We start from the raw sequence: 57,671 nt of genomic DNA on the forward strand, positions 1-57,671 counted from the left end.
CCAGCATACATGTAACGGTTTTCGTCATCAGAATTGTCGTCTTTGAACTCACGCTCGTAGAAACCAATACCTTGAACGCCATCTGCGATTTGTGTTTTCGCATCAATGTTTACACGTACACGTGAAATATCAGTTACTTCATTTTGTGTTTTTTGTAGTGTTGGTGCTACTGCATTATTTTCAGCTTGCTCAGAAAGAAGAGCACGAGCTTCTACACGACCGCCGATAGCAAGAGAAGATGTATCATCTGAATAAACTTGTGCTGCTGATGCTGCGCCAGATAGAGTTGCTGCTGTTACTGCTAAAGCAATAAGGTGCTTGTTCATTACCGAATCCTTTTTTAAATTTTTATGTGTTGCATTTCTATGCCAAATGCATGCTGTTCTTTTTACTTGTGTCTACTGATTTATGTTAGTAAAAAAAACTGAAAAATACCTCATTAGTATGTCTTTTTTGTTTTTTTTAGTTTTTATTGTTAATTTAATCAGTGTGTTATGTCTATCGATAAAAGTTCTAAATTAATTTTATTTTTTAGTTGTATTTAGGTAATCAATGGAAAATGCCTGAGTGAATATTTGTATAAATATTGTTGAAGTGTGAGATTATAACTTTTCTCAATGAAAAAAAGGTGGTAGCGAGAGGCTTATTTCTTTGGTGAATGTTTTAACTATTGATTTGTTACTATGAATTATTGATATAGTATTTTTAGCATATTCATTGTTTTTGACTGTTATTAAAACGAAAAACAGATTAATGACGTAACGAGGATGATCTCTTGTCCATCTTTGTTTAATATGATAAACATCGTGACATATACACTGTTAGCTCAATCACGATTGGGCTAGCTTTTTTATTTCCTGAAATTGGCGTGCGCTATCAGGTTATTGAGGTAATTTATTTATGGAAAAAGTGCCAATGACTGTACGTGGCGAACAAAAGCTACGTAGTGAACTTGAAGTATTGTTGAAGCGTCGCCCTCTTATTTCTCAGGCGATCGCAGAAGCACGTGAGCTTGGCGACTTAAAAGAAAATGCGGAATACCATGCGGCTCGTGAAGAGCAAGGTATTTGTGAAGCGCAAATTCGTGATATTGAATACAAACTATCTGTTGCTCAAATTATTGATGTAACTACTATGCCAAATACAGGCAAAGTGATTTTTGGTACTACAATCACTTTGCTAGATTTAGATACCGAGAGTGAAGTGACATACTGTATCGTGGGTGATGATGAAGCGAATATTAAGGAAAACTTAATTTCAGTGAATTCACCAATTGCACGTGGTTTGATCGGTAAGATGGAAGGTGATGAGGTTGCGATTACCACGCCTGGCGGTCAAAAAGAGTTTGAAATTGTAGAAGTGAAATACATCTAATAATTTTACTGATGATTATATTCATCAGAAAATATAATCACTAAAATAGGTGATATCGATTAGTAATTAATGCATTTTTTTGTATTAATAATAGATACAAAAAAGGCCGCTAGGCGGCCTTTTTTATTTACGAGGAAGCTCGATTTTACGATCTTCACTCTGGCGGTAAAGAACTAACGTTTTACCGATAACCTGCACTTTTTCAGCTTTAGTTTCGCGAACGATAGCGTCGACGATTAAAACTTTAGTTTCACGATCTTCAGTAGCAACCTTAACTTTGATCAATTCATGATGGTTAAGTGCAATTTCAATTTCAGCCAATACAGCTTCTGTTAGGCCGTTTGCACCCATAAGTACAACTGGTTTTAGATTGTGAGCAAGACCTTTTAGGAATTGCTTTTGTTTGGTGCTTAGATTCATGATGACTCTATTTTTTTGGTTATTAGGGTTGAAAACGTGACATTCTACCGCCATCTAGACTAGAAGACTAATTTGTTTGCATTATGACAGCATGAAAATTTGTAGTGTTTGAGTTGTACTGCACATTTTGATTGTACATTTTAATGAATTAGATGCGATAAAGCCTTTGGCAGACGTATACTTAACAAGTATCTCAACTCATTAGGTTAGGCATGAGTAGAAAAAAACAATCCGGCAGTTCTGGCCGCTGGCTAAAAGAGCATTTCGACGATAAATATGTTCAGGAAGCACAAAAACGTGGTTATCGTTCACGTGCTTTCTTTAAAATTGAAGAAATTCAGAACAAAGATAAGTTATTAAAACCGGGCATGACAGTGGTTGACCTTGGTGCTGCACCAGGTGGTTGGTCACAATATGCGGCAGAAATTGTAGGTAGTGAAGGACAAGTCATTGCTTGTGATATTTTGCCAATGGATTCCCTTCCAGGTGTTAGTTTCCTGCAAGGTGATTTCCGAGAAGAGGCTGTGTTAGATGCACTATTGGACCGCATTCAACCAGATATGGTTGACGTGGTGATGTCTGATATGGCACCTAATATGAGTGGTAATCTTGCATCCGACCAACCGAGAGCGATGTATCTTGTTGAGCTTGCATTAGATATGTGTCGACAAGTACTTGCGCCGAATGGCAGTTTTACGGTAAAAGTTTTCCAAGGCGAAGGCTTTGACCAATATCTAGCTGAAATTCGTAGTATGTTCAAAGTGGTTAAAATTCGTAAACCAGATTCCTCGCGAGATCGCTCGCGTGAAGTCTATATTGTGGCTACAGGTTACAAACTGTAGTAATCTACATTCATCTTTTAGTTATCGCGAGGTTAACACCTTGAGTGACATGGCAAAAAACTTGATTTTATGGTTAGTCATTGCCGTTGTTCTTATGTCTGTATTCCAAAGCTTTGGAACCAACAGTAGTAAAGCAAGTGGTCAAGTAGACTATACGACATTTGTCCGTCAAATCGGTCAGGATCAGATAAAGGAAGTGCGATTCAATGATCGTGAAATCACTGTAACCAAACGTGATAATGCGAGCTATGTAACATACTTACCTGTCGCTAATGATCCTAAGCTGTTAGACGATCTAATTAACGCTAACGTAGCTGTTTCTGGTACACCACCTGAAGAGCCTAGCCTATTGGCTTCAATCTTCATTTCGTGGTTCCCAATGCTTCTATTAATTGGTGTTTGGATATTCTTTATGCGTCAGATGCAGGGCGGTGGTGGCAAAGGTGCCATGTCGTTCGGTAAATCTAAAGCGCGTATGATGAGCGAAGACCAAATCAAAACAACGTTCGCCGATGTGGCTGGTTGTGATGAAGCGAAAGAAGACGTTAAAGAACTGGTTGATTACTTACGTGATCCAAGCCGTTTCCAAAAGCTAGGTGGTAAAATCCCAACAGGTGTGTTGATGGTTGGTCCTCCTGGTACAGGTAAAACGTTACTTGCAAAAGCGATTGCAGGTGAGGCGAAAGTACCGTTCTTTACTATTTCTGGTTCTGACTTTGTTGAAATGTTTGTTGGTGTTGGTGCATCTCGTGTGCGTGACATGTTCGAACAAGCAAAAAAGGCTGCGCCTTGTATCATCTTTATCGATGAAATCGATGCGGTAGGTCGTCAACGTGGTGCTGGTGTAGGTGGTGGTCACGATGAGCGTGAACAAACACTGAACCAGATGCTAGTTGAGATGGATGGCTTCGAAGGCAATGAGGGTATTATCGTTATTGCTGCAACGAACCGTCCTGACGTACTAGACCCTGCATTACTGCGTCCTGGTCGTTTTGACCGTCAAGTAGTGGTAGGTCTTCCTGATGTACGCGGTCGTGAGCAGATCCTTAAAGTTCACATGCGTAAAGTGCCACTAGATGGTGATGTAAATCCATCATTGATTGCTCGTGGTACACCAGGTTTCTCTGGTGCTGATTTAGCAAACCTTGTTAACGAAGCGGCATTATTTGCTGCCCGTGGTAACAAGCGTACTGTTTCGATGGTTGAGTTCGAATTAGCGAAAGATAAGATCATGATGGGCGCAGAGCGTAAATCAATGGTTATGTCTGAAGATCAAAAAGAATCAACTGCGTATCACGAAGCAGGTCACGCAATTATTGGTCGTTTAGTACCGGATCATGATCCTGTATATAAAGTATCGATTATTCCACGTGGTCGTGCGCTAGGTGTAACGATGTACTTACCCGAGCAAGATCGTGTAAGTCACTCTCGTGAGTTCTTGGAGTCAATGATTTCAAGTCTTTACGGTGGTCGTTTAGCTGAAGAATTGATTTACGGCGTAGATAAAGTATCAACAGGTGCATCAAATGACATTGAACGCGCAACTGATATTGCACGTAAGATGGTGACTCAGTGGGGCTTCTCTGAGAAGTTAGGTCCATTACTTTATGCTGAAGATGAAGGGGAAGTCTTCCTTGGTCGTTCAGTTACACAAAGTAAGCATATGTCTGATGACACTGCAAAACTGATTGATACTGAAGTTCGCACCTTAATTGATCGTAACTATCAACGTGCTCGTCAAATTCTAGTTGATAATATGGATATCATGCATGCAATGAAAGATGCATTGATGAAATATGAAACTATTGACGCAGGTCAGATTGATGACTTGATGGAACGTAAAGCAGAAATCCGTGCACCGAAAGGTTGGTCGGATAATGACGATACAATGAAACCATCAGGTAAAGAAGCACCTGAAACTGAATTAGCACCTGATGAGCCAATTGGCGATGGTATTGATGCGTTGACGAAAGAAGACGATACCGATACAAAACCTCAGGCTTAATTTAGCGTTGAATAAAAACCCTGGCCTTGGTCAGGGTTTTTTTTATCTTAATAAAATGGAATAGCAGATGCAGTTAACCAGTCGTAATAAAAATTTAGAACTATCTACCCCACAGGTCATGGGAATTTTAAATGTTACGCCAGATTCATTTTCTGATGGTGGAAAGTTTAATCGTATTGATTATGCGCTCAATCATGTGGAAAGCATGCTGCAAGCTGGCACATCCATTATTGATATCGGTGGTGAATCAACGCGACCTGGTGCTAAAGAGGTGGCACTTAGTGAAGAGTTAGATCGCGTGGTACCGATCATTGAAGCTATTCGTCAACGTTTTGATTGTTGGATTTCAATTGATACCAGTAAAGCTCAGGTCATGAAAGAGGCGGTAAATGCAGGGGCAGATCTGATTAATGATGTACGTGCGTTGCAAGAGCCTAATGCATTAGAGGTTGCCGCAAAAGCCAATGTGCCGATTTGCTTGATGCATATGCAAGGCCAGCCTCGTACAATGCAGCACCAACCGAATTATAATCATCTTATTCAGGATGTTTCTGATTTTCTGAGTGAGCGAATTTCAGCGTGTGAAAATGTTGGAATTTCACGTCAGCAGTTGATCCTAGATCCTGGTTTTGGGTTTGGTAAAACGCTTGAACATAATTATCAAATGTTAGCGAAATTTGAACAATTTCACCAATTCGGATTACCTGTATTAGCGGGGATGTCTCGTAAATCAATGATATTCAATTTATTAGGTAAGCCACCTGCTGAATGTCTCGCGGGAAGTTTAGCTTGTGCTACCATTGCAGCAATGAAAGGTGCGCATATTATTCGAGTTCATGATGCTAGAGAAACAGCTGAAGTCATGAAAATTTATAATATGGTACTGCAACAATCGAAATAAAAGTGAATTGTGATGTGTCATTAATTTGTTCGTCACTGAAGTATTCAATATAGCTAGGAGCAAAACATGTCTGAACGTAAGTTCTTTGGTACTGATGGTATTCGTGGTTTAGTCGGTGAAGCACCCATTACACCAGACTTTGTAATGAAGTTAGGGTGGGCTGCTGGCCGCGTATTATCACAAACGGGGACAAAAAAAGTCTTAATTGGTAAAGATACCCGTATCTCTGGCTATATGTTGGAGTCAGCTTTAGAAGCAGGCTTAGCTGCAGCTGGTTTAAAGGCCGCATTCACTGGACCAATGCCAACACCAGCAGTTGCTTATCTCACTCGTACGTTCCGAGCAGAAGCTGGTATTGTTATTTCCGCTTCTCACAATCCTTATTATGATAATGGTATTAAATTCTTTTCAGCTCAAGGTACTAAATTACCGGATGATATTGAACTTGCAATTGAAGCTGAAATGGAAAAACCATTAACCTGTGTTGAATCAGCATTGCTTGGTAAAGCTTATCGTATCGATGATGCAGCTGGACGCTACATTGAATTTTGTAAAGGGACTTTTCCAACACATTTAAGCCTTGAAGGTTTTAAGGTTGTTGTTGATTGTGCTCATGGTGCAACTTATCACATTGCACCCAAAGTATTTTCAGAGTTAGGGGCCGAAGTGATTGCTATCGGTTGTGAGCCTAATGGTGTGAACATTAACGATAAAGTAGGAGCAACGGATGTTGCTGCGCTTCAGGCTAAGGTACTTGAAGAAAAAGCGGACTTTGGTATCGCATTGGATGGTGATGGCGATCGTGTGATCATGGTTGATGAGTTAGGTAATAAAGTTGATGGTGACCAAATAGCCTACATTATTGCTCGTGATGCATTACGTCGTGGCGAACTAAAAGGGGGCGTTGTTGGTACATTAATGACAAATATGGGCATGGAAGTTGCTCTTAAGAATTTAGGCATTCCATTTGTTCGCGCCAAAGTAGGCGATCGTTATGTAATGGAAGAGCTGCAGAAGCAAGATTGGTTGATTGGTGCAGAGAACTCTGGTCATGTCATTTTGCTTGATAAAGTGACAACCGGCGATGGTATTGTTGCAGGTCTTCAAGTAATGGCATCAATCGTTGCAAGTAAGATGAGCTTAAAAGAACTTTGTGATGGTATGGTTATGTTCCCTCAAGTACTTGAGAATGTACGTTTCAAAGGGACTTCTGATCCATTAAAGTCTGATGAAGTTATTACTGCAACTAAATTAGTTGAAGAAAAGTTAGGTGATAATGGTCGCGTATTGTTACGTAAGTCAGGCACTGAGCCATTAATTCGTGTTATGGTTGAAGGGCAAGATGCGGCTGATGTTCAGCAATATGCTCTTGATATTGCAAAAGCAGTAAAAGAAAACTGTTAATTTGCATTTTGCGATAAATTTCAATTACGAATTTTATCGCACAAACAAGAAGGCAGGGTAGCGTGATACTCTGCCTATATTTTTATGTCGACTTCGTTTTGGCTAAATGTTGTGCAAGTGGTGTGGTGTAAAGCATTTTTCATCAAATATTACTTGTCACTACGATAGGGTTTCGCTAGTATTCAGTCGCTCCTTGGAAGATGGAGTGCGCTGGCCCTGCCTAGAGCAAAGCTGGCATAGCAATTTAACCATAGGTGGAAGCCATGTACGAAATTCTACTTGTGATTTATCTTGTCGCCGCGCTTGGTGTAATTGGCCTAGTTTTGGTTCAGCAAGGTAAAGGCGCAGATATGGGAGCCTCATTTGGGGCTGGAGCATCAGGCACATTGTTTGGCTCTAGCGGTTCCGGTAACTTTTTAACCCGAATGACAACAGTTTTGGCTGCAATTTTCTTTGTTATCAGCCTTGTTCTTGGCAACATGAGTGCAAAACAAGCAACAGAGGAAAGTAGTTGGGATAACCTAACTGCACCAGCGACAACACAACCTGTTGTTGAAAAAACAAAAACTGAGAAGGCGCCATCAACTGATGAGATCCCTCAGTAATTAAAGATTTAGCCGAGATGGTGAAATTGGTAGACACGCTAGCATGAGGTGCTAGTGCCGCAAGGTGTAGGGGTTCAAGTCCCCTTCTCGGCACCATTATACTGGTTACTTGAAAAAGTAACGCCCGAACGATATAATCGTTAGAATTCGGACGCGGGGTGGAGCAGCTTGGTAGCTCGTCGGGCTCATAACCCGAAGGTCGTTGGTTCAAATCCAGCCCCCGCAACCACTTTCCTGAAAATAAACTATTCTTAAATACGAATGTTTGTTTTCTTACTGAGGCAGATTTATAGAGTCTCGGTAATCAGGGTCCAGTAATAAAAAACCCCGTAATTCGGGGTTTTTTATTATCTGAAACATGACCATTCAGGTATCTACTGGGCTTTATGCCCTTTTTTTGTTTCCAGGGGGGTTGTTTTGACAGCTTTAGAGACACAATTAACCGAAATGCTTGAACCATCAGTATTAGCTTTAGGCTATGAACTGGTAGGTTTAGAGTTCATTCGTGCTGGTGAGCACTCCACACTTCGCGTATTTATTGACCATGAAAATGGTATCAATGTTGATGATTGCGCAGAAGTTAGTCGCCAAATAAGTGCCGTAATTGATGTTGAAGATCCAATTACTGTTGCTTATAACTTGGAAGTATCTTCCCCTGGATTGGAAAGACCACTATTCAAAGCAGCACATTATCAACAGTTTGTTGGCCACGAAGCTAACATAGTGTTAAAAATGGCGATGGGTAACCGTCGTAAGTGGAAAGGTGACATTGTCGCAGTTGAAGGCGAATTGATCACACTTAAAGTAGATGGCAATGAAGAGTCCTTTGCACTGAGCAATATCTCTAAGGCCAACCTGGTTCCAAAATTCTAACCGCTAAATTGGGGCATTAGAAATGAACAAAGAAATCTTGGCTGTCGTAGAAGCGGTATCCAACGAAAAAGCTGTTCCTCGTGAGCGTATTTTTGAAGCATTAGAAATCGCACTTGCAACGGCAACGAAAAAGAAACATGAAGCAGAAATTGATGTACGTGTTGCAATTGATCGTAAAACTGGTGAGTTTGAAACTTTCCGTCGCTGGAAAGCGGTAGAAGAAGTGACTCAGCCAACGCTTGAGATTACTCTTGAAGCGGCACAGTTTGAAGATCCAACAATTGTTGCTGGCGATTACGTTGAAGATGATATTGAATCGGTAACGTTTGACCGTATTACGACACAAACTGCAAAACAAGTTATCGTACAAAAAGTACGTGAAGCTGAGCGCGCTCAAATTGTTGAGCAATTTATCGATAATGAAGGTGAGTTAATCACTGGTATCGTTAAAAAAGTAAACCGTGATGCGGTTATTATCGATCTTGGTAATAATGCTGAAGCTGTTATCCAGCGTGATGATCAGCTTCCACGTGAAAACTTCCGTCCGGGTGACCGTGTACGTGGTCTGCTATACAAAGTTGCGCCAGAAGCGCGTGGCTTCCAGTTATTCATGACACGTTCTAAGCCAGAAATGCTTTCTGAGCTATTCCGTATTGAAGTGCCAGAAATGGGCGAAGAGCTTATTGAACTAATGGGTGCTGCTCGCGATCCTGGTTCACGTGCAAAAATTGCAGTAAAAACTAACGATAAACGTATTGACCCAGTGGGTGCGTGTGTTGGTATGCGTGGTGCACGTGTTCAAGCGGTTTCTGGTGAGCTTGGCGGCGAGCGTATTGATATCGTGCTTTGGGATGAGAATCCAGCGCAATACGTGATCAATGCGATGGCTCCGGCTGAAGTTGATTCAATCATTGTTGATGAAGATAACCATACGATGGATATCGCAGTGCAGAAAGATAATTTAGCACAAGCGATTGGTCGTAGTGGTCAGAACGTGCGTCTGGCTTCTCAACTTACTGGTTGGGAACTAAACGTAATGACGGTTGAAGATCTTCAGAAGAAGCACCAAGAAGAAGCGAAAGAGTCAATTGAAGTGTTTACTAAGCACCTAGATATTGATGAAGAATTCGCAACGGTATTGGTTGAAGAAGGTTTCACTACATTAGAAGAAATTGCTTACGTTCCAGTAAGTGAGCTAATGGATGTTGATGGTCTTGATGAAGAGACTATCGATCAACTACGTAGTCGTGCAAAAGCTGCATTAACGACACTTGCGCTTGCTAAAGAAGAATCGCTTGACGGTGCTGAGCCAGCTGAAGACCTATTAGGTCTTGAAGGCCTTGAGCGCGAGTTAGCATTTAAACTAGCAGCAAAAGGTATTTGTACGCTTGAGGATCTTGCTGATCAGGGAACTGATGACTTGACCGATATCGAAGGCGTGGACGATGCAAAAGCGGGTGAGCTAATTATGGCTGCACGTAATATTTGCTGGTTCAGCGACGAAGCGTAATCAATATAAAGCAAGGGAGGAGCATTATGTCAGAGGTTACCGTTAAAACATTGGCGGAAGAAATTGGTACGCCAATTGACCGTTTACTTCAACAGCTCTCAGAGGCAGGTATTGCTAAGAAAGCTGATGAAAATGTAAGCCAAACCGAAAAGCAGGCGTTACTTAACCATCTCCAAAAAGAGCATGGAGGTAACAGCAATACTGACGGCGCTCCAAATCGTCTTACTTTGCAACGTAAGACACGCAGTACGCTGAGCGTGTCTGGTAGCGGCGGCAAGAACAAAAATGTTCAAGTTGAAGTGCGTAAAAAGCGCACTTACGTAAAACGTTCAGCTTTGGAAGAGGAACAACGCGCAGCGGAAGAAGCTGTGAAGCGTGAAGCCGAAGAAGCCGCAAAACGTGAAGCGGAAGCTATTGCCAAAAAAGCAGCGGAAGAAGCTGCAAAACGTGAAGCTGAAGTAGCAGCTAAGCGTGCCAAAGAAGAGCAGAGTAAAGCAGAAGAATCTGCAAAACGAGAAGCGGAAGAAAAAGCAAAGCGAGACGCAGAGGAAAAGGCGAATCGTACCAAACAGGAAAAGCGTAAAGCTGAAGAGAAAGCTTTACGCGCTGTTGCTGACAAACAGGCTAAACTAGATGCTGAGGCACTACAGCGTCGTCTGGAAGAGGAAGCCAAGCGAAAAGCCGAAGAAGAAAGTCAGCGCCAGCTAGAAGAGGCTCGCAAGATGGCAGAACAGAATGAAAAGAACGGGGTAAAACCTGATCAAAACGTAAGTATGGAAAAATCTGATTACCATACAACGACATCAACTTACGCACGTGCTGCGGAAGATGAACAAGACCGCAAAGAAGAAACTTCTCGCCGTCGTAAGAAGAAAAAGCCAGCTGCTAAGCAAGATGAGCGCGGTGGCCGTGGTGGCCGTAACCAACGTGGTCGCGGTAAACCTCAAATGAACAAGCCAAGCTCAATGCAACATGGCTTCGACAAAACAGCGCAAGTTGCTAAGCAAGACGTTGTTATTGGCGAAACAATAGTTGTTTCTGAACTTGCTAACAAGATGTCTGTAAAAGGCGTTGAAGTTATCAAGGTGATGATGAAGATGGGCGCTATGGCGACTATCAACCAAGTTATCGACCAAGAAACAGCAGCACTTGTTGCTGAAGAAATGGGTCACAAAGTTATTCTACGTAAAGAAAACGAGCTTGAAGAGTCAGTGCTTTCTGATCGTAACGCAGATGACCTAGCAAAAGTTTCTCGCGCGCCTGTTGTAACTATCATGGGGCACGTTGACCACGGTAAAACATCAACACTTGATTACATCCGTAAAGCGCACGTTGCTTCTGGCGAAGCCGGTGGTATTACTCAGCACATCGGTGCATACCACGTTGAAACTGACAACGGTATGATCACTTTCCTTGATACTCCTGGACACGCAGCGTTTACAGCTATGCGTGCTCGTGGTGCTCAAGCGACAGATATCGTTGTATTAGTGGTTGCAGCTGACGATGGTGTGATGCCTCAAACAATCGAAGCAATCCAGCACGCGAAAGCGGCAGGTGTTCCTTTGATCGTTGCGGTAAACAAGATCGATAAAGAAGATGCTAACCCAGATAACGTTAAAAACGAGCTTGCTCAATACGACGTTATTCCTGAGGAGTGGGGCGGTGAGAACATGTTTGTTCACATCTCTGCGAAACAGGGTACAAACATCGAAGGCTTACTAGAAGCTATTCTACTTCAGTCTGAAGTACTTGAACTAACAGCAGCCTCTGAAGGCATGGCTAAAGGTGTGGTTGTAGAATCACGTCTTGATAAAGGCCGTGGTCCTGTAGCGACTGTTCTTGTTCAAGAAGGTACGCTTCATAAGGGCGATATCGTTCTTTGTGGCTTAGAGTACGGTCGTGTTCGTGCGATGCGTAACGAACTAGGTCAAGAAATCGAAGAAGCGGGTCCATCTATCCCTGTAGAGATCTTAGGTCTTTCAGGCGTACCAGCATCTGGTGACGAAGCGACTGTTGTACGTGACGAGCGTAAAGCACGTGAAGTTGCACTTTACCGTCAAGGTAAATTCCGTGATGTTAAACTAGCTCGCCAGCAGAAAGCGAAACTAGAGAACATGTTCTCTAACATGACAGCTGGTGAAGTTGCAGAGCTTAACGTTGTGCTTAAGGCTGACGTTCAAGGTTCTGTAGAAGCTATCGCAGATTCTCTACGTAAACTTTCTACTGATGAAGTTAAAGTGAATATCGTAGGTTCTGGTGTTGGTGGTATTACTGAAACTGACGCAGTACTTGCAGCAGCTTCTAACGCTATCGTGCTTGGTTTCAACGTTCGTGCTGATGCGTCTGCGCGTCGTACTATCGAAAATGAAAACCTAGACTTACGTTACTACTCAATCATTTACCAGCTAATTGACGAAGTTAAAGCGGCAATGGGCGGTATGCTTGCTCCTGAATTCAAGCAAGAGATCATTGGTCTTGCTGAAGTTCGTGACGTATTTAAGTCACCTAAGATTGGCGCAATCGCTGGTTGTTTGGTAACTGAAGGTACTATCAAGCGTAACAACCCTATCCGTGTTCTACGTGATAACGTAGTAATCTACGAAGGTGAGCTTGAGTCACTACGTCGCTTTAAAGATGACGTTAACGAAGTTAAGAACGGCTACGAATGTGGTATCGGCGTTAAGAACTACAATGATGTTCGCGTTGGTGATCAGATCGAAGTTTACGAAATTGTTGAAATTCAGCGTACTCTTGATTAATTATCAACGTCGCTAACTGATTCAACAACATGATTATGGGGAGCTTCGGCTCCCCATTCTTTCAAGAGCCCTATTCTTAGAGAGAGCAACAAAATGGCAAAAGAATTTAGCCGTACCCAACGTGTAGCACAGCAGCTACAAAAAGAATTAGCTGTAATTCTACAGCGTGAAATCAAAGATCCAGCGATCGCAATGACAACGATTTCAAGCGTTGATGTATCACGTGATATGAATTACGCCAAAATCTATGTGACGTTTTTCCCAATCGGTGAGCAAACCGCTGAAGGTAGCCTAGAAGCATTACGTGAAATGGCGCCTTACATTCGTTCACTCTTAGGTAAAGAGATCCGTTTACGTGTAACACCTGAGCTGAACTTTATTTTTGATCAGTCTCTAACAGAAGGTATGCGTATTTCAAACCTAGTATCGAAAGCGGTACGTGACGATGAAGATCGTCGTGGTGATGAAGACGAAGAGAAAGGCGAGGAATAAGCATGGCACGTCGTCGTAAAGGTCGCCCAATTAATGGTGTCATTTTAGTTGATAAGCCTACGGGAATTAGTTCAAACGATACCTTACAGAAAGTAAAACGTATCTTTTTTGCTCAAAAGGCGGGCCATACTGGTGCGCTTGATCCTTTGGCGACGGGTATGCTGCCCATCTGTTTTGGTGAAGCAACAAAGTTCTCTCAGTTCTTGTTAGATTCAGATAAACGCTATCGTGTGATCGCAAAACTGGGCGAACGTACTGATACTTCTGATTCTGATGGCGAAGTAGTTGAAACACGTGATGTGAACGTTAATCGTGAGCAACTCGAAGCGTGTATTGATAAGTTCCGTGGTACAACAGATCAGATCCCATCAATGTATTCTGCGCTGAAGTACAAAGGGCGTAAATTATACGAATATGCACGTGAAGGCGTCGAGGTTCCTCGTGAATCACGAAAAATTACTGTTTATTCTGTTGATTTACTGCGTTTTGATAATAATGAAGTTGAAATGGAACTTCATGTATCAAAAGGTACTTATATTCGTACTATCGTTGATGATCTGGGCGAAATGTTAGGTTGTGGTGCTCACGTTATCATGTTGCGTCGTACAGGGGTTTCTAACTTCCCGTATGAGCGAATGGTTACTATTGAGCAGTTACAAGCGATGCTTGATGATGCAAAAGCCAATGAGATAGAACCTGGCTCTGTGCTGGATGCGTTATTGCTACCAACCGACACCGCAGTACAAGATTTGCCTGAAGTGAATATCAGTGCTGAGGTTGCGGTGCATGTGCTTAATGGTAATCCGGTAGAAGCTGACAATGTTCCTGCAAAAGGGACCTTAGTACGTATTTCTGTCGGCTCTGAGCGTGAGTTTATTGGTGTGGGGACTATCGATCTTAAAGGTATGCTAGCGCCAAAACGTGTCATGGCGAATGAACATCAGCAAGATTAATTGACAACGGTAGAACCACTCACTGCTTTGCTTTTAAAGAATGCAATGAAGACTTCTATTTATTGTTTATTATTGTCGTGGTTACTAATTATTCGCTTGTAGTTATCTATATCGATCAGTATAATCCGCGGCTTGGGTGCCGGCTGAATCAGAGATTGGCGGCACAAATTAAAACATCTTTGTATTAGGAATGAGTTATGTCTCTGAATGCAGAAACTAAAGCAGCAATCGTTGCAGAATACGCACAATGTGAAAATGATACTGGTTCTCCTGAAGTTCAGGTTGCACTTTTAACAGCGCAAATCAACCACCTTCAAGGTCACTTTGCTAACCACAAACACGACCACCACAGCCGTCGCGGTCTGCTACGTATGGTTTCTCGTCGTCGTAAGCTTCTAGATTACCTAAAAGGTAAGAACCTAGATCGTTACCAAGACCTAATCAAGCGTCTAGGCCTACGTCGCTAAGATTGCTTTTAGAAAGGAGCCTTATGGCTCCTTTCTTTTTGTTTTAAAAGATAATACATACCGCAGTTTATATTTTTCCTTCTGTTATTTTCCTCAATTTCGTCTACTATCTGTACCGAAGTTAATCTTATGTTTGTTGTATGCATGCTAAGGCAGGAATATGATAGATAAAAAGAGAAGCTGTAGTTAATCCCATTTTTATGTATCACGAGTCGTTTTCGTCGACCTTTAGGTCGCGGCTAATAAAATACCTCATCATGATGAGATATTTCCTTAGTCGCGATACGTGAAATTACATGAAAGTGAATATCATCACATGACGCTGTTGTTTGTCTTAGTTATAATTAGCAAGCAAATAGAAAGCGGAATATATTTAAGGAAATTCACGTGAATCCTATCGTAAAGACTTTCCAGTACGGTAACCACACGGTTACTCTAGAGACTGGTGTTATGGCACGTCAAGCGACGGCTGCAGTAATGGTTAGCATGGACGACACTTCTGTGTTCGTTTCTGTTGTTGGTAAGAAAACAGCAGTAGAAGGCCAAGACTTCTTCCCACTAACAGTGAACTACCAAGAGCGTACTTACGCTGCAGGTAAAATCCCTGGTGGTTTCTTCAAGCGCGAAGGTCGCCCTTCTGAAGGCGAAACTCTGACTGCACGTCTAATTGACCGTCCAATCCGCCCACTATTCCCTGACGATTTCAAAAACGAAGTTCAAGTTATCGCTACTGTGGTTTCTGTTAACCCTGCAGTAAGCCCTGACATCGTAACTATGATCGGTACATCTGCAGCACTTGCTATTTCTGGTATTCCATTTAATGGTCCTATCGGTGCGGCACGTGTTGGTTACATCAACGATCAATTCGTACTTAACCCAAGCAATGTTGAGCTAGAAGAAAGCCGTCTAGATCTTGTTGTAGCTGGTACAAAAGATGCTGTACTAATGGTTGAGTCAGAAGCTGACCGTCTATCTGAAGAGCAAATGCTACAAGCGGTTGTATTTGGTCACGACCAACAACAAGTTGCTATCAATGCAATCAACGAGTTTGCTGCTGAAGTGGCTACACCAGCTTGGGATTGGGTTGCTCCTCAAGAGAACACAGCACTTAAAAATAAGATCGCAGAGCTTGCTGAAGCTAAGCTTGTTGATGCTTACCAAATCACTGAGAAAATGGCGCGTTACGACCGCATTCATGAGATTGCTGGTGAAGTTAACGATGCAATTCTTGCTGAAGATGCAGAAGCAAATACAAAAGAAATCCACACTATCTTCCACGATCTAGAGAAGACAGTTGTACGTGGTCGCATCATTGCGGGCAACCCACGTATTGATGGTCGTGAAAAAGACATGGTTCGTGCGTTAGACGTACGTACTGGTGTCCTTCCACGTACTCACGGTTCTTCACTATTTACTCGTGGTGAAACTCAGGCACTTGTTACTGCAACATTGGGTACACAACGTGACGCACAGATCATTGATGGTCTAACTGGTGAGACGAAAGATCACTTCCTACTACACTACAACTTCCCTCCATACTGTGTAGGTGAGACGGGTTTTGTAGGTTCGCCTAAGCGTCGTGAAATTGGTCACGGTAAACTGGCTAAGCGTGGTATTGCTGCTGTAATGCCATCTGTAGACGAATTCCCATACACAGTACGTGTAGTATCAGAAATCACTGAATCTAACGGTTCATCTTCAATGGCTTCTGTATGTGGTACGTCTCTTGCTCTTATGGACGCTGGTGTGCCAATTAAAGCGTCTGTTGCGGGTATCGCAATGGGTCTTGTTAAAGAAGGCGACGATTTCGTTGTTCTTTCTGACATCCTTGGTGACGAAGATCACCTAGGTGATATGGACTTTAAAGTAGCAGGTACTGATGACGGTATTACTGCACTTCAAATGGATATCAAGATCGAAGGTATCACTAAAGAGATCATGCAGATTGCTCTTAACCAAGCTAAAGGCGCGCGTAAGCACATCCTTAGCGTAATGGATAACGCAATCAATACTCCACGTGAAGATATCTCTCAGTTCGCTCCTCGTATCCATACGATGAAGATCAACCCTGAGAAGATCAAAGATGTTATCGGTAAAGGTGGTGCTGTTATTCGTGCACTTACTGAAGAAACGGGTACTACAATCGAGATCGAAGATGATGGCACAGTGAAGATCGCTGCGACTGAAGGTACTGCTGCGAAAGAAGCAATCCGTCGTATCGAAGAAATCACAGCTGACGTTGAAGTAGGTCGTATCTACACAGGTAAAGTAATGCGTATCGTTGATTTCGGTGCGTTTGTATCTGTGATTGGTACTAAAGAAGGTCTAGTACACATTTCTCAAATCTCACAAGATCGTGTAGAGAAAGTGTCTGACTACCTACAAATGGGTCAAGAAGTTCAAGTTAAAGTGCTAGAAATCGACCGTCAAGGCCGTATCCGTCTAAGCATGAAAGAAGCAGTTGAAACACCTGCTGCTGAAGCGCCAGCTCAAAACGAACAGCCTCAAGGCTAAGTTTTTTGCTAAAAGCATGATATAAAGGGGCTATCTAGCCCCTTTTTGTTATCTAAAAAACATCATGCCGTGTTCTATGGTGTAGAGTAATACAATAGGATCGTGATTATTAAGCCTTAGGGAGAAGCGCTTTGATAGCAACTCGCTTTACATTTGCCGTTATGACTGTAGCGATGATGCTAACAGGCTGTTCGGCGATGCCAACCAAGTGGACTCATCCACCGATGGCTATTCCATTTCAGCCAACTTTACAGCAGCAAATTCAATTAGCTCGCATTGATCAAATTTTGCAGCGAGACGATATTCCACAGGCAACATTAGCGAAAATATATTACGAGCGTGGGCTAGTTAATGACAGCTTAGGGTTACGTGATTTAGCGCGATTAGATTTTAATAAATCCCTCAATTTAGAGCCGAATCAACCCGATTTATATAATGTGTTAGGGGTCTATTTTACCCAAATGGCACATTTTGATGCGGCTTATGAAGCGTTTGATTCTACCTTAGAGTTAGCGCCTAACCATCTTTATGCTCAACGTAATCGCGGTATTGCCCTGTACTACGGTGAGCGCTATGAATTAGCGAATCAAGATCTTTTGCCTCATTACGAACAGGATCATAATGATCCGTATCGCGTGATCTGGCTATACCTTAATGATGTTGAATTAAGCCCTGAGAAGGCGCAAGCTCAATTAAAACAACGCTATGATGCCAGTGATAAAAAAGCGTGGGGATGGCAGTTGGTACGTCTGTTTTTAGGGCAAATTACAGAGCGAGAATTACTCAGTGATATTGCACAGCAGAGCGAAAATAACGATCAACTTGCTGAACATTTAACAGAAGCGTATTTTTATCTCGGTAAGTTACATCAGAACAATCAGGATTATTCTACTGCGGTAATGCTCTATAAATTGGCGTTAGCGGGGAATGTGTATGAGTTTATTGAACACCGGTTGTCGCTCCTGGAGCTCAGTCGGTTATACTCTGCGTATCAAGATCAATCCCCTGATACACGAAATGAAGAAACCGTCCCTGTCGTCCCTGGGGGATAAAAAGAAAAGCCGCATTAGCGGCTTTTTTTATTTAAGTAATTACTCGCTGATGTTCAATCCAGCTAAGCTATGCCAATAACCATTACATTGATGGCTATCCTCTAGTTGATGACGAGTTGCACTTTGTTCATTAGCTCGGAAATCATCAACCAAAGATAATGTATCAAGACCCAGTGGGCTTAAACGCACGACATCAACGATATCAGCCATACCTTTAAGATCGTTTATTAGGTTATAGCAGTAGCCTGATTGAGTCTGAATACCATTTAGGGTAAAGACTTTTTGGTTTTCTTGGCTATTGACCGTGATCCCTTGTGGATACTTGATACAGCAGGTTTCACAGTCATCTTTGGCGCGATTTTCTGCGCGAGCGGTAAAGCAACGGGCAGAATACGCTAACGGTAGATAGCCATAGCTAAACACTTCCGTTTCAAATTGATTGCGAATGCCCAGTTTTTCACATTCAATTAAGGTGTTATTTAACCATTCACGTGATAACTCAACCGGCATACACCAACGGGTCATGCCTTGTTTTAAAAACAGGTTTAATGTTTGGGCGTTATAACAGTTAACCGCAGGACCAACGACAAAAGGAATTTTTGCTTCAGAGGCTAATTGAATCGCAGAGACGTCGTTAGCTTCAATGATAAAATCACCATTATCGATGTACTTTTTCATGATATTCACTTCGCTTGGCGCTTCGAGTAGCGCCATTGTCGATAGCACGACTTGTTTTCCACTATCGGCAATATCTTTCGCGATCTCTAACCATTGTGCAGGCTTTAGCTCGCGGCGTTTTGAACATACACTTTCGCCTAAATAAATGATATCAACATTGCTGTTTTTTGCTTGTTGGTAAAACGCTTCAACATCATTTTTAGGCCAGAAGTAAAGTAATGGGCCAAGAGAATATTTCATGGTTTGGCTCCTATTGCCATTTACGGTGATAAGCACCGAGTGTGGTTTGTTTACCTTCTGATACATTACCAAGACATGCATTCCAAGCAGGATTTACTTGGTAGCCTTCTGGATTAGCTAAATAGTGATCAATCGCTGCACGCCATGTGCGGGTGACCTGTTCAACATAAGCAGGGCTACGCTGACGACCTTCAATTTTTACTGAGGCGATATTGGCCTTAAATAGCTCAGGAAGAATCTCCAGGGTATTGAGGCTCGTTGGCTCTTCAAGGGCGTGATAGCGTTTGTTCTCACCGTCAATGTTGATATCAAAGCGACCTTTACACAGTGTAGGGTAGCCAGCGTTTTCACCATGGCCATAGCGGTCAATCAGTACTTCGTTTAAGCGAGACTCTAAGCCTTGTGGCGTTTCTTGCCAACGGACAAATTTGGCTGGTGAACAAGCGCCTACAGTATTAGGGGATTCACCGGTCATGTAAGACGATAAGTAGCAACGCCCTTCAGACATAATACATAGGCTACCAAAAGCAAAGACTTCTAGCTCCATATCTGTATTACGTGCCAGTTGTTTTACTTGATGAATCGATAAAACCCGAGGCAGTACAACACGCTTTATATTGAAATTTTGTTTATAAAAATCAATCGCGGCAGTGTTAGTTGCTGAAGCTTGTACTGATAGGTGAAGTTCTAAATCTGGATACGTCGTAGCGGCATATTCAAGCACTGCAATATCCGCGACAATCAGCGCATCAACCCCCATAGCGGCTGCATTATCTACCGCTTTTGTCCAGCGGTTGAAACCATCGGGATGGGCAAAGGTGTTGAGTGCAATATGTAATTTACGGTCGTGATCTTTTACGTACTGTACGGCTTTTTCGAGTTTACGGCCTGTAAAGTTTAAACCTGCAAAATGGCGGGCGTTAGTATCATCCTTGAAACCGATATAAACGGCATCTGCACCATTATCAATTGCGGTTTTTAAGGCTGGAAGGTTACCAGCGGGGCAGAGAAGCTCCATTATTTTTTATCATCCAGTCTTTGAATAAAATTATGACCTTTGATACTAAAATTCTTTATCTTATGGCGCTTTGATTTTAGGCAGGTTTTCGTTGTTTTTATTAATAAAAAGGAGCGTTATTGCTCCTTTTTTTTGTGGTGTTTTTGACTCATTTGTTTTGCAGTAAAATGGCTTCTAATTCATGCTTTGGCATGGGACGATAGAAGTGGAAACCTTGGATATAATCACAATTTAAATTAGATAGCAGTGTGGCTTGTTGACGGGTTTCAATCCCTTCGGCGACCACACTCATTTTTAGTGATTTACCTAAGTTGATGATGTTTTCAATTAAGGTTACCTGTTTAGGAATGGTGTCGATATCTTGAATAAACGCGCGATCCACTTTAAGTTCATCTAACGGAAAACGCGCAAGATATGAGAGTGACGAATACCCAGTACCAAAGTCATCAATCGACAGTGCAAAGCCAAGTTGCTTAATGGCATTGAGCATTTGGATGGTATGTTCACCATCACTCATTACCGCACTTTCTGTCAGCTCAAAGGTAATATCGGCAGGGTTGACATCTGTTGATAAACGTAATTTATCAACAAAGTTTATTAAGCCTGAATTACCAAACTGTTGCGGCGATAAGTTAATCGCGACTCGTCCTGTTAGCAATTTACGTTTTTTCCACAGGCTGACGGTGGTGAAGACCTCACGCATGACTGCGCAGCCGAGTTGTTCAATTAAGCCAGAGCTTTCTGCGACCGGAATAAATTGGGCAGGGCTAATATAGCCTTCGACAGGGTGTTTCCAACGTACTAACGCTTCTGCGCCGTCAATCGCAAAGTCACGGGCATTAACTTTTGGTTGATACCAAACTTCGAGGCCATTATTTTGCAGCGCTTTTTGTAGCTCTATTTCCAGCCATAAACGCATTCGTGCTTCTTTGCTCATCGCATCATTGAATTCAACTAAGCGATTTCGACCTCGATGTTTTGCTTCATACATGGCGGTATCGGCATTTTGTAGCATCATGCGTGCATCATTACCATGCCCCGGGGAGGTGACCATTCCAATTGAGCAGGCTAAGTGCTTTCTAAAGTGACGCAGCTCAAACGGTTGATTAACCAGCGCTATGATTTGCTCTGAGATAATCTCGCCAGTGCGTTCATGCTCAGGGTTTGGTAATAGGATCGCAAACTCATCACCGCTTAAATAGCCCAAAATTGCGGTTTCAGGTAGTAATCGACGTAAGCGTTGTGCAATTTCTTGCAGCACTTTATCGCCAATGTGGTGACCGAGTGAATCATTGATATTTTTAAAGTTATCAATATCAATATAGAGCATCACGACAGGCGTTTCTGCTTTCATCAGTTGGTCTAATTGACGAGTAAAGCCGTGACGATTGAGCAAACCAGTTAATGGATCCATTTGTACTAGTTGTTCAATTTGTCCTTGTTGGCGCTTATTGTCTTTTTCTTGAATGGTTTCGAGTTTCACCAGTAACGCTTCAGTCCCCATTTGTTTCACAGGAGAGATGGTCAGCTTTAAAGGCTTAGTCTGTTCGTTATGAATAATCGGGAAGTAGGTGATAGTTTCTTTATTGTCATTATTTTTTAAGCGATGACTGGTGCAAGGTTGTTTCTGATTATCGTGTAGTAGTTGATCCAGTGGGCGACCAAGTAGTTCTTTTTTTGAATGACAACCAAGTTGGATCGCGGCTTGTTCATTCGCATTAATAATAATGTTATTTTCAACTAAACAAATGCCTTCAGTGATCAAGTTATTCAATTGTGTTAACTGGTGTTCTGTCTCTTCTAATGAATGGATCAGGATCTGGCGTTCAGAGGTATCAATGGAATGTAGAATAATATGTTGTACGGTGCCGTTGCTATCTAATAATGGAGCAAGACTAAAGTGTAAACTTGATTCATGTCGGCTATCGTTAAGCACGACTTCTGCCTCAATACTTTCGCCATTAAATGCACGTTCATAGTAAGGTTTAAGGGAGTGATAATAATGTTGACCGAAGACATTGGTGTCGTTATTGCCGAGTAATTCTTCTCGCTCAAGACCACTAACTTCACTAAAGCGATTATTTACCGAGTGATAGTTATGTTGGCGATCAAGGATGGCAAAAAAGAAGGGGCTATTATCCGTCAGCAAAGGAAACCAATAATCTAGTTGCTCTGTTGGCATGTCGTCACCATTCTCCATGATTTGTGCGGATATGTGCATTGCTGAATAGTAGGCAATCGTATTTTCATTTATCTATGTACTCTAACTCGAATATGTACAACATAGCGAAAATTATTATCAACTTTGCTGAAACAGAAGCATTTTTTTTGACTCAAGGCATAAAACGAAATAGCGTTCTTGCCATACAATCGAAGACTAAGTGCGATTTTAAACAGGAATAAATCATAGTGATTGCTCAACTTCGAAAACAACTCGTTCAACATGGTCCTTCATTACTGCGTGTACCGGCCAAACTGACACCTTTTTCGCTTCAGAAAAAAGTGATGTTGGATGGCTTAGCTATGGTTTTCAAAGAGGCACTAGAGGATGGTGATTTTGAGTTTTTAGAAGATCGTTGGCTTAAAGTTGAAGTGCGTGATTTAGGCTTACAGTGGTTTATAAGTTACGAAAATGAAAAGTTAGTTGTAGCGGAATCTTGTGAACAAGAAGATGTGAGTTTCAGTGGTGAGTGTAATGATTTAGTACTTATTGCTGCACGGAAAGAAGATCCTGATACACTGTTCTTCCAACGTCGTCTTCGAATTGAAGGGGATACTGAGTTAGGGCTAGAAGTTAAAAACTTGATGGATAGTATCGATCTTGATTCTTTACCTGCTCCTGTGAAATTTATTTTGCAGCAATCTGCCGATTTCATTCATCAAGGTATGCATGATCGCAGTGCTGCCCAAGAGGCCTTAAATGCTCATTAGATCCGAAGCTCCCGCTGATATCTTAACGATTGATACGCTATTAAAAGCCGTATTTCCCACTGATGCTGAAGCTAAACTTGTTATGGCGTTACGCGAAAATGGAAATCGAACCCTATCGCTGGTGGCGTGTAATGATGAAGGTGAAGTGGTGGGTTATGCCTTTTTTAGCCCTGTAACGGTTGATGGTGTTGACACCAATTGGCAAGGCCTCGCGCCTTTAGCGGTTCGTGATGATTACCAAAATCAGGGAATTGGTTTGACGTTGCTTGAAGAAGCAAAAAGTGTACTCGCTGATTTTGATTATCCCGTTATAGTGGCGGTGGGAAATTCTGAATATTATGAAAAAGCGGGTTTTACAAAAGCCGTTGATCATCAACTTACTGCTACTTTGCCTGATACAGAAAATACGTTTATGGTTTATGAAGTTTTTCCTGAATCCGTCGCACAATATCAAGGTAAAGTTGAATACTGTAACGAATTCAACGCACAATAAATACATCGTACGTATTTATTGATTAATGCTTTAACGCCTGACAATGAAAGCACAGCGATACTACGCTGTGCTTTTTATATTGAAAAATCATTAGTATTGAGAAGTAAGATATCTAATTTCTACATATAGCTAATTACTACATCGTGATAGTTTGTTATTTATATAAATATAATTAGGACTGTCACCGATGATCCCTCGCAGCATCACATCGCCAAAAAAATTCATTATTGGTCAAGATTTACTTTCTCAACTTGATGTTTTTATAAAAGACTTTGGCAATAATGCCTTATTGATTTGTGATGATTTCATTTTAGATCGTGTTCAACAAGAAGCGTTGCCTTGTTTAGAACTCGCGGGGATCAAGGCATATTGCGAGAAATTTCAGTATGAATGTACTGATAATGAAATTGAACGTTTACGTAAGATAGCCACAACACAAAATGCCAATGTTGTTGTTGGTATTGGTGGTGGTAAAACCATGGATGTGGCGAAAGCCGTTGCGCATTATAGCAATGCATCAGTGGTGATCTTCCCAACAATAGCCTCAAGTGATGCACCTTGTACCGCGGTGTCTGTTATTTATAAAGATAGTGGTGAATTTGATCGTTATTTGTTATTGCCGCAAAACCCTGATGTGGTATTAGCAGATACTCGTATTATTGCTCAAGCGCCGGAAAAATATTTTGCCGCGGGTATTGGTGATGCGATAGCAACCTTTTTTGAAACGCGTGCTTGTTGTTACGCTGCTGGACTTAATCTAGTACAAAAACGTGTGTCACGTACCGGACTCGGTATGGCTCTTATGTGTTATGAGTTGATTGTCGATAACGTTGAAATGGCGATGGAAGCTGTTCGCCGTCAGGAAGTTACACCGGCCTTAGAAGAAATGGTAGAAGCCATTGTGTATTTAAGCGGTGTGGCGGCAGAATCAGGCGGCATTGCGTGTGCACATGCGATTTGTAATGGCATGTCATCACTTGAGAAGTTTAATTATATTCAACATGGTGAAAAAGTAGCATTTGGTCTATTAGTACAATTAGTACTAGAGGAAGCCGATATTGAAGAAATAGAGAATGTAATTTACGTGATAAAAATGGCAGGGTTACCACTGACATTGGCTGATTTTGGTATTAATGAATGGGTTGAAGATGATTGGCGTCAGATTGTTGATCTTGCCTGTTCACCAAGCGGCTCAATGAGTAATATGCCTGTTGCTGTGAGTGCAGAGCAAGTGTACCAAGCGGTGATTGCTGCCAATGAATTAGCACAACGTTATCACGACTAAGTTGATTTTATGTGAGAGAAATACCGGCCTAGAGCCGGTATTTTTTTATCTCTGTTTTGAGTAAGCTTTATGAGTACAACCGATACGTAATTTGGTAGGATCTGCGCTCATTGCTCCTCATAGCGTGCTCAAGACATGCTGTGATTGATAGAAAAGATAGCAGGTGTGGAATGAAACAACGTGATATTCAGGTTCTACAAGAAATGGGACTCACTTATTGGCAGGTTAGAAAGCCTGAAATATTTCCCAATCAAGAGATCCCTGTTATCGATCTACCTGAACATTGCAAGTTACTACTGATAACCAATGATGAGCTTAATGAGCATGATGCTTGGCTCTTCGGACGGATCCTGAGCAGTATGAAACTAACGCCAGAACAAGCATTATGTTTACCGCTTGAAGCCGTTGAACAAGTCGGTGAGCATTATTTAACATGGTGTTGGTTTGCTGGTTGCCAAGGGGCTCACCCGACAGGCTGTCAGGTATTAAATTCCGTATCTTTACACTTAATGCATAATGATCCTTCATCGAAGAAAGCATTATGGCAACAGATCTGTAGTTATGACGTATAAAATTATTCCATTAGACACCCAGCATGTTGATGATGTTTGGCGTATTGAACAAGCGGCTCATGCTTTTCCATGGGCAGAGTCGATGATCCGTAAAGAGCCAAATCGTATTGCAGCAAACTATGTGTTAGTCGTTGATGATCAGGTAGTAGGGTACTGCTTTGGTCAATTAGTCGCGGGTGAAGGAACACTGTTAAATATTGCTATTGATCCTGCTCATCAACGAAAGGGATATGGCAAAGTGTTACTCAATGGTTTTATTGATGCGTTAGAAGCCAAGCAAGCGGAAGAGATTTGGTTAGAAGTCCGAGAGAGTAATACCGGTGCGTATAAACTTTATGAAGCAACTGGCTTTAATGAAACTAACCGCCGTATTGATTACTACCCAACGGAAAATGGGCGTGAAGATGCCTTGATCATGGCGTATATGTTTATGCCTTTTGGTTAGGCCAATAATCAGTGAGAAAGTGATATAAAAAAGCCGAGCGTGATGCTCGGCTTTGTTCTAGCTAGCTGAGGTGATTAGTGCTCACGAGTTGCACGGAAATCAACTTCAGGGAAACGCTCTTTTGCAAGGTTTAAGTTAACCATCGTTGGGGCGATATAAGAGAGATTATCGCCACCATCTAGAGCAAGGTTAGATTGGTTCTTACGCTTAAACTCTTCGAGTTTTTTCACGTCATTACACTCAACCCAACGCGCAGTTGCTACATTAACGCCTTCATAGATTGCTTCAACGTTATATTCCGCTTTAAGACGGGCAACAACCACATCAAACTGAAGTACACCAACCGCACCAACGATCAAATCGTTGTTTTGTAGTGGGCGGAATACCTGTACCGCACCTTCTTCTGAAAGCTGTACCAGACCTTTTAATAGCTGCTTTTGCTTTAGTGGATCTTTAAGACGAATACGACGGAATAATTCTGGTGCGAAGTTAGGAATACCTGCGAACTTCAGGCTTTCACCTTGAGTGAAGGTATCACCAATTTGAATCGTACCGTGGTTATGTAGGCCGATAATATCACCAGCATAAGCCGTTTCTGCGCGAGAACGATCACCTGCCATAAATGTTACCGCATCAGAAATACTTACATTTTTGCCAGTACGAACATGGTTCATCTTCATACCTTGGGTGTAAGTACCCGATACAATACGCATAAAGGCAATACGGTCACGGTGTTTAGGATCCATGTTTGCTTGGATCTTAAATACGAAGCCAGAAAACTTCTCTTCTGTTGCTTCAACTTCACGCTCATTCGCTTGGCGAGAAAGTGGTGCTGGTGCCCATGCCGTTAAGCCATCAAGCATGTGATCAACACCAAAGTTACCCAGTGCGGTACCGAAAAATACTGGTGTTAGTTCACCAGCTAAAAATAGCTCTTCATCAAATTCATTTGATGCGCCCATTACAAGCTCAAGCTCTTCACGAAGTTGTTCCGCAAGCTCTGTACCAACAGCTTCATCAAGATCAGAATTTTCCAATCCTTTAATGATGCGTTGCTCTTGAATTGTGTGGCCTTGACCTGTGCTGTATAAGATCGTTTCATCACGGTGGATATGGTAAACACCTTTGAATTCTTTACCACAACCGATAGGCCATGAAATAGGGGCACAAGCCATACCTAATTCATTTTCTACTTCATCAAGAAGCTCCATTGGATCACGAATATCACGGTCCAATTTGTTCATGAAAGTAACAATCGGTGTATCACGTAGACGCGTCACTTCCATTAACTTACGAGTACGATCCTCGACACCTTTTGCCGCATCGATAACCATTAAACATGAGTCAACAGCGGTTAGGGTACGGTAAGTATCTTCAGAGAAGTCTTCGTGTCCTGGAGTATCAAGAAGGTTTACTAGGCACTCGTTATATGGGAACTGCATTACAGATGTAGTTACCGAGATACCACGTTCTTTTTCCATCTCCATCCAGTCTGACTTGGCGTGTTGGTTTGAACCACGGCCTTTTACTGTACCGGCTTTTTGGATAGCGTTTCCGAATAACAGTACTTTTTCAGTAATGGTGGTCTTACCCGCATCGGGGTGAGAGATGATAGCGAAAGTACGACGTTTTGATACTTCGCCCTGAAACTGAGTTTGCGACATTAGCGTGTTCTTTTTTAATAAAAGTACTCCGTTGCTGCCGTATTACATCAAGCAAAGCAACAGAACAGAATGAATGGAGTGAGTTACTGCTTATTGTCGCTGATTTTAGCGCGAGACTCAATCTAGGTGTATAAGAATCATTAAGGGTAGTTAGAAATAATATTAAGATTATATTGAATCATCACTATTTACGTATTAGTTACTACAGGAATATTTATGATAGATACCCACTGCCATTTTGATTTCCCCCCCTTTAATGATGACCCAAAGCGAGCATTGACATTGGCGCAAGAGGGAGGGGTTAACCAGATAGTGATCCCAACGGTAGGGCAATCGAATTGGGCTAAAGTACAGCTGTTATGTCAGCGCTATCCCGCACTTTATTACGGTTTAGGTATTCATCCTTTCTTTAGTGCTGAGCATACGAGTGATGTTTGTCAGCGTTTACATTTTGAGTTGAAGGAAGCACTTCAACAACCATATTCAAAATGTGTTGCCGTAGGTGAATGTGGATTAGATTTTGCCATTGAAACCCTTGATAGAGAATTACAACAAACACGGTTACAAGCACAATTACAGTTAGCGAATATCTATCGACTGCCGATTATTTTGCATTGCCGCAAAGCCTTTCCTGAATTAGTACGAGCCATAAGAGCAGATACGCCATCTCAAGGTGGGGTCTATCATGGGTTTAGTGGCAGTTATCAGCAAGCGGTTCAATTAATAGATCTAGGCTTAAAAATTGGTGTTGGCGGTACTATCACCTATGAGCGTGCGAAAAAAACGCGAGAGACTATCGCGAAATTACCTCTCTCTGAGATTGTGTTAGAAACCGATGCGCCAGATATGCCCGTCTGTGGTTTCCAAGGTCAGCCGAACAGACCGGAAAGAATCGCTTATGTAATGAATACTGTTGCGTCTCTTAAAGGGATAAGTATCGAGTCTGTCACTGAAGCGACAACCTTAACGGCACATGAACTTTTCAAAATCCCATCGTGATCTTGGTGCAAAAGGTAAACGATTGCGTAAAACGTTTGCGTTTCACGGGTGAACTTTTTGTGATGGTGTTCACGTATCGATTAACTCTTTCATGATTGTGGCATCAAAATTGTGAACTTAGCATTACTTTGTCCGCGCATCGATGGGTATAATGCGCCCGACTCTTAATAGAGCCGAATTGTCGAGACGCCAAACTTAACTTAATAGGATATACATAAACCATGAGCATGTTTATGAGCCTGGTTGGGATGGTTGTACTGCTACTTATTGCGGTACTACTATCAGACAACCGTAAAGCAATTAATCTACGTACTGTTGGAGGCGCGTTCGCTATCCAATTTTTATTAGGTGCATTCGTTCTTTATGTACCAGTTGGTCGTGATGTGCTATATGGCATGTCTCAGGCAGTTGCTAATGTTATTGCTTATGGTAATGACGGTATCAATTTCCTATTTGGCGGTCTAACATCGGACAAAATGTTTGAAGTGTTCGGTGGTGGCGGCTTCGTATTCGCACTACGCGTTCTTCCTGTTATTGTTTTCTTTTCCGCGTTGATCAGTGTTCTTTACTACCTAGGTGTGATGCAAATTGTTATCAACATCCTTGGTGGTGGTCTACGTAAAGTATTGGGTACTTCTCACGCTGAATCTATGTCAGCGACAGCAAACATTTTTGTTGGTCAAACAGAAGCGCCACTAGTTGTTCGTCCATTCATTCCTAAAATGACTCAGTCTGAGCTATTTGCAGTAATGTGTGGTGGTTTGGCGTCAGTTGCTGGTGGTGTACTTGCAGGTTACGCATCAATGGGTGTTCCTCTAGAGTACCTAATTGCAGCATCATTCATGGCAGCCCCTGGTGGTTTATTGTTTGCTAAAATCATCAAGCCAGAAACAGAGCAGCCTGTAGAGCAGATTGCCGGTGTCGACGAAGAAGGCGTTGAAAAACCAGCTAACGTTATTGACGCAGCAGCGGCCGGTGCATCATCAGGTATGCAGCTTGCGCTAAACGTAGGTGCGATGCTACTAGCATTCATCGGTCTAATCGCACTAATCAACGGTATGCTAGGTGGCATTGGTGGTTGGTTTGGTATGCCTCAGCTGACACTAGAACTTATCCTAGGTTACATTTTCGCACCACTTGCGTACCTAATTGGTGTGCCATGGGGTGAAGCACAAGTGGCGGGTTCATTCATTGGTCAGAAGATTGTTGTTAACGAATTCGTGGCTTACTTAAACTTTGCACCGTACTTAAAAGACGTGGCAGATGGCGGTATGGTTGTAGCACAAACAGGTGTTGCAATGACTGAGAAGACGAAAGCTATCATCTCATTCGCACTATGTGGTTTCGCAAACCTATCATCGGTTGCAATCCTACTTGGTGGTCTAGGTGGCCTTGCTCCAAGTCGCCGTGCAGAGATTGCTCGCTTTGGTATGAAGGCAGTAGCAGCAGGTACATTATCTAACCTAATGTCTGCAACGATTGCTGGTCTGTTTATCTCTTTAGCAATGTAATGGCAGAGATAACTGAATAAAGAAGAACGCCTCAATGAAAATTGGGGCGTTTTTTTATGCCTGATACTTTTGGTTATCAACAGAAAAAGTAAACATTATGGCTATTGTTCTAAATTAACTTCATAAAATCGATTGCGTTCCCTTTTCTTATATTCCACTCTGCTATTCTTATGCTAAAGATTATAAGTGTGTTGAGATAGGTAGTATCAGACTCAGCAGTAAATAGTGACGTCAGAAGTGCTCATTAACTGTTTCTGATTCTCTATTTTAGTAAACACATTATCCACTGGTGGAAACATAAGTTTGATAGGCTTAAGACGGCGGTCTTGCTATTATTGAGCCTAACAAATACAGCGATTTGTAAGAGCGTTCGAGTTGTTCGGCTCTTGCGCGGGAATAGGGATAAGTCATTTGGTAAGTATTCACTTACTAAAACTTCAAGGAATCAAGTCCGCTCATTTGTTGCAGTAGTTCTTACTGCATTCGGTAGCCTAATGAATAATCATTAGCGCTTTACCTTCGTTTATACTGATATTTAGAGCCTTATAGCTAAGCGCTTTAAATGTAATATTACGACTGGAGATAGTCATGAGCGATTTAAAAACTGCTGCACTACGTGCACTTAAATTAATGGATTTAACAACACTGAATGACGACGACACTGACGCAAAAGTGATCGAGCTTTGTAAGAATGCAAAAACAGTGGTTGGTAATACTGCAGCAGTGTGTATTTACCCTCGCTTTATCCCAGTAGCGAAAAAGCAACTACGTGAGCAAGGTACGCCAGATGTACGTATTGCAACGGTAACGAACTTCCCACATGGTAATGATGATATCGAGATTGCTGTTGCAGAAACCAAAGCGGCAGTGGCTTACGGTGCTGACGAAGTAGACGTAGTATTCCCATACCGCGCACTTATGGCGGGTAATGCAGAGGTTGGCTTTGAACTTGTGAAGCAATGTAAAGCGGCATGTGGTGATAACGTACTGCTTAAAGTCATTATCGAAACGGGTGAGCTAAAAACTGAAGCGCTAATTAAGCAAGCATCTGAAATCTCAATTAAAGCTGGTGCTGATTTTATTAAAACCTCAACCGGTAAAGTGCCTGTTAATGCAACACCAGAATACGCACAAATCATGCTTAACGTGATCAAAGATATGGGCGTTGCTAAAACTGTTGGCTTTAAGCCTGCTGGTGGTGTTCGTACTGCTGAAGATGCACAGCAATACTTAGCAATGGCTGATGATATTCTTGGTGCAGAGTGGGCTGATAGCCGTCACTACCGTTTTGGTGCATCGAGCTTACTTGCTAATTTGTTACACACACTAGGTGAAGGTGAAGAAGCGGCGCAAGGCGGCTACTAATCCTTTGTAAACAAGGTGGTGATGTGCCACCTTGTTTTAACTCTTTGTCGGCATTATAAATGCCGTACTAATTCTTGAATTGGCTTTTTCCAGCACTGCATTTTCGCGGTTGTTGTCTTTTTTGCACCTAAAATTTAGAAATAAAGCAAAATAAAACACAATTTAAGCATTGGTGACCCTACTTCGCTGAATTAAAAATAAGAGGAACAGCATGTACTTACCTCAAGAAATCATTCGTAAAAAGCGTGACAATATTGAATTAAGCGCCGATGAAATTAACTTTTTCATTCAAGGTGTAGCGAAAGACACCGTCTCTGAAGGCCAAATCGCCGCATTTGCAATGGCGATTTATTTTAATGATATGACGATGGATGAGCGCGTTGCCTTAACTTGTGCGATGCGTGATTCAGGCATGGTGATTGATTGGGGATACATGCACTTTGATGGTCCCATTGTTGATAAGCACTCAACTGGCGGTGTCGGTGATGTTACTTCACTGATGCTAGGTGCAATGGTGGCAGCATGTGGTGGTTATGTACCGATGATCTCTGGTCGTGGCTTAGGTCATACAGGGGGGACATTAGATAAGTTAGAAGCTATCCCTGGTTATAACATCACACCAACCAATGACGTTTTCGGTAAAGTAACCAAAGAAGCCGGTGTGGCAATTATTGGTCAGACCGGTGATTTAGCACCTGCGGATAAACGTGTGTACGCAACTCGTGATGTAACCGCGACGGTTGATAATATCTCACTTATTACCGCTTCTATTTTATCGAAGAAATTGGCGGCGGGCTTAGATTACCTCGTCATGGATGTGAAAGTAGGCTCTGGTGCTTTCATGCCAACTTACCAAGCCTCTGAAGAGCTTGCGAAATCAATTGTAGCAGTGGCAAATGGTGCGGGTACATGTACATCTGCATTGCTAACCGACATGAACCAAGTATTAGCATCAAGTGCGGGTAACGCAGTTGAAGTGCGTGAAGCGGTCCAGTTTCTAACTGGTGAATACCGTAACTCTCGTTTGTTTGAAGTCACCATGGCACTGTGTGCTGAAATGTTAGTGATCAGTAAATTAGCAGCTGATACCCAACAAGCGCGTGTAAAACTACAGGCCGTATTAGACAACGGTCAAGCCGCTGAGCGGTTTGGTAAAATGGTAGCAGGCTTAGGTGGCCCTACTGATTTTATCGAGAATTATGACAACTATTTAGAGAAAACTGAGATTGTAAAACCAGTATTTGCTGAAACAACAGGTTTTGCTCATGCTATGGATACGCGTGGCTTAGGTATGGCGGTTGTTGGTATGGGCGGTGGTCGTCGTGTTGCTAGCGATAATATTGACTATGCGGTTGGTTTTAGCAACATGATCCGTTTAGGTGATGAAGTTTACGCTGATACCCCTCTTGCAATGGTACATGCTCGTACTGAAGCGCAATGGGAAGAAGCAGCGAAAGCGATTCGCAGTAATATTACGGTGAATGAGAACAAACCTGAAGCGACACCTGAAGTTTACCGACGTATCACCAAACAAGATGTGTAATGGAGTAACGATGAAACGTTCAATTATTTTAGTGCTAGATTCTTTTGGTATTGGTGCCTCTGCAGACGCTGATAAATTTGGTGATGTAGGTGCAAATACCTTAGGCCATATAGCACAGGCGTGTGCGCGTGGCGAAGCCAATAATGGCGATCGCAACGGTCCATTACACTTACCTAATTTAACTAAACTTGGTTTAGCGAAAGCGTGTGAAGAATCATGCGGTAGCTTCCCTGAAGGCATGGATCCAAATTCCGAGATCACTGGTGCTTATGGCCATGCGCAAGAACTTTCTTCTGGTAAGGACACACCGTCTGGTCACTGGGAAATTGCCGGTGTACCCGTATTGTTTGAATGGGGTTACTTTAGCGATAAAGAAAACAGTTTTCCTAAAGAACTGACCGATCGTATTCTTGCTCGTGCAGGTTTAGATAGTTTCTTAGGTAACTGTCATGCATCAGGTACACAAGTGCTTGATGATTTGGGTGAAGAGCACATGAAGACAGGGATGCCTATCTTCTATACGTCTGCTGACTCAGTATTCCAAATTGCGTGTCATGAAGAAACATTCGGTTTAGAGCGTTTATTAGAGCTTTGCCAAATTGCGCGTGAAGAGCTAGAAGATTACAACATTGGTCGTGTTATCGCGCGTCCATTTATCGGTGCGGGTAAAGGTCAATTTGAGCGTACAGGGAATCGCCGTGACTTGTCGCTTGAGCCGCCAGCAGCAACGATCTTGCAAAAGCTTGTTGATGAAAAACAAGGTGAAGTGGTATCGATTGGTAAAATTTCTGATATCTATGCCGGCTGTGGTATTTCAAGCAAAGTAAAAGCGACAGGTATTCCTGCTTTATTTGATGCAACACTTGAACAAATGAAACAAGCGGGTGACAACACTATTATATTTACCAACTTTGTTGATTTTGATTCAGCCTACGGTCACCGTCGTAATGTTGCGGGTTATGCGGCTGCGCTTGAGTATTTCGATCGCCGTCTTCCTGAGATTTTAGCGTTACTTCAAGGTGACGATGTACTGATCATTACCGCCGATCATGGTTGTGATCCAACATGGCCGGGCACAGATCATACTCGTGAACACATTCCAGTATTGGTATCGGGTCCTAAAGTTAAGCCGGGCTCATTAGGTTTACGTGAAAGCTTTGCTGATATTGGTCAGAGCCTAGCTGAGTACTTCGGTACAACAGATATGGAATACGGTAAGTCGTTTCTATAACTAAAATTTAAAATAAGGGTAAATCTTATTTACCCTTATTTATTCTTTAAAAGACATGATTGTTCAGCATTTTCCACTTTATAATGTCGGCAATCACAGCATGTTTAGCTAAACGTTAGTGATTAATTTTCAACACTGACAGCTAACTAAAATTAGGAAAAGGATACAACTATGGCTACTCCACATATTAATGCTGAAATGGGTGATTTTGCAGATGTCGTTTTAATGCCGGGCGATCCGCTACGTGCTAAATACATCGCTGAAACTTTCCTAGATGATGCAAAAGAAGTATGTAACGTACGTAGTATGTTAGGCTTCACGGGCACATACAAAGGTCGCACGATCTCAGTTATGGGCCATGGTATGGGTATTCCATCATGTTCTATCTACGCAACAGAATTAATTAAAGATTTTGGTGTGAAGAAAATCATTCGTGTGGGTAGTTGTGGTGCTGTACGTGATGACGTTAAGTTACGTGATGTTGTTATCGGTATGGGCGCATCAACAGATTCTAAAGTAAACCGTATTCGTTTTGGCGGTCATGACTTTGCAGCGATTGCTGATTTCGGCATGGTACAAAATGCGGTAGATGCAGCAAAAGCGAAAGGTATCCCAGTTAAAGTGGGTAATATCTTCTCTGCTGATCTGTTCTACAATCCTGATTTTGAATTCTTCAAAACAATGGATAAGTACGGCATCGTTGGTGTTGAGATGGAAGCGGCTGGTATCTATGGTGTTGCAGCTGAGTTTGGTGCTAAAGCACTAACTATCTGTACTGTTTCTGATCACATCCTACGTGGCGAAGCAACAACATCGGAAGAGCGTCAATTAACATTCAACGAGATGATTGAAATCGCGTTAGATTCTGTGATCCTAGGTGATGCAGAAGCATAATCTTTACTGATTACGCACAAAAAAACGGAAACAGCTCGGCTGTTTCCGTTTTTTTTATCTTGTTAATTTGTCTGCGATTAACAACCGTATTTAATCTTTCGCGTTTGCCGTAAGAAAAAACGGAAAGTGCCAAATATCCTTTCTGCGACCGAAGGTAAAAGCAAGCAACAATCCAATCATTAATGAAGCCAATGTTAAGCCTCGAATAATACGGGTCATATAATGAATTTGGTCTTTGGCATGAGCTAACAACTTATTGTGCTCAAGCGTAATACGAACAAAACCAATCACATGCTTATTAGCAAAAATAGGCTCAACAATTTGCTGGCGACCAATGCTGGCCATCGCAAGCGGTGTTGATAGCCCCGTTAGTTGTGTCAATGGCATTGAGTTATCGGTTTTCGCCAAGGTCACACCTTCAATATTGTAGATAGTGGCGTCCAAAATTAATGGCTCATCGGATAAGTTATTCACCAATTTTTGTAATTTATCTTGGTTATTATCCGTAATATCACTGGCTGCATTTTCTGCCGCTTGTCGTACTAACATACGTGATAATGTTTGAGTTTGCTCACTTAGCATTTGGTAGTTACGCTGGGTTAAGAGCGCGCTGTATTCCAGCATTCCAATTAATACTAAGCCACATAATAGGAGAACAGAAAGCCGTCCTAGATGTTGCCAGCGTTTCTTTTTCCACTTTATCATCGAGTTAACCTTTGCTGTGTTCTGATGGTATTTTACACGATAATAGAGTCGTTAAGAATATCCCTGTTTATTTGATTTATTAGTAATAAAAACAGATGGTTAAATGTCCGTTCTGATATTTAGTCATAAATAATTACTCTTTTTATTGTATTTATTTAAGATAAATAAGTGAAAATTAACTATGTTTCATTACAGTTTAGTAACATTTTTGGGTTGCTCTTCACTATCAGTATCGGTAGTTTGTAAAGAAGTAGCGACAAATTGCACCATTATTACGATATTGCCATTTAAATCATCGTAATATAGCAATAAGTTACTTTTAGGATAAATAATATGGATATTGAGTACGTGCTGAAAATAAAAAAACACCCCACGCTGTATAAACGTTTCCCACAATTATTAACGGTAACCAATGGTGATAAACGCCAAGCGCAATGGTTATTTTATGGGAAAAATATTAGCCATTATGATGTTGAATTATTAAATAGTGCAGTACACGGTGATCTTCAATTGCTGGCCGGCTGGAAAGTGGGATCTTATGATGTTTTCACGATCGCGAATGATCTTACTGAGCAAGCAGAGCAAACACTGGCTGAATTACAGTTAGATTACTTCCAGCTTTCCGATCTTCCTGAGTTAGCGGAGCCAGGTTTAGTTGTTTTTGATATGGACTCTACCGCGATTCAAATTGAATGTATTGATGAAATCGCTAAGTTAGCTGGTGTGGGAGAGCAAGTCGCTGAAGTGACAGAGCGAGCGATGCAAGGTGAACTCGATTTTGAGCAGAGTTTACGTCAACGTGTTGGTACACTCGAAGGTGCCGATGAAGCGATATTGGCTCAAGTAAAAGAAAACTTACCCTTTATGCCTGAGATGCGTGAAGTAGTGGCAACATTGCATGCCTATGGCTGGAAAGTCGCGATTGCGTCGGGTGGCTTTACTTATTTCTCTGATTATTTACAGCAAGAGTTAGACTTAGTTGGGGCGTTCTCAAATCAATTAGAAATCGTTGATGGTAAATTAACGGGGAATGTTCTTGGTGATGTGGTGGATGCGCAAGCAAAAGCGAATATCTTGCAAAGTCTTGCTGAGCAATATGATATCGAACCACACAATACGGTCGCTGTAGGTGATGGAGCAAATGATCTGGTGATGATGAAAGCGGCAGGTTTAGGGATTGCTTATCACGCGAAACCGAAAGTTGAACAACAAGCACCTGCCGTGATCCGCCACGCTGATCTCGGTGGTATTTTATGTATCTTATCAGCATCGCTCGTACCGCAACGACTAAGCTGGTAAGCCATTTAGAAATAGATAAAAAGCCGTTGATTGTCTCTATTTATTATAGAAACGATCAACGGCTTTTTTAATGGCTAAAGAAAAGCGTTATTAGCTGATCTCTAATCGAACTAACACTTCATCTGTTATATCAAAGATTTCGCCGCAACCGATCAAAGAAATAAATTCGGCTTCTAAAGCTCGTGCTCGATGGAGAGTTAAACGCGCTAATTCACTCAGTTTTTCACCAATTAATGCTGTTAAAGGATTAAAAATAGGTAAGGCGGTGACACGAATAGCGATAAAGCTACCGCTTTTTCGTGCAAATGAGATAAAGCGAATACGCTCTTCGACGCTTTCAAACTCATAGCTAGCTTTAACTGCTATCTTTTTTACCTTGCCATCAATTTGCTCAAAAGCGATATAGAGTTCATGGACATAAGGTTCACGTATATTCTCGATAGGGCGCATTGGATACGCTAACATTTCTTTTACTCGACGCTTAAACAGTAAGCCAAGTTCAAAATGTTTTTGCTCGCCCAGCTGATAAAAAATATCAGCGAGTGGCGACAGTGGAAAGTTTGATCCAACAGCTTTGACTTTTATTTTGTGATCTATCTTTTCGGCAAAATAAGGAATGCTATTTAAGCGGGTTAATAGCATTTGGTGCATAGCAAGTAACATAGCAGGCGAGGGAAGTTGCTCCTCACAAAGAGCGAACCTTTCTTCATTATTTTGAATAAGTTTACGTAAAAACTTTTCACCGACGCGTGATTCTTGACTATCTCGTATCGTAAGTTGGATATTTTTTCCGTTAGGGCTAGTCCGAATCACTTGATAGGGCATACGGGTTAAGATGTCGAGTTTAGCCAAGCGCTGTAGTTGCTCAAATTTAATCGTAACGTGATCATCTTTTTTACAGCGAAATGGCGTATCAAGATTAATATTGAGTCCACGGCTCGAAAAGTCGATAGAGTGGCCATGGCTAATTAATTGCCCTTGTTGATATAACGAGATCGTTGTTTTATAGCTAAAACGAGATTCACTGCGTTGAGGTTTTGGATCAAAATGGATCGCTTCAGCCAAACAAACCGGATTTTTAGGATGTCTAAATGGGTTGATCGCTTGGCTGGATAACGTTGATTTCTGCGTTAAATGATAATCTGATTGGGTATTTTTATGGGTGATATCTTGCAGAACCCCAACATGGGTGAGATCTTGGAATTTCTCAATCATTTCAGGGGCAACATCATTGAGCTTCTCAAGCTCTTGTTGACGTAAAGGGGAAACCGTCAACCGCATCACTCGCCAACTATCACGGTGCGAGCCTAATTGCCAAAAAATACGGCGTTGTTCTTGGTCCATTTCAGGTAAAGCGGCAGAATAAAAATAACGGTGGCCTTGATGATCGTGATGGAAGCAATAAATTAAGGTGCTAGATTGCTTTAGCCCTTTATGTCCAAGTGAAGCAATACGCTGCTCTGATAATAATTGATTGATCACGGGCTGATTACGTTCATCGTGCCAGTATTGCCATAAATAACGGTTGTGATCGGTCAGTAAAGCGTATTTAAGCTCAGTATCAGAGAAAAAGAGAGGCAGCCCGACGGTATGTTTAAGAAAGCAATGTTCATAGCCTTGGGTACGCGCCTGAATAATTTTATCTTCATGATTATTTCGATGGCGGAGTATGCCTTTATTTTGACTAGCGATGATCAGCTTTTTTAACGCTTCATTTTCACTTAGCGCAATGAGACGTAGCCATTTAAAGCTAGCGTCTTCAGGGTTATCATCAATGCCTAATACCCGATAGCGATGAGGTTGCTCTAAAAGAGGCTCGTTGTGTATTTCTGCCAATTGTGGGAAGTAAGCATCAATAGTCTGTCCTAACCGATAGCTAAAGGCCGAAGGGACTTTAAATTTCGCTCCTGATGAAGAAAGATCCGTTGTCATTCCCCAGATCTGTTGATTAAAAGGAATGCTGATAGTTACGGGGGTGCTAATTTGCAGTCGGTTTTCTTCTCGATGGAGATAATGACCAAAACGGATCAAATTAGCGGTAAATAACTCTGTGGTTACTTTTTTCTCCGTCGATGTTGCACGCTCACCTTGTTGATGTAATTCTCTAAAATTATTATGCGTGTTCACCAAGGCCTCATAGAGACCAACGCAATATTGATTATTGAAGACCTTACTACGGCGGTGAAGAATATTAATAGCAACATCATCAAGCCAATGGGTTTGACCATTAAAAGTATAAGAGCGGCATTGACCTTTTACACGACCACGTAAATCAATGATTTTTTTGCACGGGGCCATTAACCGATTAATTTCCATTTTGATACGGAGTTTGATCGGCCCTGATTCATTACTGGTTAAACTATCAAAAACTTGGTGGAAATCTTCACTTCCATAAGCAGGTAGTAGTTGCTCTATGAGTGCTTTGTAATCGTCCAACTGCATTTTATTTTCTGTTAAAAGATTCACTGATAGTATTATCTGCTAATGGTGATAAAAGTTTAATGTAAAGTAACAAAAATTCACATTTAAGTTGAGGTTTACATTGAATAATATTGGTTTATTCGATGGATTAGACATTTAGGGTAAAGAATGGCAAAAGCAGCAAAACGAGCATATGTTTGTAGTGATTGTGGGATGGACTTTGCTCGTTGGCAAGGTCAGTGCTCTGGATGTAAATCGTGGAATACGATCACTGAATTTACGATCCCTAACACCAAGTCTGGCTTAACCAGTAGCTCGGCACGTTCAAGTATTGGCGGCTATGCGGGTGTTGTGGGGGGCGGTTCTAAAAAACTCAATGAAGTTGAAACCGTTGAAGCTGAAAAAATGCTAACGGGCATTGGCGAGCTTGATCGTGTGTTATGCGGTGGTTTAACGACGGGATCAGTGAATATTATTTCTGGTGATCCAGGGGCGGGTAAAACAACGCTATTGTCAGATCTGGTTTCTCGGATGTCACAGCTGATGCCATCACTTTACTGTACAGCAGAAGAATCTCTGTCGCAGTTTAAGAACCGTGTAAACCGACTTAAGTTAAATTGCAATGAAGATAATTTATATCTGATGGCGGAAACCAGTGTTGAAGCGATCATCGCAGAGCTTGAAGTTAAGCAAATCAAGTTTGCGGTGATTGACTCCATTCAGGCGGTATCAACAGAGCTTGCCAATGGTAGTCCGGGTTCGCCATCGCAAGTAAAGGCGGCAGCGCAAGCATTAACGCAGTACTGTAAACAAAATAATGTGACGATGTTTTTGATCGCACATGTGAATAAAAACAATGAAATTGCCGGTCCTCAGACCCTTGTTCACATTGTCGATTCTCTGCTGCACATTGATACCAATGATGGGCAGGTACGTACATTGCGTGCCAATAAAAACCGTTTTGGTGATGTTGATACGGTTGGTATTTTCCGTATGACAGAGCGCGGTATGCTCAGTGTTGATAATCCAAGTGAGATCTTTTTATCTGGCTCAACAACAGAATCTTCAGGCTCTGCCATTACCTGTATTCGAAAAGGTAACCGTAACCTATTGTTAGAGATTCAGTGTTTAACCACTGAAACTGAAGGTGAGTTTCCACAGCGTGTTTGTGTGGGGTTGAATATGAACCGGATAAAGATGCTAACGGGGATCTTACGTAAACATGCGAAGACCAAGATTTATCACGATACTTTTTTCAATATTGTTGGCGGCTTGAAAATTGACGAGTCGGAAACCTGTATTGATTTGGCGCTGGTGGCGGCGTTGTTAAGTAGTCTGAATGAATTTGTGGTGCCGCGTACTACGTGCATTATGGGAGAGCTCAGTCTTAACGGTGATGTGCGCCCAATTGATAGCGGTGTACCTCGGGTAAAAGAAGCAGCGCAGCATGGTTTTACCGAAATTTTTATCCCTTACCGTAATTACCATAAATCGATGGAAGGCTTAGGGGCGAAGATCACGCCTGTCAAAACCATTCATGAGCTGTTAGATCTGATCAATTAATGAAATGCGAGAGGTGTTTCTTTTGAATAAAGAACCGTGCCTCTCGTTTTTCGTTATCGTTCACCGTTAAGGTGTGTTGGTTTGTTTGGAATTTGATTTCGGCTGACTAACGGTTTGAAATGTTGCTTCATGATTTTTAGAAGCAAGCTGTATCTGCATCTCAACCATACTACCCACCGTGTTGAGTAAGGATGCCCATTGCACATTGGGTTCTTTTTTAAAGATCGTGTCGAAGTTTTTAATATCCCAATTGACGAAGGGACGTGGATTTAACGGTTTTCCTAAAAAGTGGATCTCATAATGGAGATGAGGGCCTGTGGAAAGACCTGAATTTCCTGTCCAGCCAATCAATTCCCCTTTATTCACAAATTGCCCTGCTTTGACATTAAATTTGCTCATATGGGAGTAAGTCGATACAAATCCCATGGCGTGATTTAAGATCAGTTGATTACCATAACCATGTTTGCTGCTCTTCGCTTTTTCTATTACCGCATCGGCTGGGGCATAAATAGGCGTCCCGCTTTTTGCCGCAAAGTCTAAACCATCATGCCTTTTTCGTTGTTTAGCTATAGGGTGCACACGGGTACCAAACCCTGATGTTAATTGTACATTTGGAGTGGGTTCACCATTAGGAATAAGCTGAAACAGGGTAGCTTTTACCGCCGAATTGATCGCAGCGGTATTAACGCGTTTTTGAAGATCAAGATCTTTATTTTTTTCACCTAATCCCAGCACACTCTCCATATCATCAATACGTTGATTAAGTATTGTTAAGGCTTGTTTTTTTTGCTCTATTGTCGCGTTCAACGTTCTATTTAATGCGGTTTCTTCAGATAATGATGCACTGAGCTCTAAGGCTTGTTTTTGTAGTTTAGAGACTTGCTGGTGGGAGCTTTGGGCTGAGGTATAAAGCTCAAATATGGCATGTGTACTGTAGGTAAGCGCGCCACAAAGCAGAAATAGGGCCCCATAACGAAAACTATTAATCAGTAATGCTTTTTTATTACTTTTATGTAGTTGGGTAGCAAGCGATTTTATATTAAACATCATGAAAGAAGACACATTGAGCAATTTCTGAAGCTAGAGTCTATGTGCTTAGATTAATTATTGCTAGTTACCTGTCTCTCATTTGTGTAATAGCCTTGCAGTTTAATGGTCTTATCTCCCTTGTTTTATTAATAAACAAAAAGAGCGACCGAAGCCGCTCTTTTTCATTTATCACGAGTGAATTGCTTATTTAGCAATACGCTTGTACTTGATACGGTGTGGTTCTGTCGCATCTGAGCCTAGCGTTTTCTTCAGCCAATCAGCGTATTCAGTGAAGTTACCTTCAAAGAAGTTCACCTGACCTTCGTCACGGTAGTCTAGGATGTGTGTTGCGATACGGTCTAGGAACCAACGGTCGTGCGAGATCACCATTGCACAGCCTGGGAACTCTAGTAGCGCTTCTTCTAGTGCACGTAGCGTTTCAACGTCAAGGTCGTTGGTTGGCTCATCGAGGAGTAATACGTTACCCCCTGCTTTAAGTAGTTTCGCAAGGTGAACACGGTTACGCTCACCACCAGATAGATCACCAATGCGTTTTTGTTGGTCACTACCTTTGAAGTTAAAGCGAGACACGTATGCACGCGCAGAGATTTCAAAGCTGTTGATCTTGATGATATCAGCGCCTTCAGAAATCTCTTGGTAAACCGTGTTGTTGTCGTTCATGCTATCGCGGAACTGCTCAACCGATGCCAGTTTCACAGTATCACCTAGCTCAATAGTACCTGAATCAGGTTGCTCTGTACCACTTAGCATCTTAAATAGGGTCGATTTACCCGCACCGTTGGCACCGATGATACCAACGATAGCACCCTTAGGCATGCTGAATGATAAGTCATCGATAAGTACGCGATCACCGAACGATTTGGTTAGGTTGTTCACTTCGATAACTTTGTCACCTAGACGCTCACCTGGTGGAATGAATAGCTCGTTAGTTTCATTACGCTTTTGGTGATCGTTGCTTTGTAGCTCTTCAAAGCGTGCCATACGTGCTTTCGATTTCGCTTGGCGACCTTTAGGGTTCTGACGTACCCACTCAAGTTCTTTCTCGATAGTCTTCTGTAACGCGCGCTCTTGAGATGCTTCTTGTTTTAGACGTGCATCTTTTTGCTCTAGCCATGAAGAGTAGTTACCTTGCCATGGAATACCTTCACCACGGTCAAGCTCTAAGATCCAGCCAGCAGCATTATCTAGGAAGTAACGGTCGTGCGTGATAGCCACAACAGTACCGCTGTAATCGACGAGGAAGTGCTCAAGCCATGCCACAGATTCAGCATCTAAGTGGTTGGTTGGTTCGTCAAGTAGGAGCATGTCAGGCTTATCAAGCAGTAGACGGCAGATAGCAACACGGCGACGCTCACCACCGGATAGGTTCTTAATCACAGCATCCCATTCAGGAAGACGAAGTGCATCTGCTGCACGCTCAAGTTGCATACCTAGGTTGTGACCATCTTTGGTCTCGATTAGTGCTTCAAGCTCGCCTTGCTCTTTAGCAAGTACATCAAAATCTGCATCAGGCTCTGCGTAAGCTGCGTATACTTGGTCAAGACGGATCAGTGCTTCTTTTACATCAGACACTGATTCTTCAACGATCTCACGTACCGTTTTACTTTCGTCTAGGATTGGTTCCTGTGGTAGGTAACCAATTTTTAGGCCTGCTTGTGGACGTGCTTCACCTTCGATATCAGTATCGATACCCGCCATGATACGTAGTAATGTTGATTTACCTGCACCGTTTAGACCGAGGACACCGATCTTAGCGCCAGGGAAAAAGCTCAGTGAAATATCTTTTAGAATTTGACGCTTAGGTGGGACGATTTTTCCCACTCGCGACATGGTATAGACGTAATCAGCCATATCCGTGTGTGATCTCTACTTAAAAAATGAAAGGGAATATTTTACCTGTTCTGGACTGAAGTTTAACAGAATTGTTTATATTTGGTGGCGAGAGCAATAAAAAAACTGACTCAAAAAAGCAGGTTGATTTCGCATAAATGTAACAAAAGGCTATTCCATTATCTGAATAGGCTTATGAATTATTTGCTAATATGATTGTCTCAGATGTAGTTGCTGGTACCGTTTAGCCCAAGCAACTGGGATTCTACTTTCATCTATTTGATATGGAGCTTCTAGTGCCACGCATTCCAACTTCCCCCAATATTTTTTCGATTGCACTGTTATCACTGGGCATGATTAGCACGTTTACCGTGCAGGCAGCCTCGTTAGAGCAACAGCGTACTTGGTATGATCAGGCGCAAACAGCGTTTGATAACAATAACATGGCGGTATTTAATGCCAACAAAAGTAAATTAGGTGGGTATCCGCTATACCCTTACTTGGAATACCGTCTCTTTAATAAAGACTTAGATAATAAAACACCTAGCCAAGTAAAAACCTTTGTTAACCAATATAAGGCATTGCCTTTTAGCCAAACCATTCAGCGTAACTACCTGTCTGATCTTGCAGGGGCTGAGAAATGGCGTGACTTCCTATCGATGCAGCCAACAGAGCCAAGTAGTACTTCTCTAAAATGTTCTTACTTTTATGCTAAGAGCCAAACCGGTCATGCAAGCCAAGCATGGGCGGGAGTAGAGAAACTGTGGGAGACGGGGGGAACATTACCTGCGGTTTGTGACCCATTATTAGAAGCATGGACGGCTGCGGGTAAACGTACTAATACCTTGATTCTTGATCGTATGTTGCTAGCGTTTAAGAAAGGGAATAAGAGTTTAGCTACCTATCTTGATAAGCAACTAACAGGCAGTTCACAAGCCACGGGTGACAAAATCCTTGCGCTATTAGATAAGCCTCAAGGCGTGGCTGATTTTGCTAAACAGAGCAAAGTGACCAAGTTCAACCAAGCGTTAACTGAAGCGGCCTATTATCGCTTAGCGCGTGCTGATGTTAAGCAAGCTGTTGCTTCATATAATCAAGTGGTTGCGGGCCAGCATTTTGATAAAGCAACCAAGCAAGCATTGGCTGATGCGGTGGCATCACGACTCATGTCAACCAGTGATCCTGCGTTAGCGAAATGGCGTGATAGCAAACTGAAAACGAGCCAAAACGTGAGTATTTTAGAACGTCGTATTCGTAATTCGATCCGTGAAGCGGATTGGAGCGGCGTACAAACGTGGATCAATCGCTTGCCAAAAGAGGCGAAAGACAGCTCTCGTTGGACATTCTGGCAAGCGCAGCTACTTGCGAAAAAAGGGCAAAAGAAGCAAGCCGATAAAATTTATCAATCACTGTTAGGTGAGCGTGATTTTTATAGTGCTGCTGCTGCAACAATCTTACATAAGCCGATTGTATACCCTAATCAAAAAGGGCCAACATCGACTAAGTTAATTCAACCTTATACTAAGACCTTAAAACGTATTGGTGAGTTAATAGATACTGATAGGCTAATAACAGCAAACCGTGAATGGGGCTACTTATTATCGAGAGTACAAGGGGTACAAACTAAACGTGAGTTAGCGGTATATGCGGAAAAACATAAGTGGCATCACTTAGCGGTTCAGGCGACGATTTCAGGTAAATTATGGGATCATATGGCACTTCGTTTCCCACTCGCGCATAAATGGTGGTTTGACTTCTTTAGTAAAAAACGGGGTATACCGACATCTACCATGATGGCATTAGCTCGACAAGAAAGTGCCTTAAATATTCATGCGCAATCACACGTTGGTGCGCGTGGTTTAATGCAATTAATGCCAGCAACAGCAGCGCATACAGCGAAGAAATTAGGCCGAGATTATGCTGGTAAAGAAAGCTTATTTGATCCTGGCGTTAATATTCGCTTAGGCAGTGGCTACCTAAAAATGATGCTAGATAACAATGACGATAATCGTATTTATTCTTTTGCTTCGTATAACGCAGGGCCTGGTCGCGTAAAACAGTGGAGAAAACAGACCGACGGTAAGTTAGATGTGTATAGCTTTATTGAGCAAATTCCATTTAATGAAACCCGAGGTTATGTGCAAAATGTGCTTATGTTCGATGTGTACTACAATGAACTAATGGGTAAAAAGGCACCGTTATTAACGCAGAAAGAGTTAAAAGCCCGTTATTAATAACAGTGACTTACTATCGTGATTAACCATAAAAGCCGAGTGTTGTGACACTCGGCTTTTTCTTATTTGTAATATCGAGAATTACTGGCTGATATCTTGGTGTCGATAGATTATCAAGGTACACTGCAGCAAGATGACATACCTGATGAGGTAACTATGACAACAACTTCTGATAGCCCTGACTTCACCGAGTGGCAGAATGTACTTGATTTGATCCGCCATGCTTCTGCAGAGGAGCGAGATGCGTTGTTATTCCAAGTATTATTAACTCATGATGAGCGAGAAGCATTAATTTCACGTGTGAATATCGTCCATGAATTACTCAATGGTGAACGTAGTCAGCGTAAGATCAGTGAATTATTAGGGGTCGGTGTTGCTACAATCACCCGAGGTTCTAATGAGTTAAAACATCAGGATGATGAAACAAAAGCATGGTTAGCGAATTTTCTTGCGCAGAATAAACCAGAGCAATAATCATGTTGAAAATAGGATATTGTTATTTCAACAATATCCTATTTTTTATTAGAACAATTGCGGATTAAGGAAAGGGATCAAAGCCAAGATTAACGCTTGCTGATAAACCGAGCTTCGCGTTAATAAATCATTGGTGAGCATCGCAATCGCTCCGCCTTTTTGTTTCACATTTTGTTGGTTAAACATTTCATCCATAATGTCACCTAATTCCATGCCTTGTTGTATTTTCTCAAGGGCTAATGGCGGTAACGGTAATGATGCTGAGCGTGATTCACTATATTGCCCGTCATGCTCTATCACCATCCATGCAAAGGTAAATTTGTCGTCAATCCCCGCTTCTAATCCCACAATGTAGTTAGCATCAGGACATTGTTCACGACAGTGTTTTACCCTATTTCGAGCGCCCAACAAGGTTTCTTCACTGGTAAGGGGCTGATCTCGAACACCACTTTGGGCCGCAATACCTTCAACATTAAAACAAAGCAGAGGAAAGGCGAGAGAGAAAGCATCGCGTACAGCAGCAACTTTTGCTGGGTTGGTTGAAGCGACCATAACTGTTTGCATGAGTGAATACCTAAATCAAATCGAATGCGTCTCAGTGTACTGGAAAGATATTGAGTCGGTAAACTATTGAAATGATATCGGGAAAAGGAAAATAAAAAAGCCCGCGATTTCTCGCAGGCTTTCGTATATTCGATGTTTTCTGATAATTACAGGCGATCGTAAGCCCAATCAGATTGGATGATGTAACCGTGAATTTGAAACTCATCGTTATTAACGAATAAGTTAGGAAAATCAGGTTGTGATGTAGAGAATACAACACCATCAGCGAGTTGCGTCATATGGTAAAAATCAGGCTCACTACCACGAACAGAAGCAAAAACAGGTTGCTTAGGACGGTAATCGGCTTTTTTTGTCGCTAGCGCATAGCTACCAACAGGCGCACATTGTGAAATATTTTCGTTATCGATTAACAGGCCTAAACACTCTTCACGCTCTAGGTGCTGGGGGATCGCGCGCTTGCTGATCACCTCGACAGAGCTACCGTCGTTATATGCTGAAAAGTCTTTACGATGAATAACAGGGATGTAAGTGCATGTCGCGGCACTATCTAACTCAGTACTGATTGTTGTTGTTGCTTGAGTACCTGTATCGACCTGACCTGTTAAAATATAACCAATAGAGGTATTTAATGTATCTGCAATTTTTTCTAGTTCACGAACTTCAATGCCGTACTTGCCGGATAGTTTACGGCTCATCGTGCCTTGTTGAAGATCTAGAGCTTCGCCAAGTTGTTTTTGGCTAATACCTTGAACCTTAGCTAAACGCTTAATTCTCTCTAAATATTCCATAACATTAGCTTCCTGCTTTAAAATAAGGTGAATGCAAAAGGGCATTCTTAAAAGTCATAATTGAGTTTACTTATTATTGTAATAAAGGAATCCCTTAAGCAACAAAAGTGAGATTTATCTAGGTAAAGAAATATACCCTGAGGGAAATATGGGTAAAAAAAGGGACAAAATGCGCGATTAAAAAAAAGTGACTAGAAGAGAATATCGCTAATACTGTATGAAATGTCACTGTAATAGTGGTTAGTGATTATAAGGTATTGATTAAAATAATTATATTAATAAATTCGATTGGTTTTCATGATGTCTCATTAAGGATTGATATGTATTCTGGTGCATATTTTATTTGAAATGGATATTAATAACCGTATTGGTTAGTGTTTGTAGGTATTTAATCGGTATTGTGTTTATCAATAGATATTTAATATTAAAGATCTTGACTATTCTCTCTTGGAATAAGTGTAAGTGCGGTTATCATCATAGAAAGAATTTTGAATATCAACAAAGACTGCCATGATAATTTAAATAAAATCAATGTTTAAGTTGTAGATGAGAGGTTGAGCTAAGGAATCATCGAATACACTATTACTTGTTATGCATCTAGATGCGCAGCCTGTATGCTCTTGGTTGAATTGTATTGATTAAGAGAATGCTTGGTGAGATATATAGTGGTTTCAATTATGCTTTTGGCTATGTTTGGTTGTAAGGAAGATAATGAAAAAAGTGATATTGGACCTTTATCTGATGTAGAGTCTTTTGCCCGCTCTAATGAGCAAGACGTTGTTGACAGTAATGATGCATTACCCCCAGAAAACCCTTCCGTTATAAATGATAATGTTTCTCCTCATCCTGAAGGTTCAACGGTTGTTGATGAAGACATAGAAAATCCTCAGCCTGAAGGTTCAACAGTTGTTGATGAGAATATAGAAGGAGATGAGACGCTTCCGATACCGGATCAAAATGAAAAAAAACAAGATATTAACCTACTTGTTTCAGTTGATGGTGTAACCGTTTCTCATTCAGATTTATTAGTATTTGATAAAGAAAATCGATTTATAATAAAAGATAATACTCAATATATATTACATAAAATTTCTGGCTGTAACGGTTACCTTGATAATGAATATTATATTATTAATGATATAAGTAGTTGTAACATTAATGCTGAATTTAAGAAGAAAAAATATCACGTAACATCTAACATTGAGGGTGATGGTGAGCTATTACCATCAGATTTTCATATTGAAAAAGATAAACAAATTAATGTAAGTATATCCCCTGGTAAGTTTAATAATCTGATCTCTATAAAAGGTTGTAACGGTGAATTAAATGGTGATTTTTATACCATTGATCGTGTTAATAACGATTGTAAAATAGAAGCTTTATTTGAAAAGGAACCGTTGACATCGATTAAATATGAAAATGTAAAATATACTGAGACAAACTTGCTGGTATCACCAAAAAAAACACCGATAGTTGATGCTGTTATCACTAATATAGAAAACAATGAACCGAGCAATAAATTTAACTTCACAGATATATATTTCAATTATATTGATGGCGACTGGCACATAGATAATAAAACATCATTACCTTTAAAAATGGTTTCTGTTAAGTTTGACGGTAATATAGTGCTAATACAATTATCACAACAATTACCACCATATAGTTCTGGTGTACTCGATTTTTATTCTGTATCTCCAGCAGATATTAAACTTGAAAGTCAAACTAAAATGTTTAATCCTCAAATGATTATGGGGCCTTATCAAGATTTATGTTCTGAAAAAGAAGGTGACGGTACAACGTGTTATTCTTTACCTGATGAAGTAGAAAGAAAAATTATTGAGGTCTATTTAGCTAATATGCACTTATTGGCGAATACATTTAATTATACAAAAGAAAAAGATGCTTTTTTTGAACGACGGTGCAGTTTAAATAATGAAAACTGTGATAATTATAGTGACGATTTACTTCCTATTTCACAAAGAAATTTAATGCGATTTGGTGCAGAAGGTCACCGATTAACATTAAAAGTGATGAGAAATGAATATAAAGCAGAAGGCGTTGGAGGGGGAAGTACGCCAAACTTATCGTTATTTGAAACAACGACAGGTGGGTGGGCTTCGATTTACTACAAGTACACTAAGCCTGAGTATAGTAAGTACAGGCATTTTACTAATTCAGCTTACACGACTTGGTATCATGAAATTGCTCATGGCTTTGGTTATGGGCACTCGAGTGGTATGACATATGGTTTTGCTGATTATTTTTCAGCAAGCCTCGTTTCAAATGATCTAACTGATATTGAGAGAACGCAATTACCTTTAAATCCTATTCCTGAATTATTATTAGAAACTGAATTTATAGATGATAATAAAATTAACATCGAATTTTTATCTAATACAGGCGCTGAATTAAAAAATGTAAAATTTGATGTTTTAACGTCTTGTCAATGGAACTACTCTCTTGAATATTATGACTCTTATGAAAATGACTCTGTTGTTATCCATTATGATGATGCCCCTAAGTGTCCTCTATTTTTAAGAGCTATATCGAGTGATTTAAAATTCATTGCCACTAATAAAATAAGTAAGTTTGAACTAACAACATCGAAGCAATATAAGATAAAAAATAAAACGTTTACTATTCTCAGTGATAGGCTTTTAGATAGAGAAGCAAATGGATGGGGAATTAGAAGCCTTTGCCCTTTAAATAACCATTTAGCAACGAAAGATGAGTATAGTGAATTATGGCAATACTTATATGATGCTGATAAGTTAGCATCTTTATCAAAAAAACTATATTTGGCATCAGATGGTCCCAGAGATTATGTTATTTGGCAACTTAACCTCACTATGGATGAAATGGTAGCTAAACATTATGGAATGACGAAATTGTTAAACTACCAAGGTCTGGCTTGTGTTACGGATGAACCATTAAAAGCTAATGATGAATATCAGGAACTTAATCTTGATAAAGAGTTTAATGATCCAAAGTATTGGCATACAACTGAATTAAATGATGTACTTTTTGGGAAAGTTAAAAACAAAAACTTCTGGCATGTAAGTAAAATAGAAAAAGCATTGTTTAATAAACACTATTCCCTTAAGTTAAATAATTAATTTTTTATAATAAAAAGGCCGACTCTTTCGAGTCGGCCTTAAAAATTAATAGTTATACTATTTATTATTGGGTGCAGGGGTGCGAATTAAGTAATCAAATGCCCCTAGACTTGCTTTAGCACCTTCACCCATTGCAATAATAATTTGTTTGTAAGGAACTGTTGTAACATCACCGGCTGCAAAAATACCGTTAACGTTAGTATTACCGTGAGCACCAATTTCAATCTCACCACGTGGTGTTAATGCAACGGCGGATTCTTTTAGCCACTCAGTGTTTGGCACTAAACCAATCTGAACAAAAATACCGGCAAGTTCGATGTGTTTGATTTCATCCGTGTTACGATCTTTGTAGCTGATACCTGTAACGCGAGTACCATTGCCAACCACTTCTGTCGTTTGTGCCATTTTAATAATGTCGATGTTAGGCATACTTTCTGCTTTATTGATCAACACTTGGTCAGCACGTAATGTGTCAGCAAATTCAAGCACAGTCACATGTTCAACAATACCCGCAAGATCAATCGCCGCTTCAATACCTGAGTTACCACCACCGATAACGGCTGTGCGCTTGCCTTTGAATAATGGACCGTCACAGTGAGGACAGTAAGCCACACCTTTATTGCGATACTCTTGTTCACCAGGAACGTTCATTTCACGCCAGCGAGCGCCAGTACTGATGATCACGCTACGTGCCTTTAACATTGCGCCGCTTTCTAGATAAACGTGCGTATAACCATCTTCAGTATCAGCAGCTTCAACAATGTTATTAACACGCTGCTCGCTCATAATATCAACGTTGTATTGTTTTACGTGCTCTTCAAGGCTTGCCGCTAAACGAGGGCCTTGGGTTTCTTTAACAGAAATAAAGTTCTCGATAGACATGGTATCCATTACCTGACCGCCGAAGCGCTCAGCAACAACACCAGTACGGATGCCTTTACGTGCCGCGTAGATTGCAGCAGATGCACCCGCTGGGCCACCACCGACAACTAATACATCAAATGGGGCTTTTTCGGTTAGGCTTGCCGCTACTTTTTTAGCTGCGCCCGTGTCTAACTTATTTAAAATTTCAGTAAGCGACATACGGCCTTGACCAAAGACTTCACCGTTCACATAAACAGTCGGTACTGCCATGATATTACGTTCAGTGACTTCGTCTTGGAAAGCTGCGCCATCAATCATGGTTGCTTTAATACGTGGGTTAATCGCTGCCATCATGTTGAACGCTTGCACAACATCAGGACAGTTCTGGCAAGATAATGAAATAAAGGTTTCAACAACAATATCTTGATCTAAAGCTGCGATTTGGTCGATAACCGCTTGCTCTAGTTTCATTGGGTGACCACCGCTGTGTAGTAGCGCCAATACCAATGAAGTAAATTCGTGTCCCATTGGAAGACCGGCAAAGCTCATTGAGGTCTGTTTGGTTGGGTTAACCACTTGCATTACAGGCTTACGTACACTGGCATTATTATCTTCAATAACACTCACTTTATCGTTTAGTTCTGCGATCTCGTGAGCAAGCTCATGCAGTTTTTGTGCAGTGTCACTATCATCTAAACTTAATACCAGTTGGATATCTGTTTTTAAATTTTCTAAATACGCTTTTAATTGCTGCTTCATGCTTTGTTCTAACATAATCTCGCCTTTTTAATTTATTTACGGCTTAACAGCAGATAAAGAATGCGGATCTACTGTTATACGACATATCGCCTATATAAAAAGGCTTAAATATGTTTGAAGGTATTTGAATGAATAAGGCACCAAACATGACGTTTATGCTTGATGCCTTATTACTTTTAAATAAGTGAATTATTTAAAAGTAGGATAAGTAATAAGTGAATCTATATAGAGAATAAAATCACTTATTATTATCAAAGGTAAAGAAGATTAGATCTTACCTACTAGGTCTAGAGAAGGAGTTAGTGTTGCTTCGCCTTCTTTCCATTTTGCAGGGCAAACTTCACCTGGGTGTGCTGCAACATATTGTGCTGCTTTCACTTTACGCATTAGATCATCAGCTTCACGACCGATACCTTCAGCAGTGATTTCCATTGCTTGGATAACACCTTGTGGATCGATGAGGAAAGTAGCGCGGTCTGCAAGACCTTGACCTTCACGCATCACATTGAAGTTATTAGTGATGTTACCCGTTTGGTCGCCTACCATGTAGTAGTTGATTTTACCGATAGTGTCAGAGCTGTCGTGCCATGCTTTGTGAGTGAAGTGAGTATCTGTAGATACAGAGAATACTTCAACGCCGCGCTCTTGAAGCTCTGCGTAATGGTCAGCTAGATCGCCAAGCTCAGTTGGACATACAAAAGTAAAGTCAGCAGGGTAGAAGAAGAATACCGCCCACTTACCTAAAACGTCTTTCTCAGTGATTTCTACGAATTTGCCTTCTTTGTAAGCTGTTGCGCTAAATGGCTTGATTTCTGTGTTGATCATGATGGAATCCTTTTAACTATAATTTTAAGTTTTTATGCTGTAGTGCAAATCAAATCTCTGAAGCCATTATTGTTAAAACAGCAAAATTTAGGAAATCGTTATAGCCGATACATTCAATAGCTTAAACCTATTAGGTTGAACGATTATTTTTAAACAGATGTTTAGATCGAGGCTAACGCGAGAAGATAAAGAATAGCTTTAGTTTAGGAGGGACGAGATCTGGCTCTGTTATTGAAATAAAAGGGTAATGGCAGTCAGGATCTTTAACACTCAGGCGTTCAATATTTCGATGCTCTTTGCGTTAAGAAAATAAGAAAAGAAATGACAAAATCAGATACAAAAAAGGCCACTTCCTAAGAAGTCGCCTTTAAATGTTTGTAATTAGTTCACGTTGATCTTATGAAATAATTATCTGTTTTATTGTTTATTCTACAGAGCTATTCATGCATTTACTTATAACATCTGTTGGTGTCCACGTAGTACCATCGTCAGAACAATAGTTTTCGTAAATTCCTGATTTAAATTGAATTATCTTACTCCATAGTCCTTGGGTGAGATCGCGGTCAATCCAGATGTAACGATCTTCTAGATTGGTTGCTTGGTTACGTAGTGCCGATGTTGAGTTGTGTGTAAATGAATCGGTAAAGTCTTGAGAAATGTAGTTGTATTGATCTAAGTCCTCAGGGGACATTGTTTCAAAAGCTAACGCCAAATCGCGATTGGTATATATATCTTTCTCATCGAACCTAAATTGCCCACCTTCGTCTATTTTTCCTATGTGCTCTAGGCCATTCGTACGGAAAGTTAAAATAGTTTGAGCGGTTAACGACGTCGAGTTCGTTACATCTTGGCAGTCCTGCAAAGAGGTAATGTCAGCAGCATGATGTTGGTTACGTAAACCATAGCCATCAGTCGATGCTTGTACCACTTCAATCACAGAGTTACAGCCGTCAGGTTCAATCGCAAAGTTTTCAAGCAATGTAAGGCCGCGTTCAGTCCGTTCGCGCTTCATTGAATCTTCCATTGTTTTAACTACAGTGGTTAAGTCATCTGACATGCGTTCGATACGTGCGGTGGTTGATTTGTCTTTGTATTGGACTCTTGTTACACGATGCCAATGAGTAGAGTTAGTTTCGTCTTCCATCATGTGGTTCCAATGCCCTTGCATATACTCAACGTCTGCATATACCACATTTGGATCTTGTAACATTACACGTGTTTCTTCATAAGATAACTGCATTCCCTTTACAAGGTTAGCAGCGCTAGAAGCTAACGCTGTATTACCGGATGCAATGAAATCACTGTATAGCTCTTTTACAGGTACGTTGAAGCGAAGCTGTAAACGGTACTCCTGCTCTTTCAACATCCCACTGATACGCTCGCGAGTTTCAGATTGTTCTTGAATAGTTGAGCAGCTAAGCATTCCTAGATTACTGGTTTCGAGATCTCGTTGAATATTGTCCCAAAGTATTGTTGTTAGCGGCGTGATATCACGAATATCCTTATCACTAGGTATGAATATCGCGGGCGCGATTGTCATGGTATATGCCGTTTCGACAACACCAAGATCTTCATCGATAGCACCAACAGGAACATCAACAATTGTGGGTACATAGTCAGCACAAGAAGCATCGCTATTTGATTTGATATCTAAAATATACGCACCATTGTCGCCTGTGATTGTTGTTGGTTCTCCTGCATCCAATTTACCGTTAAAGTTTAAATCTAAACCGACAGTGGCACCTTTGACATAACCATCAATGGCTTTACCTTGAATACTTCGAGTTGGGGCTGTGGTTGTGTTATCTGAATCAGAGCCACCGCCTCCTCCTCCACAGGCAGATAGCAGTAGCGTTGATAATATCGCAAGAGCAAGAGTTGATACTTTCAATATTTATCCCTTAATGAAAATATGTTTTAGATAAGTTTTATGTGTGAGGTAATCAGCGAGGCCGCATTTTATGTTGCGTGAGGAGGGAAATATAATGCTATGAATTGGAATTGTATTACGGGTAACTTTTTTGTATTGGTTATGTGTTCGTCTTCAAATTAAAAGCTATATCGTCGGTGGGAATGGGCATAGGTAGGGCATATATTTTATCCAACAGGTTGGCTTAAACTACTTAAACCCAGATTGTGCAGCTAAAGCACTAATGGCCGCAGGTTACCTGGTTCCTGATGGTGTAACCGACCACAGTGAAAAATCAGCCAGCCCGATAACACCCGCCCTCGCATGTACTGCGTGAAAGGCAGTATCTTGGCTGACTAAATAGGCGATAAACCCTGTGTGGGCTTATCGTTTGTAGTGTACTGGTTGTGCGCTTACTGGGGACGGGGCTTGTAATTGTGCTAAATGGAAAATAGTCTTGCGCTATTATCAGTAGATGATAAGATGCGTAGTTTATGTATAAACGTACAGTCTTTAGCTTGTTCAAAAGCTGTATTACGCATTCTCTAGCGCTGGTCTTTTTGATAGTTGATAGGGGAAAGTAGTGAGTGCGGGCAAACAATTCAAGTAAAAAAGCGAGTAAAGAAATGAAAAACGCAAAACAATCTCGCTGTGTGATTGGGATCAAAGGGCAAAGCTCAGACCCCGATTACCCTGTTGATATCTGGTTCGACTCGCTGAAATCGGTGGCCAATGTGCTGTCGAAAGAAAACCAGCAATTGTTAAAAGTGATTGCCGAGCAACAGCCGCAATCGGTAACTGAGCTGGCAGCACTTACCGGTCGGGCGGTGAGTAATGTGTCGAGAACATTGAAAACATTGGGCAAGTACAACTTGGTTGAAATGCAAAGCACAAAAACCATGCTTCGTCCTACAGTCATTCATCAAGAATTTTTAGTAGTAGTTAATAATGATCAATAAAACCAACGTCCTTTTACAAGCAGAAGAAATTATTAAACCCTTGGCACTTGAGCATGTGCCACAAGACAGTGACGTTGAAGCGGTAATTGACCAATGGTTACACGCCATTGCGACCGATAGCCAGTTTTACTGTAATTCAGAAATTAGCAAACCAGAACAACTCAAAGAACATGTAATAAGTCAGCTACAAAAAGATGGTTTATACACAACGAGATACGTGTTCTTTAATGAGGTATTTGGTGCTTTAAAGCTAAAGCCTGATTTTGACGGTAAGTTTCGTTTTATCGACTTATTTGCAGGAATCGGTGGGATCAGGTTAGGAGCTCAAGCCAATGGCGGGATTTGTGTATATTCTTCAGAATTCGATTCTTTCGCTCAGAATACATATTCATGTAATCATGGAGAGTATCCATTTGGTGACATAACAAAAGTTCAGGAAAAAAACATCCCTGATCACGACGTTCTTTTGGCTGGCTTCCCATGCCAACCATTCAGCTATTCAGGTCGCTGTGAAGGTTTTGAGGATAAAACAAGAGGCACGTTATTTTTCGATGTTCTTAGAATATTGGAGCAAAAAAAACCAAAGTTTGCACTTTTAGAGAACGTGAAAGGTTTTAAATCCCATAACAAAGGGGAGACTATGTTTATAGCGCTCAAAGCGTTAGAAGAAGCAGGTTATGATCCTCATTGGACTATTCTGAACAGCTACGATTATGGCGTTCCTCAATATCGTGAAAGGTGGTACTGCGTTGCTATTCGAAAGGATCTCGGTATTACTGATTTTTCATTTCCAGACTTTAAAGATAGGAAAACTAAACTTAAAGATATAATTAACTTAAGCGAAGATGACCAGTCTTTATCAATCACGGATTTTGAAAAAAATAGAATTAAATATCATTTTGATAATTATGAAAAACAGGAAAGAGTTCAGCATGACAACTCAATGTATCAACCTCATACTAAGAAAGGAAGGCATGGAGTATTTTCCTTCTTGAAACCTGATGGTTCTTTAAGGTTTCATGTCGGAGACGTTGCAAAAACTCAGATACAAGAAGCGTTTTACGCTAGCTTAGAAACGTATGCACCCACGATTATTGCTAATCGTGTCCCAAAATTATGGGATATCCAGAGAAAGCTATCTGTAGCTGAATCGCTACGTCTTCAGGGCTTCCCAGGTGAATTTCATTTCAGAGTATCTAAAGCACAAGCCTATAAGCAATTAGGTAACTCAGTAACAGTAAATGTCGTTCAAGCAATTATTAAAAATA

At 41.2% G+C, this 57,671-nt stretch carries 47 protein-coding genes, 2 tRNA genes and 1 pseudogene (2 of these 50 cut by a window edge); 35 read left to right on the plus strand and 15 right to left on the minus strand.

Annotated features, from left to right (window positions below; translation table 11 throughout):
* Positions 1-326, minus strand: the 5' end (the start) of a protein-coding gene (locus C9J38_RS11805; RefSeq protein ID WP_107207276.1) for a porin. 730 nt of this gene lie to the left of the window's left edge; the window shows 326 of its 1,056 coding nt (coding positions 1-326); it begins with the start codon at positions 324-326; its stop codon lies beyond the left edge, outside the window.
* A 574-nt stretch (positions 327-900) separates the two neighbouring features.
* Here C9J38_RS11805 and greA point away from each other — a divergent pair.
* The gene (gene greA, locus C9J38_RS11810) at positions 901-1,374 is read left to right on the plus strand and encodes a transcription elongation factor GreA (RefSeq protein WP_107207277.1); all 474 of its coding nucleotides are present in this window, start codon (positions 901-903) and stop codon (positions 1,372-1,374) included.
* Between the two features lie 123 nt (positions 1,375-1,497).
* Here the strand turns inward: greA and yhbY are convergent, their stop codons facing one another.
* Entirely contained in the window at positions 1,498-1,794 is a 297-nt protein-coding gene (yhbY, locus tag C9J38_RS11815) for a ribosome assembly RNA-binding protein YhbY (RefSeq protein WP_045128373.1), read from the minus strand.
* Positions 1,795-2,006: 212 nt separating this feature from the next.
* On the opposite strand from yhbY, the gene rlmE reads away from it, so the two are divergent.
* The 15 genes from rlmE to nlpI all read left to right on the plus strand — a co-directional run bounded on the left by rlmE (position 2,007) and on the right by nlpI (position 18,171).
* Complete coding sequence (rlmE, locus tag C9J38_RS11820) at positions 2,007-2,636, plus strand: 23S rRNA (uridine(2552)-2'-O)-methyltransferase RlmE (RefSeq protein WP_005369560.1); 630 nt, start codon at positions 2,007-2,009, stop codon at positions 2,634-2,636.
* Between the two features lie 49 nt (positions 2,637-2,685).
* Positions 2,686-4,641, plus strand: a complete 1,956-nt coding sequence (gene ftsH / locus C9J38_RS11825; RefSeq protein ID WP_107207278.1) for an ATP-dependent zinc metalloprotease FtsH — start codon at positions 2,686-2,688, stop codon at positions 4,639-4,641.
* A 67-nt stretch (positions 4,642-4,708) separates the two neighbouring features.
* Positions 4,709-5,542, plus strand: a complete 834-nt coding sequence (gene folP, locus C9J38_RS11830; protein ID WP_107207279.1) for a dihydropteroate synthase — start codon at positions 4,709-4,711, stop codon at positions 5,540-5,542.
* A 66-nt stretch (positions 5,543-5,608) separates the two neighbouring features.
* On the plus strand, positions 5,609-6,946 hold the full coding sequence (glmM, locus tag C9J38_RS11835) for a phosphoglucosamine mutase (RefSeq protein WP_107207280.1): 1,338 nt from the start codon (positions 5,609-5,611) through the stop codon (positions 6,944-6,946).
* A gap of 263 nt (positions 6,947-7,209) precedes the next feature.
* Entirely contained in the window at positions 7,210-7,551 is a 342-nt protein-coding gene (secG, locus tag C9J38_RS11840; protein ID WP_107207281.1) for a preprotein translocase subunit SecG, read from the plus strand.
* Positions 7,552-7,562: 11 nt separating this feature from the next.
* A tRNA-Leu gene (locus C9J38_RS11845) sits at positions 7,563-7,647 on the plus strand.
* A gap of 56 nt (positions 7,648-7,703) precedes the next feature.
* Positions 7,704-7,780 (plus strand) — tRNA-Met (locus C9J38_RS11850).
* Between the two features lie 188 nt (positions 7,781-7,968).
* On the plus strand, positions 7,969-8,424 hold the full coding sequence (gene rimP / locus C9J38_RS11855; protein WP_107207282.1) for a ribosome maturation factor RimP: 456 nt from the start codon (positions 7,969-7,971) through the stop codon (positions 8,422-8,424).
* A 22-nt stretch (positions 8,425-8,446) separates the two neighbouring features.
* Positions 8,447-9,934 carry a transcription termination factor NusA gene (gene nusA, locus C9J38_RS11860; protein ID WP_107207283.1) on the plus strand — a complete coding sequence of 496 codons (1,488 nt, stop codon included), beginning with the start codon at positions 8,447-8,449 and terminating at the stop codon, positions 9,932-9,934.
* 26 nt (positions 9,935-9,960) lie between these two features.
* Entirely contained in the window at positions 9,961-12,693 is a 2,733-nt protein-coding gene (infB, locus tag C9J38_RS11865; RefSeq protein WP_107207284.1) for a translation initiation factor IF-2, read from the plus strand.
* 93 nt (positions 12,694-12,786) lie between these two features.
* Complete coding sequence (rbfA, locus tag C9J38_RS11870; RefSeq protein WP_105059538.1) at positions 12,787-13,185, plus strand: 30S ribosome-binding factor RbfA; 399 nt, start codon at positions 12,787-12,789, stop codon at positions 13,183-13,185.
* Positions 13,186-13,187: 2 nt separating this feature from the next.
* Positions 13,188-14,138, plus strand: coding sequence for a tRNA pseudouridine(55) synthase TruB (gene truB / locus C9J38_RS11875; protein WP_107207285.1), 951 nt, complete (start codon positions 13,188-13,190; stop codon positions 14,136-14,138).
* A gap of 197 nt (positions 14,139-14,335) precedes the next feature.
* Positions 14,336-14,605 (plus strand): 30S ribosomal protein S15, encoded by a 270-nt coding sequence (gene rpsO / locus C9J38_RS11880; RefSeq protein ID WP_005369538.1) that lies wholly within the window; start codon positions 14,336-14,338, stop codon positions 14,603-14,605.
* A gap of 387 nt (positions 14,606-14,992) precedes the next feature.
* Complete coding sequence (pnp, locus tag C9J38_RS11885) at positions 14,993-17,119, plus strand: polyribonucleotide nucleotidyltransferase (RefSeq protein WP_369917577.1); 2,127 nt, start codon at positions 14,993-14,995, stop codon at positions 17,117-17,119.
* Between the two features lie 131 nt (positions 17,120-17,250).
* Positions 17,251-18,171 (plus strand): lipoprotein NlpI, encoded by a 921-nt coding sequence (gene nlpI, locus C9J38_RS11890; protein ID WP_107207286.1) that lies wholly within the window; start codon positions 17,251-17,253, stop codon positions 18,169-18,171.
* Positions 18,172-18,210: 39 nt separating this feature from the next.
* Here the strand turns inward: nlpI and C9J38_RS11895 are convergent, their stop codons facing one another.
* From C9J38_RS11895 to C9J38_RS11905, 3 genes are all read right to left on the minus strand, one after another.
* Positions 18,211-19,089 carry a U32 family peptidase gene (locus tag C9J38_RS11895; protein WP_107207287.1) on the minus strand — a complete coding sequence of 293 codons (879 nt, stop codon included), beginning with the start codon at positions 19,087-19,089 and terminating at the stop codon, positions 18,211-18,213.
* A gap of 10 nt (positions 19,090-19,099) precedes the next feature.
* On the minus strand, positions 19,100-20,107 hold the full coding sequence (locus C9J38_RS11900; protein WP_107207288.1) for a peptidase U32 family protein: 1,008 nt from the start codon (positions 20,105-20,107) through the stop codon (positions 19,100-19,102).
* Positions 20,108-20,255: 148 nt separating this feature from the next.
* Positions 20,256-22,289 (minus strand): EAL domain-containing protein, encoded by a 2,034-nt coding sequence (locus C9J38_RS11905; RefSeq protein ID WP_199187067.1) that lies wholly within the window; start codon positions 22,287-22,289, stop codon positions 20,256-20,258.
* Positions 22,290-22,516: 227 nt separating this feature from the next.
* Between C9J38_RS11905 and C9J38_RS11910 the strand changes: the two genes are divergently transcribed.
* The 5 genes from C9J38_RS11910 to rimI all read left to right on the plus strand — a co-directional run bounded on the left by C9J38_RS11910 (position 22,517) and on the right by rimI (position 25,833).
* Positions 22,517-23,038 carry an SCP2 domain-containing protein gene (locus C9J38_RS11910; RefSeq protein WP_107207290.1) on the plus strand — a complete coding sequence of 174 codons (522 nt, stop codon included), beginning with the start codon at positions 22,517-22,519 and terminating at the stop codon, positions 23,036-23,038.
* Positions 23,028-23,531 (plus strand): GNAT family N-acetyltransferase, encoded by a 504-nt coding sequence (locus C9J38_RS11915; protein ID WP_107207291.1) that lies wholly within the window; start codon positions 23,028-23,030, stop codon positions 23,529-23,531. The genes C9J38_RS11910 and C9J38_RS11915 overlap by 11 nt, the downstream gene beginning before the upstream one ends.
* Before the next feature lie 187 nt (positions 23,532-23,718).
* Positions 23,719-24,816, plus strand: coding sequence for a glycerol dehydrogenase (locus tag C9J38_RS11920; RefSeq protein WP_107207292.1), 1,098 nt, complete (start codon positions 23,719-23,721; stop codon positions 24,814-24,816).
* Between the two features lie 170 nt (positions 24,817-24,986).
* Positions 24,987-25,388 (plus strand): DNA polymerase III subunit psi, encoded by a 402-nt coding sequence (locus C9J38_RS11925; protein ID WP_107207293.1) that lies wholly within the window; start codon positions 24,987-24,989, stop codon positions 25,386-25,388.
* Positions 25,378-25,833, plus strand: coding sequence for a ribosomal protein S18-alanine N-acetyltransferase (gene rimI / locus C9J38_RS11930; protein ID WP_107207294.1), 456 nt, complete (start codon positions 25,378-25,380; stop codon positions 25,831-25,833). The genes C9J38_RS11925 and rimI overlap by 11 nt, the downstream gene beginning before the upstream one ends.
* A 74-nt stretch (positions 25,834-25,907) precedes the next feature.
* On the opposite strand, the gene prfC is transcribed toward rimI, so the two are convergent.
* Positions 25,908-27,497 (minus strand): peptide chain release factor 3, encoded by a 1,590-nt coding sequence (gene prfC / locus C9J38_RS11935; protein ID WP_107207295.1) that lies wholly within the window; start codon positions 27,495-27,497, stop codon positions 25,908-25,910.
* A gap of 216 nt (positions 27,498-27,713) precedes the next feature.
* On the opposite strand from prfC, the gene C9J38_RS11940 reads away from it, so the two are divergent.
* The 6 genes from C9J38_RS11940 (at position 27,714) to deoD (ending at position 35,040) form a co-directional block, all read left to right on the plus strand.
* Positions 27,714-28,496, plus strand: a complete 783-nt coding sequence (locus C9J38_RS11940) for a TatD family hydrolase (RefSeq protein ID WP_107207296.1) — start codon at positions 27,714-27,716, stop codon at positions 28,494-28,496.
* Positions 28,497-28,717: 221 nt separating this feature from the next.
* Complete coding sequence (locus tag C9J38_RS11945; protein ID WP_107207297.1) at positions 28,718-30,007, plus strand: NupC/NupG family nucleoside CNT transporter; 1,290 nt, start codon at positions 28,718-28,720, stop codon at positions 30,005-30,007.
* A gap of 588 nt (positions 30,008-30,595) precedes the next feature.
* Positions 30,596-31,372 (plus strand): deoxyribose-phosphate aldolase, encoded by a 777-nt coding sequence (deoC, locus tag C9J38_RS11950; protein ID WP_107207298.1) that lies wholly within the window; start codon positions 30,596-30,598, stop codon positions 31,370-31,372.
* 211 nt (positions 31,373-31,583) lie between these two features.
* Positions 31,584-32,915, plus strand: a complete 1,332-nt coding sequence (deoA, locus tag C9J38_RS11955; RefSeq protein WP_107207299.1) for a thymidine phosphorylase — start codon at positions 31,584-31,586, stop codon at positions 32,913-32,915.
* Between the two features lie 10 nt (positions 32,916-32,925).
* Positions 32,926-34,146, plus strand: a complete 1,221-nt coding sequence (locus tag C9J38_RS11960) for a phosphopentomutase (RefSeq protein ID WP_107207300.1) — start codon at positions 32,926-32,928, stop codon at positions 34,144-34,146.
* A 171-nt stretch (positions 34,147-34,317) separates the two neighbouring features.
* Positions 34,318-35,040, plus strand: coding sequence for a purine-nucleoside phosphorylase (deoD, locus tag C9J38_RS11965; protein WP_107207301.1), 723 nt, complete (start codon positions 34,318-34,320; stop codon positions 35,038-35,040).
* A 90-nt stretch (positions 35,041-35,130) separates the two neighbouring features.
* Here the strand turns inward: deoD and C9J38_RS11970 are convergent, their stop codons facing one another.
* Positions 35,131-35,745: a YtjB family periplasmic protein gene (locus C9J38_RS11970; RefSeq protein WP_107207302.1), complete on the minus strand. Its 615-nt coding sequence runs from the start codon at positions 35,743-35,745 to the stop codon at positions 35,131-35,133.
* Positions 35,746-36,078: 333 nt separating this feature from the next.
* On the opposite strand from C9J38_RS11970, the gene serB reads away from it, so the two are divergent.
* Positions 36,079-37,044, plus strand: a complete 966-nt coding sequence (gene serB, locus C9J38_RS11975; RefSeq protein WP_107207303.1) for a phosphoserine phosphatase — start codon at positions 36,079-36,081, stop codon at positions 37,042-37,044.
* A 90-nt stretch (positions 37,045-37,134) separates the two neighbouring features.
* Here serB and C9J38_RS11980 read toward each other — a convergent pair whose 3' ends face one another.
* Positions 37,135-39,486 (minus strand): PilZ domain-containing protein, encoded by a 2,352-nt coding sequence (locus C9J38_RS11980; RefSeq protein ID WP_107207304.1) that lies wholly within the window; start codon positions 39,484-39,486, stop codon positions 37,135-37,137.
* Between the two features lie 147 nt (positions 39,487-39,633).
* On the opposite strand from C9J38_RS11980, the gene radA reads away from it, so the two are divergent.
* Complete coding sequence (gene radA / locus C9J38_RS11985; RefSeq protein ID WP_005369493.1) at positions 39,634-41,028, plus strand: DNA repair protein RadA; 1,395 nt, start codon at positions 39,634-39,636, stop codon at positions 41,026-41,028.
* 66 nt (positions 41,029-41,094) lie between these two features.
* Here the strand turns inward: radA and C9J38_RS11990 are convergent, their stop codons facing one another.
* Together C9J38_RS11990 and ettA are read right to left on the minus strand one after the other, a co-directional pair.
* Complete coding sequence (locus C9J38_RS11990) at positions 41,095-42,078, minus strand: M23 family metallopeptidase (protein WP_107207305.1); 984 nt, start codon at positions 42,076-42,078, stop codon at positions 41,095-41,097.
* A 183-nt stretch (positions 42,079-42,261) separates the two neighbouring features.
* The gene (ettA, locus tag C9J38_RS11995; RefSeq protein WP_107207306.1) at positions 42,262-43,929 is read right to left on the minus strand and encodes an energy-dependent translational throttle protein EttA; all 1,668 of its coding nucleotides are present in this window, start codon (positions 43,927-43,929) and stop codon (positions 42,262-42,264) included.
* Between the two features lie 263 nt (positions 43,930-44,192).
* Here ettA and sltY point away from each other — a divergent pair, with 263 nt between their 5' ends.
* On the plus strand, positions 44,193-46,142 hold the full coding sequence (gene sltY, locus C9J38_RS12000) for a murein transglycosylase (RefSeq protein ID WP_107207307.1): 1,950 nt from the start codon (positions 44,193-44,195) through the stop codon (positions 46,140-46,142).
* 156 nt (positions 46,143-46,298) lie between these two features.
* Positions 46,299-46,616: a trp operon repressor gene (gene trpR / locus C9J38_RS12005; protein WP_107207326.1), complete on the plus strand. Its 318-nt coding sequence runs from the start codon at positions 46,299-46,301 to the stop codon at positions 46,614-46,616.
* Positions 46,617-46,664: 48 nt separating this feature from the next.
* On the opposite strand, the gene yjjX is transcribed toward trpR, so the two are convergent.
* Both yjjX and C9J38_RS12015 read right to left on the minus strand, forming a co-directional pair.
* Complete coding sequence (gene yjjX / locus C9J38_RS12010) at positions 46,665-47,180, minus strand: inosine/xanthosine triphosphatase (protein WP_107207308.1); 516 nt, start codon at positions 47,178-47,180, stop codon at positions 46,665-46,667.
* Between the two features lie 146 nt (positions 47,181-47,326).
* The gene (locus C9J38_RS12015) at positions 47,327-47,968 is read right to left on the minus strand and encodes a helix-turn-helix transcriptional regulator (RefSeq protein ID WP_045128392.1); all 642 of its coding nucleotides are present in this window, start codon (positions 47,966-47,968) and stop codon (positions 47,327-47,329) included.
* 677 nt (positions 47,969-48,645) lie between these two features.
* Between C9J38_RS12015 and C9J38_RS12020 the strand changes: the two genes are divergently transcribed.
* Complete coding sequence (locus C9J38_RS12020; protein WP_107207309.1) at positions 48,646-51,087, plus strand: hypothetical protein; 2,442 nt, start codon at positions 48,646-48,648, stop codon at positions 51,085-51,087.
* A gap of 57 nt (positions 51,088-51,144) precedes the next feature.
* Here C9J38_RS12020 and ahpF read toward each other — a convergent pair whose 3' ends face one another.
* The 3 genes from ahpF to C9J38_RS12035 form a co-directional block, all read right to left on the minus strand.
* Positions 51,145-52,725, minus strand: coding sequence for an alkyl hydroperoxide reductase subunit F (ahpF, locus tag C9J38_RS12025; protein ID WP_107207310.1), 1,581 nt, complete (start codon positions 52,723-52,725; stop codon positions 51,145-51,147).
* 252 nt (positions 52,726-52,977) lie between these two features.
* On the minus strand, positions 52,978-53,535 hold the full coding sequence (gene ahpC, locus C9J38_RS12030) for an alkyl hydroperoxide reductase subunit C (RefSeq protein WP_107207311.1): 558 nt from the start codon (positions 53,533-53,535) through the stop codon (positions 52,978-52,980).
* 424 nt (positions 53,536-53,959) lie between these two features.
* The gene (locus tag C9J38_RS12035) at positions 53,960-55,426 is read right to left on the minus strand and encodes a hypothetical protein (protein ID WP_107207312.1); all 1,467 of its coding nucleotides are present in this window, start codon (positions 55,424-55,426) and stop codon (positions 53,960-53,962) included.
* 198 nt (positions 55,427-55,624) lie between these two features.
* Between C9J38_RS12035 and C9J38_RS22150 the strand changes: the two are divergent.
* From C9J38_RS22150 to C9J38_RS12045, 3 genes and pseudogenes are all read left to right on the plus strand, one after another.
* Positions 55,625-55,804: pseudogene (locus tag C9J38_RS22150) on the plus strand (hypothetical protein); the annotation flags it as partial.
* A gap of 266 nt (positions 55,805-56,070) precedes the next feature.
* On the plus strand, positions 56,071-56,403 hold the full coding sequence (locus C9J38_RS12040) for a helix-turn-helix domain-containing protein (RefSeq protein WP_107207327.1): 333 nt from the start codon (positions 56,071-56,073) through the stop codon (positions 56,401-56,403).
* On the plus strand, positions 56,393-57,671 hold the 5' portion of the coding sequence (locus C9J38_RS12045) for a DNA cytosine methyltransferase (protein WP_107207313.1). 20 nt of this gene lie beyond the right edge of the window; the window shows 1,279 of its 1,299 coding nt (coding positions 1-1,279); its start codon is at positions 56,393-56,395; the stop codon falls past the right edge of the window. The genes C9J38_RS12040 and C9J38_RS12045 overlap by 11 nt, the downstream gene beginning before the upstream one ends.

Origin of the sequence: Photobacterium sp. GB-210 (genome assembly GCF_003026075.1) — a bacterium.
In the GTDB taxonomy this organism is placed as follows: domain Bacteria; phylum Pseudomonadota; class Gammaproteobacteria; order Enterobacterales; family Vibrionaceae; genus Photobacterium.

Bases quoted from the DNA above. Each gene is read 5' to 3' on its own strand.
- greA (WP_107207277.1), top strand. From the start codon at position 901: ATGGAAAAAGTGCCAATGACTGTACGTGGCGAACAAAAGCTACGTAGT.
- yhbY (WP_045128373.1), bottom strand. From the start codon at position 1,794: ATGAATCTAAGCACCAAACAAAAGCAATTCCTAAAAGGTCTTGCTCAC.
- rlmE (WP_005369560.1), top strand. From the start codon at position 2,007: ATGAGTAGAAAAAAACAATCCGGCAGTTCTGGCCGCTGGCTAAAAGAG.
- ftsH (WP_107207278.1), top strand. From the start codon at position 2,686: ATGGCAAAAAACTTGATTTTATGGTTAGTCATTGCCGTTGTTCTTATG.
- folP (WP_107207279.1), top strand. From the start codon at position 4,709: ATGCAGTTAACCAGTCGTAATAAAAATTTAGAACTATCTACCCCACAG.
- glmM (WP_107207280.1), top strand. From the start codon at position 5,609: ATGTCTGAACGTAAGTTCTTTGGTACTGATGGTATTCGTGGTTTAGTC.
- secG (WP_107207281.1), top strand. From the start codon at position 7,210: ATGTACGAAATTCTACTTGTGATTTATCTTGTCGCCGCGCTTGGTGTA.
- nusA (WP_107207283.1), top strand. From the start codon at position 8,447: ATGAACAAAGAAATCTTGGCTGTCGTAGAAGCGGTATCCAACGAAAAA.
- infB (WP_107207284.1), top strand. From the start codon at position 9,961: ATGTCAGAGGTTACCGTTAAAACATTGGCGGAAGAAATTGGTACGCCA.
- rbfA (WP_105059538.1), top strand. From the start codon at position 12,787: ATGGCAAAAGAATTTAGCCGTACCCAACGTGTAGCACAGCAGCTACAA.
- truB (WP_107207285.1), top strand. From the start codon at position 13,188: ATGGCACGTCGTCGTAAAGGTCGCCCAATTAATGGTGTCATTTTAGTT.
- rpsO (WP_005369538.1), top strand. From the start codon at position 14,336: ATGTCTCTGAATGCAGAAACTAAAGCAGCAATCGTTGCAGAATACGCA.
- C9J38_RS11895 (WP_107207287.1), bottom strand. From the start codon at position 19,089: ATGAAATATTCTCTTGGCCCATTACTTTACTTCTGGCCTAAAAATGAT.
- C9J38_RS11900 (WP_107207288.1), bottom strand. From the start codon at position 20,107: ATGGAGCTTCTCTGCCCCGCTGGTAACCTTCCAGCCTTAAAAACCGCA.
- C9J38_RS11905 (WP_199187067.1), bottom strand. From the start codon at position 22,289: ATGCCAACAGAGCAACTAGATTATTGGTTTCCTTTGCTGACGGATAAT.
- C9J38_RS11915 (WP_107207291.1), top strand. From the start codon at position 23,028: ATGCTCATTAGATCCGAAGCTCCCGCTGATATCTTAACGATTGATACG.
- C9J38_RS11920 (WP_107207292.1), top strand. From the start codon at position 23,719: ATGATCCCTCGCAGCATCACATCGCCAAAAAAATTCATTATTGGTCAA.
- C9J38_RS11925 (WP_107207293.1), top strand. From the start codon at position 24,987: ATGAAACAACGTGATATTCAGGTTCTACAAGAAATGGGACTCACTTAT.
- rimI (WP_107207294.1), top strand. From the start codon at position 25,378: ATGACGTATAAAATTATTCCATTAGACACCCAGCATGTTGATGATGTT.
- prfC (WP_107207295.1), bottom strand. From the start codon at position 27,497: ATGTCGCAAACTCAGTTTCAGGGCGAAGTATCAAAACGTCGTACTTTC.
- C9J38_RS11940 (WP_107207296.1), top strand. From the start codon at position 27,714: ATGATAGATACCCACTGCCATTTTGATTTCCCCCCCTTTAATGATGAC.
- C9J38_RS11945 (WP_107207297.1), top strand. From the start codon at position 28,718: ATGAGCATGTTTATGAGCCTGGTTGGGATGGTTGTACTGCTACTTATT.
- deoC (WP_107207298.1), top strand. From the start codon at position 30,596: ATGAGCGATTTAAAAACTGCTGCACTACGTGCACTTAAATTAATGGAT.
- deoA (WP_107207299.1), top strand. From the start codon at position 31,584: ATGTACTTACCTCAAGAAATCATTCGTAAAAAGCGTGACAATATTGAA.
- C9J38_RS11960 (WP_107207300.1), top strand. From the start codon at position 32,926: ATGAAACGTTCAATTATTTTAGTGCTAGATTCTTTTGGTATTGGTGCC.
- deoD (WP_107207301.1), top strand. From the start codon at position 34,318: ATGGCTACTCCACATATTAATGCTGAAATGGGTGATTTTGCAGATGTC.
- C9J38_RS11970 (WP_107207302.1), bottom strand. From the start codon at position 35,745: ATGATAAAGTGGAAAAAGAAACGCTGGCAACATCTAGGACGGCTTTCT.
- serB (WP_107207303.1), top strand. From the start codon at position 36,079: ATGGATATTGAGTACGTGCTGAAAATAAAAAAACACCCCACGCTGTAT.
- C9J38_RS11980 (WP_107207304.1), bottom strand. From the start codon at position 39,486: ATGCAGTTGGACGATTACAAAGCACTCATAGAGCAACTACTACCTGCT.
- radA (WP_005369493.1), top strand. From the start codon at position 39,634: ATGGCAAAAGCAGCAAAACGAGCATATGTTTGTAGTGATTGTGGGATG.
- C9J38_RS11990 (WP_107207305.1), bottom strand. From the start codon at position 42,078: ATGATGTTTAATATAAAATCGCTTGCTACCCAACTACATAAAAGTAAT.
- ettA (WP_107207306.1), bottom strand. From the start codon at position 43,929: ATGGCTGATTACGTCTATACCATGTCGCGAGTGGGAAAAATCGTCCCA.
- sltY (WP_107207307.1), top strand. From the start codon at position 44,193: ATGGAGCTTCTAGTGCCACGCATTCCAACTTCCCCCAATATTTTTTCG.
- trpR (WP_107207326.1), top strand. From the start codon at position 46,299: ATGACAACAACTTCTGATAGCCCTGACTTCACCGAGTGGCAGAATGTA.
- yjjX (WP_107207308.1), bottom strand. From the start codon at position 47,180: ATGCAAACAGTTATGGTCGCTTCAACCAACCCAGCAAAAGTTGCTGCT.
- C9J38_RS12015 (WP_045128392.1), bottom strand. From the start codon at position 47,968: ATGGAATATTTAGAGAGAATTAAGCGTTTAGCTAAGGTTCAAGGTATT.
- C9J38_RS12020 (WP_107207309.1), top strand. From the start codon at position 48,646: ATGCTTTTGGCTATGTTTGGTTGTAAGGAAGATAATGAAAAAAGTGAT.
- ahpF (WP_107207310.1), bottom strand. From the start codon at position 52,725: ATGTTAGAACAAAGCATGAAGCAGCAATTAAAAGCGTATTTAGAAAAT.
- ahpC (WP_107207311.1), bottom strand. From the start codon at position 53,535: ATGATCAACACAGAAATCAAGCCATTTAGCGCAACAGCTTACAAAGAA.
- C9J38_RS12040 (WP_107207327.1), top strand. From the start codon at position 56,071: ATGAAAAACGCAAAACAATCTCGCTGTGTGATTGGGATCAAAGGGCAA.